This is a genomic window from Nocardioides sp. NPDC059952 (assembly GCF_042730435.1).
Classification (GTDB): domain Bacteria; phylum Actinomycetota; class Actinomycetes; order Propionibacteriales; family Nocardioidaceae; genus Nocardioides.
The window spans coordinates 1-41880 of the sequence record NZ_JBHWLY010000050.1; the positions used below are offsets into that span (position 1 = coordinate 1).

The window sequence follows — 41880 nt, forward strand, 5'->3', positions numbered from 1 at the left end:
GTCGAGACCAACACGGTAAGCGACCGTGTTGGTCTCGACACGGGCTCCGCTGGCGCTCCGCCCGGCTCGACCAGCGGGAGTGGTCACACGTTGCGCCGGTACTGTCCACCGACCTCGAAGAACGCCTCGGTGACCTGCCCGAGCGAGCAGACCCGGGCCGCGTCCATGAGCGCGGCGAAGACGTTGCCGTCGGAGGTGGCGGCCTCCTTGAGGCGTACGATCGCCTCTTCCGCCTCGGTCGCGTGGGCCGCCTGGTAGGCGTGGACGCGGTCGAGCTGGGACTTCTTCTCGGTCTCGGTCGCGCGGGCGAGCTCGACGGGGCCGGCCGGCTCGCCGTCGGTGGAGCGTACGAACGTGTTGACGCCGACGATCGGCAGGGTGCCGTCGTGCTTGCGGTGCTCGTAGAGCATCGACTCGTCCTGGATCTTGCCGCGCTGGTAGCCGGTCTCCATCGCCCCGAGCACACCGCCGCGCTCCGAGATCCGGTCGAACTCCTTGAGCACGGCCTCCTCGACGAGGTCGGTGAGCTCGTCGATGATGAAGGAGCCCTGGAGCGGGTTCTCGTTGAACGCCAGGCCCCACTCGCGGTTGATGATCAGCTGGATCGCCAGCGCGCGCCGCACCGACTCCTCGGACGGGGTCGTGACGGCCTCGTCGAAGGCGTTGGTGTGCAGCGACTGGGCGTTGTCATAGATCGCGATCAGCGCCTGCAGCGTCGTGCGGATGTCGTTGAAGTCCATCTCCTGCGCGTGCAGGGAGCGCCCGCTCGTCTGGATGTGGTACTTCAGCTTCTGCGAGCGCTCCGAGGCGCCGTAGCGGTCCCGCATGGCGACCGCCCAGATCCGGCGGGCAACCCGGCCGATGACCGAGTATTCCGGGTCCATGCCGTTGGAGAAGAAGAACGACAGGTTGGGCGCGAAGTCGTCGATCGACATCCCGCGGGCGAGGTAGGACTCGACGTAGGTGAACCCGTTGGCCAGCGTGAAGGCGAGCTGGGAGATGGGGTTCGCCCCGGCCTCGGCGATGTGATAGCCGGAGATCGAGACCGAGTAGAAGTTGCGCACTCCCTGCTCGATGAACCACTCCTGGATGTCGGCCATGCAGCGCAGCGAGAACTCCGTGGAGAACAGGCAGGTGTTCTGGCCCTGGTCCTCCTTGAGGATGTCGGCCTGCACCGTGCCGCGGACCGTCTGCAGCGCCTTCGCCGGGTCGATCCCGCGCTCGCGCGCTTGGTCGATCACGGTGTTGAGGAAGAAGGCCAGGATCGTCGGAGCCGGTCCGTTGATCGTCATCGACACCGAGGTCGTCGGGGCCAGCAGGTCGAAGCCGTCGTAGAGCGCCTTCATGTCGTCCAGCGTCGCCACCGAGACGCCGGAGGTGCCGACCTTGCCGTAGATGTCGGGGCGTACGTCGGGGTCACGGCCGTAGAGCGTCACCGAGTCGAACGCGGTCGAGAGCCGGGTCGCGGGCTGGCCCTCGGAGAGCAGCTTGAAGCGGCGGTTGGTGCGGAACGGGTCGCCCTCGCCGGCGAACATCCGCGCCGGGTCCTCGTTGGCCCGCTTGTAGGGGAAGACCCCCGCGGTGAACGGGAAGAACCCGGGCAGGTTCTCGTTGCGCAGGAACCGGGTCAGCTCACCGCGGTCGGTGTAGCGAGGGGTCGCCACCCGCGGGATGTAGTTGCCCGCCAGCGACGTGCGGCCGCTCTCGTCGGCGGCGTACGTCTCCCTGGTCTCCTCCCACGAGGAGAGCTGTTTCCGCAGGTCATCGGGGATCTCGGAGGCGGGGGACTCGAGCTCGGGGTGGTCCTCGGCCACGATCTCGTAGGCCTGCTCCTTGCGCGCCGCGGCGACGAGCTCGACGGTGTGCGCGTGGTAGTCGCGTACGTCGCCGGCGATCTCGGCCAGGTAGCGGACCCGCTTCTCGGGGATGATCGGGTGCAGGCCCGTCGAGTGGCGGGTCGAGACGCGGGGGAGGACACCCTCCCCGACCGCCAGCCCGGCCTCGGCGAGGAGCCCGCGCAGGTGCTGGTAGAGCGCGGTGACGCCGTCGTCGTCGAAGGCGGCGGCCGAGGTGCCGAAGACCGGCATGTCGTCGGGCGAGGAGGTGAACGCCTCGCGGTTGCGGACGAGCTGGCGCGACACGTCGCGCAGCGCGTCCTCGGCCCCACGCCGCTCGAACTTGTTGATCGCCACCACGTCGGCGAAGTCGAGCATGTCGATCTTCTCCAGCTGGCTCGCGGCGCCGAACTCGGGCGTCATGACATAGAGCGAGACGTCGACGAAGTCGCTGATCCCGGTGTCGCCCTGGCCGATGCCGGGGGTCTCGACGATCACCAGGTCGACGGCGGACTTCATCACGGCGAGCACGTCGGCGAAGTGCTCGGGCACCTCGTGGCCGCCGCGGGTGGCGAGCGAGCGGTAGAACGTCGAGGAGGGGCCGCCGTCGGTGATGGGCGCGAGCGAGTTCATCCGGATCCGGTCGCCCAGCAGCGCGCCGCCGCCGCGGCGCCGAGACGGGTCGATGGCGAGGATGCCGATCCGGATCTTGTCCTCCTGGTCGGTGCGCAACCGCCGGACCAGCTCGTCGGTGAGCGAGGACTTGCCTGAGCCGCCGGTGCCGGTGATGCCCAGGACGACCGCCCGATCGGCCTCACGCAGCGGGTCCGCGATCTCGGCCGGCAGCCGCCCCTGCTCGGCCGCGGTGATGGACCGCGTGAAGGAGAGGGGGCAACCGCCGAGCACGTCCTCGGCGGCGAAGTCGAAGGTGGGCCACAGGTCGCGGTCGACGTCGCGTACGACCGAGTTGATCATCCCCGGCAGCCCCAGCCGCTGGCCGTCCTCCGGGGAGAAGATCTTGACGCCGGAGTTGGCCAGCCGCTCGATCTCGTAAGGAACGATGACCCCGCCGCCGCCGCCGACGACCTTGACGTGCCCGGCGCCACGCTCCTTGAGCGCGCGGACCAGATACTCGAAGAACTCCACGTGCCCGCCCTGGTAGGACGAGACCGCGACGCAGTGGGCGTCCTCCTGCAGGGCCGCGTCGGCGATCTCGGTCACCGAGCGGTTGTGGCCGAGGTGGATCACCTCGCACCCCTGGGCCTGGAAGATCCGGCGCATGATGTTGATCGCCGCGTCGTGACCGTCGAACAGGCTGCTCGCGGTCACGATCCGCACGTGGTGCTGGGGGATGTGGAGGTCGGACATGGGCGGGTCTCCCAGGGAATAGTTGGACGTCCAAGTAATTCCAGCATAGGTCGTCCCTCACGTACGCGCCAGTACGCGCTTCATGCGGTCCGGGTCCTCGCCTCCCGCGACGGGGCCCACGGCTACTCCAGGAGGCTCCGGCGGGGGATCGTGGTGGGGCTACCGGTGTGCTGTGTAACGACACCGATTTCCACGGCTAAGTAACAGAGGCGTGGTTTCTGGTCGCGGCGATGCCGCTCGGGGCTAGCGTCCGAGGCGCTAGCGCGACTCGGGACCGGCGAGCAATGTGCGTTGTCGGTTCGATGTTGGAGGTCTTGGGGATGTCCGGGTTCGTGATCCAGTCCTGTCGCCTTGTTCCCGCGGTGCTATTGGGGCGTGGGTGAACCGCAAGTGGTAGTTGAGAACTTCGTGCAGGATGCGACTTCGCCGACTGGGAGTGGCGAACCAGCGCCGCTGATTTTGATCGTGATGTTCGCCCTCTTGTCGGTTTGGCTGCTGATTGTGCACGCCCTGTTCCGTGCCGGTCAGCCGACGTCTCGGTGGAGGCATGCAGGCCATATGCGAGGTGTTCAAGTGCTCTTGGGTTACAGCGCGCTGCCTGGCAGCATGTCGATGACATTCCCAGTTGCTTTTATGATGGCTGATCGTATTTGGTCCTTCTCGCCGTCGGTTTTTCCGTGGGTTGGTTTGCCGTTTCTCCTGGCTTTCGCGGCCTGCGGCATCTGGTCATACAAAGAGTTCGAACGCCCAACCTTGAAGCGAACTCCGACATGGGTTCGCACGGCCATGGAGCATGATCCCGAGTTGCGTGAAGTTATTTATGGCAAGCGGCGGGATGACTGAGCAAGAGTCGCGTCGGGAGAGGAGGGCGGCGCTCATGAATCTCGATGGGGATCTTGACCTCTCCAACTTCTGTACGACTCGGATAGCGTTTATCTGGACTGGTGACAAAGAAGAAGCCGATGATGTGAGAGAGCGTCTTGCGGGTGCCTTTGCTGATCGAAATCCGCAGGCGTTTCGCGAGGCCGTTGACAGGTTGGCGTGGCTTCAATTCAACAAGATGTTCTCGCTAGGGGTTGTCGGTGTCCTACTTATTGGGATTCTTGTCGGAGTATTCGAGTTTCCGATGTATGGAGTTGGCACGAGTATTTCGCTAAGTGGATGTATATTTATGACGCTGCTCAGCGGTATGAGGCTCTTCGCCCTCAAGAGATTGGGTCGCTTTCAACTCATGGCCTATCGATCTCTGATATACGTTTCGGTCGTTCCCTTGATTGTGAGTTCAGTGGCGCTCGTCGCCCGCAGGCTCTAGTCGCTACGACATGATCGCAAACTCGGGTGGTGGGCTCATGAAACTGATGGCAGGTAGTACGTTGCTCAGAAATGACGTCGGTAAAGTGCTAATGAATTCCGCGGGTTGGGTATCGGGACGGCCGCGACTGAGGGCTCGATTGCGGCGTAACGGTGCGCCTGTTTGGGGGACCAGTCGACTTACCATGATCGGCGGAAACTTGTGGATCGGCCTGGTGATTGCATTCATGCTCGCGGTTACCCGTGACGCTTGGACGATTGGGTGGGTTGCTGGTTTCGTCGCCGTAGGTGCCGCGGGGTCGTGGGTGTTCATCCTTCGCCCATGGGTCGGAATTGACGGTGATGACCTCGTTGTGGTCAATCTCGTCGGAGAACGGCGAATCAGTCTGATCGATGTGGCTTGGACTGAGTCGGGGTCCGCGGGATTAGAAATCGTAAAGATCGATGCGTCTTCTGTGACGGCGTGGGCGATCCAACAGGGCAACCTGACGGCTGCGTTGGGACGCCCGTCTAGAAGCAAAGAGATTGCATCGGAGATCCAAAGGAAGGTGACCGAGGCCAAGGTTCGTTCGCAGGCTTCGAGCGAACCGTTCAGGGAGTGAGCCTCGATGGGGGCCGGAGAGCATGCTCGTCTGGTCCAGGTTCGTTGGAGTCCGACTACGAATGGCAGAAGATTGAGTCCGCCCATATTGAAGAGGCTTGCAAACAAGAGTCTTCTATTCCGCTATCTGATCATAGTCGTTGGCGGCTCCCTCATCTCGATGCCTGGAACGCTCTATGTATGGGCTGGTGAGTTCTACTGGTGGTCACTTGCCGTGCCCGTTCTGGGTGGCTACCTCTTGTCTGAACCTCCAAGCGAGGATGAGGAGCCGAGCGAGTGACCTGGGCGGAATGGCAGCCCTTCGGTTTGCGGTGCTCCGCCGATGCCCTAGGGCTCTAATTGGATCCGTCGTCGACGCGTTGGGGCAACATCCCGCGGCCGTGGTCAACGACCGCTTTCTCATGGAGGTCTGATGTTTGGCGGTGGGGATCCGTTCGGCGATGGAATTTTCACTGCGGGTTCGGCCGTGCTTGCTCTGCTGGTGCTTGTATGGCACTGGGCGTTCCGCAATGGAAGTTCATTGGTTCGCCGGACAATGAAACGTGACACTGGCCAATTCGTGAAGGGGTGCTTCGCGGCTCTTCCTGGCGGGCTCATGTTCTTAGGCGGAGCCCTTATGGGAGTCGCTGATCTGGTGGGAGGAACGTCGGATTACGTCGATGCTGCGGTCTCTGTGTTCTGGGTGCTGGTGACCGCCTGGGCCATCAAAGAGCTGCATCGGCCGACCTTGCGGAGGACGCCTGGCTGGCTCCGATTGAAGCTGCGAGAGGACACTCAGTTGCGGAACAACATCGTCGGACGACGAACACCGCCGTGGTGACGTGCGGGGCACGCCTGCAACGGTCCCCTCGCTACACCGGGAGTTAGCCGACGGCGTCCCCCGAGGCCGCGCGGACCTGGGTGAGCAGCCCGGTCAGACCGGGTACGTCCTCGATGCCGGGCTTCTCGAAGACCTCGCTGTTGAGCGAGATCGTGGCCGCCTCGACCGCCTCCCGGCCGGCGTCGGAGATGGCGGCGAGGACCACCCGCCCGTCGGCTGCCGAGCGGCTGCGGCGTACGAATCCCTGCTTCTCCAGCCGAGCTACGGCGCTGGTCACCGAGGCCGGGTGGACCTGGAGGCGGGAGCCGAGCTTGGCCATCGGGAGCTGGCCGTCCTGGGTGAAGGAGAGCAGGCGGAGCACCTCGTAGCGGGCGAAGGAGAGGTCGTGGGGGCGCAGTGCGGAGTCGACGCGCTCCATCACGAGCTGGTGCACGCGCACGAGCGAGGTCACCAGCGCCATCCCGTCGGCAGCGTCGGCCCAGCCGTGCGCGATCCACTGCCGTTTCGCCTCGCGGATCGGATCCATGCGGGCCAGCATCACACAGATGGCTTTACTACATGATCACGACGGCGCGCCGAACGTCCCGAGCAGGTTGAGAATCACGGCGAGGCCGATGACGGTCGCGATCACCGAGAGCGTCACGACCAGGCCGACCGCGACGGAGAAGCCGGCACCCTCGTGCCGCGCGCCGCGCTGCTGCAGCGCATAGAGCCGGGCGACGCTGGTGATCAGCGTGCGGCCCTCCTCGGCATCGAAACGGTACTGGTCCAGGTCGGGGACGGACTCGGGGTCGTGCACGTGCCATACGCCCTGGTCGGTCTGCTCGTCATCGGCCTCGATGCGGCGTACGCCGGTCCTCTGCGTGTGGGGCACGTCGCCGAACCAGACGAGGCTGCGGGTGTCCTCGATGATCGCGTAGGAGGAGCGGGTCGGCATCGAGACGTGGTAGGTGAAGACCCAGTGGAGCTTGGTGGCCGTCAGCGTGGCATGCCAGCGCTCGTCGGCCAGGTCGAGCTCCACGTCGAAGCCGCGTGCGGTCTCGGTCGCCTTGTAGGGAGTTCCGTCGCACACGCGCGCGACATGGTCGAAGAAGGGCCTCGCATGAGGGGACACGACTCAACAGGCTATCTGGTCCGGGGACTCTGCGGGACTACTCCGCGGCGTTGGGCGGCACGTCGATCTTGAAGTGGACCCTGCTGCCCTCGACGTCGTCGACGGTGATGATCGCGTCGTACTTCTCGCCCTCGGAGGTGAGGACGCAGGTCATCTCGGTGCCGATCTTGCCCTCGAGGTCGCCGGGGCAGTCGAGACCCTCGGGGGTGACGCCGATGGCGTTGGTGAGCTGCTCGGTCGCGATCCGCTCGACGGTCTTCTCCTGCACGTAGTCCTCGCCCGAGCCGCCGCACGCCGTCAGGGCGGGCGACAGCACGAGCAGAGCCGCGCCGGTCAGGGCGCCCGAGAAGGCGCGGGTACGTGTCATGCGCTCAGCCTAGGGGTAGGCAAAGATCAGGCAGACGTACGCCGCACCCGCTCGGGCGCGAAGAGGCGACCGGCCGCGGGGTCAGCCCACCGGAGCGAAGTCGCGCGCCCCGATGAACGTGGGCCGCGGCCTCGGCGCCGAGAACGGCTCGACCGCGGTGTTCTCCACGCTGTTGAACACCAGGAAGACGTTCGAGCGCGGGTACGGCGTGATGTTGCCGTTGGACCCGTGCATGCAGTTGCAGTCGAACATGACCGCGCTGCCGGCGGCCCCGGCCAGCACGTCGATCCCGTAGGTGTCCGCCATCTTCGTGACCGTCTCCTGATCGGGGGTGCCGGCGCCCTGCATCACCAGCGAGGACCTGTAGTTGTCCTCAGGAGTGGCGCCACCGCACGAGACGTACGTCCGGTGCGTGCCGGGCATGATCATCAGCGGCCCGTTGAAGGAGTGGTTGTCGGTCAGCGAGATCGAGATGCTGACGGTCCTCATCCGAGGCAGGCCGTCCTCGGCGTGCCAGGTCTCGAAGTCGGAGTGCCAGGAGAAGTCACCGCCGCCGAAGCCGGGTTTGAGGTTGATCCGGCTCTGGTGGATGTAGACGTCCGACCCGAGGATCTGCCGGGCCCGGCCGACCACGCGCGGGTCGGCCGCCAGCCGGGCGACGATGTCGCTGGTCCGGTGCACCTCGAAGATCGAGCGCACCTCCTGGGAGGCGGGTTCGATGATGGTGCGCTGGTCGGCACGGGTCTCGGGGTCGTTGCTGAGCCGGTGCAGCTCGGCGCGCAGCTCCGCGACCTCCTCGGGCGTGATGAGGTCGGGGACGGTCAGGTAGCCGCGCTCGTCGTAGGAGTCGAGCGTCTGCTGGTCCATCGGCCCGTCGGCCGCGGTGCCCCAGACGACCTTGTCCTGGCGGGGGAGCGTGCTGAAGCCCTCCTCGAGGCGGGTGGGGTACACGTCCTCGACGTGCTCGATTGCAGCGGTCATGCAGTGACCTCCGTGGTCTCGGTGAGAAGCGGGTAGACGCCGTCGTCGTCGTGCACCTCGCGGCCGGTGACCGGTGGGTTGAAGGTGCAGATCAGACGCAGATCGGTCGTGGCGGTGACGGTGTGCTTGTCGTGCTTGTCGAGCAGGTAGCACATCCCGTCGCGGATCTCGTACGTCTCACCCGTCTCGCGGTCGAGGAGCTCGCCCTCACCGCCGACGCAGTAGACGCACTCGATGTGGTTGGCGTACCAGAACTCGTTCGTCGTCCCGGCGGGGATGTTGGTCTCGTGGAAGGAGAAGCCGACGCCCTCGCGGGCCAGCACGATCCGGCGGCTTCGCCAGGTCCCGTGCTCGGACTCGACGCGTACGTCTCGGTCGGTGTCGTCGAGGTCTTCCAGATAGGTGACGCGCATGTTGTCTCCGTTTCGAGTCGGGGGGTCAGGCAGCGCTGCCGAGGACGGACGCGGTGGCCTCCTCGAGGACGGCGAGACCGCGGGCGAGCTCCTCGGAGCTGATGGTCAGCGGCGGCATCGTCTTGAGCACCTCGTCCTCGGGCCCGGAGGTCTCGACCAGCAGGCCGCACTCGTACGCCGCGGTCGCGATCTTCCCGGCCGCGCTGACGTCCGGGAAGGCGATGCCGGTGAGGAGACCGCGACCGCGGACGGTCGCACCCTCGTACCGCTCGGCGATCTCCGTCAGCCCCGCGCGCAGCTCGGCGGCCTTCGCCTGGACCTCGTTCTGGAAGGACTCATCGGCCCAGTAGGTCTCCAACGCCGCCCGGGCGGTGACGAAGGCGAGGTTGTGGCCACGGAAGGTGCCGTTGTGCTCGCCGGGCTCGAACTGGTCCAGCTCCGGCCGGATCAGGGTCAGCGCCATCGGCAGGCCGAAGCCGGAGATCGACTTCGACAGGCAGACGATGTCGGGGGTGAACCCGGCCTCCTCGAAGCTGAAGAAGGTGCCGGTACGCCCGCAGCCGGCCTGCACGTCGTCGACGATCAAGATGATGTCGTACTCGCGGCACAGGTCCGAGAGCGCCTTGAGCCACTCCAGCCGGGCGGCGTTGAGACCGCCCTCGCCCTGGACGGACTCCACGATGATCGCGGCCGGCTTGTCGACGCCGGAGCCGCTGTCCTGGAGCACCCGCTCCAGCCACATGAAGTCGTCGACGGCACCGTTGAAGTAGTCGTCGTACGGGATCTTCGAGCTGTTGGTCAGCGGGATGCCCGCGCCTCTGCGCTTCATCGAGTTGCCGGTCACCGACAGCGAGCCGAGCGTCATCCCGTGGAACGCGTTGGTGAAGGACAGCACGTGCTGGCGCCCGGTCGCCTTGCGGGCCAGCTTGAGCGCGGCCTCGACCGAGTTGGTCCCGGTCGGACCGGGGAACATCACCTTGTAGTCGAGATTGCGCGGCTCGAGGATCAGGTCGGAGAAGGCCTGCAGGAAGTCCCGTTTGGCGCTGGTGTGCATGTCCAGCGAGTGCACGATGCGCCCCTCGCGCAGGTAGTCGAGCAGCGGATCCAGCAGCGCGGGGTTGTTGTGCCCGTAGTTGAGCGCGCCGGCCCCGGCGAAGAAGTCCAGGAACTCACGCCCGTCCTCGCTGGTGAGGGTGGAGCCTTGGGAGTGGGTCATCACGGCCGGCCAGCTGCGGCAGTAGCTGCGGACCTGCGACTCGAGGGAGTCGAAGATCGCGGTGGCAGGTTCGGTGGTCGTCGTCATGGACATGACACCTCCGTGTGTCGTCGATCCCGAGGGGGCGTTCCCGTCGGGTCGTGCGGTCGTGAACGGGCCGATGCGGAACAACAGCTCCGGGTCGTGCCCGTCGGGAAACATCGCGGCCTCGAAGAGCGGCGTGCGCTCGATCGGGGCGCTGCGTGCGTTCGCGAACGAGGTGAACAGCGCGATGGAGGCGCTGTTGTCCGCGGTGATGGTCGTCTCCAGGCGGCGTACGCCCTCCCTGGAGAGGCTGTCGACGAGCTCGTCGAGCATGCGGCGGGCCAGGCCCTGGCCGCGGTGCCGCTCGTCGACGGCGACCTGCCAGATCATCAGGGTCTCTGGCTCGTCCGGACGGCGGTAGCCGATGACGAATCCTCCTGGATCGTCATCGACGGTCGCGACGATCGATGTCGCCGCGAAGTCGCGCGCCCACAGCAGGTAGGCGTACGAGGTGTTGACGTCGAGTACCCGAGATTCCCGTGCCATCCGCCACAGATGCTGACCGTCCTCGAGGTTCGGTGAGCGGAAGTCGACTCGGGTGGCCGACTCCGGGCGGGGCACGCTGCCATTCGAATTGCGATGTGGCATCGCCTCACGACGCTAACAGGATGCGGGACGTAAGGCCCGGGAGGAGTCCGCACTCCGATATGCGGGGCGGATGAGTCGGATATCGGTGCCGGCCTCGCACTCGAGGTGGGTAGGATGTTCATATAACGCACATTTGAGAAGGGTCGTCTTCAGATGCTTGATTCCGCGCCGCCGGCCGGTGCGCAAACGATCGATCGTGGTCTGCGGGTGCTGTGGTACCTGGCCGAGCATCCCCTGGGGGTCACCCTCGCGTCGTTGAGCCGGGACCTGGGGATGAACCGCACGGCCCTGCATCGGCTGATGGAGACCTACCGAGCCCACGACATCGTCCGCCGCGACGAGAACAAGTGCTTCCACCTGTCCTATGGGCTCGTGCAGCTCGCCTCGCACGTCGACAGCGACCTGCACCGCATCGCCTACCCGGTGCTGGCCGAGCTGGCGGACGCGACCGGTGGGACCGCGCACATCATGGTCCCGGTCAGCGACAACGAGGTCCAGGCGATCGCCGTCGTGGAGCCGCGCAACGCCGCGGTCCATCTCTCGTTCCGGACCGGGCATCGTCACCAGATAGATCGCGGCTCGGGCGGGATCGCGATCCTCGCCGGCCGGCCGCCGAGCGAGGACGACTCCGAGGAGGTGCGCGAGGCCCGACGCCTGGGGTACGCGCTGTCGTTCGAGCAGATAATCCCTGGCGTCGCGGGTGTGTCCGTGCCGGTGCCCACCCCGGCCAAGATGCCGGAGGCGTGTCTCGGGATCTCGCTCGTGGACCGGAATGCGGCGGATCGTGCGGCCCCGCTCGTGGTCAAGGCGGCCGAGGAGCTCAGGTCGCTGCTGCTCGTGCACGGACGCTGAGAACGGCCAGGATCCCGGGCCTCGGGCGATGTGCCTCGAGACCCGGGATCCGTTCCGGGGTCGTGCCTCGGTCAGGAGTAGACGGGATCGCTCATGTCACGCTGGGAGGCGACCCAGGCGGGATCGAGCTGGTCCACCATCGACACGGTGCGCGACTCGTCGAAGACCACGACACGGTCGGCGACGGCCCACCGGCCGTCGCGACGTTCGAACCGGTCCACGTAGCGGCAGCGGATGACCGCGAGATCCTGTTCGGTCGCTCCCGGCGCCGGCTTCTGGCGCAGGAAGCACAGACAGTACGACTCGACCTTGGCCGTGTCGTCGTCGACGAAGTCGATCAGCACGTTGCTGATGAAGTGCTGGGACGAGTCGATCGTCTGATGGCGCTGCCGGATGTCCTCGACCAGCCCGGCCGCGTTCCCGGTGTAGCCACCGTGGACGTCGATCGCGTCGTCGAAGTAGCACGCCGCGATGGCGTCGTAGTCCAGCCGGTCGACGGCGCGCGCGTACCGGAACAGCACGTCCTGGATCTCGAACCGGTCCTCGATGCGACTCATGCCTCTGCGCCCTCCATCTGCCTCTGCGTGATCTCCGCTGCGCGTCGGGCGCCGTTGCGCCCGGCCACCCGGCCGAGCACCAGCGCATGGGCGACCGAGTTGCCGCCGCCGACGTAGCGCTCGCCGAGGATGCCGCCCGCGGCCTCGCCGGCCGCGAACAGTCCTGGTACGGCGCGGCCGTCCGTCCTGACCACCCGGGTGTGGGCGTCGATCTGGAGTCCGGTGTGGGTGCAGACCAGCTCTGCCGGCAGCATCCGGACGGCGTAGAACGGGCCGGACCCGATCGGGTCCAGATGTGCGTCGGCACCCTTCCCGGCCAGGGTCTCGTGCCGGAGGAAGTCCTCGTCGCGACCGTCCTGGAACAGCTCGTTGAACCGCTCGACGCTCGCGGTCAGGTTCTCGGCCGGAACCCCGATCAGGCCGGCGAGCTCGTCCAGGGTCTCGGCCCGCCGGACCACGCCCTTGTCGACCTCCTCGGTGATGCGGTCGGGTGCCCAGTCGGCGTACCCCTCCGGCAGGGCGGTCCGGGCTCGTTCGTCGAAGACCGACCAGACCCAGCCGCCGTGGTCCTTCAGGATCCCCGGGCTGACTGCGTACGGAGCGTCCTCGTCCATGCACCGGCGACCGTCGGTGTCGACGTGGATGCGGGACGGCGGCGGGAACCCGCTCTGCCAGTGGTGGTAGCGCTGGAACTCGGCGGTGACCAGGAGCAGGCCCCAGCCGTCGCCGAACAGGGACAGACCGTGGCGCTCGGCGATGCCGATGTGGTCTCCACGGGAGCCAGGAGCGGCGACCACGAAGAGCGCGTCGCCGGCGACCGAGGTCTCGGGGAAGTACCTCTCCACGAGACCGGGGTTGGCGGCGAGCCCGCCGGAGGCGACCACGACGCTCGGTGCGGTGATCTCGGTGTCCTCGATGACCACGCCGGCCACCTCGCCGTCCCGGACGAGGATGTCGTCGACCCGGCTGCCGAGCGCCAGGTCGACACCCAGCCGGGCGCGCGCCTTCTCGAGCGCCTGCACCAGCCCGTAGCCCTGGTCCTTCGGTACGTGGCCGCGCCAGACGTCCTCGACGCCCGCGCGGGACAGACCCGGCATGTGCGCGCTGTGGGAGATCTGAGCGGGGATCTCGACGCCGAGATCAGTGACCCAGTCGACGATCGTGCTCGACTCCTCGCAGAACATCCGGACCGGGCCCGGAAGGACGCGCCACTGGTTGAGATCCATGTAGTGCTGGAACATCCGAGCGGGGGAGTCCTCGATGCCGAGGGCTTCTTGGACGCCCGTGCCGGCCGCGGTGAGCAGGCCCGCCGAGAGCTGGGTCGACCCGCCGACCTCGGCCTCCGACTCGAGCAGCAGGACCCTGGCCCCGTCCTGGGCGGCCGAGATGGCCGCGGCCAGCCCGGCACCACCGGCGCCGACGACGATCAGGTCGTAGTCGTACGGCTCAGACATGCTGCGAGCCACCGTCCACCGGGATGTTGGTCCCGGTGATGTAGCGGGCGCTGTCGGAGAGCAGGAAGTAGAGGGCGCTGAAGACCTCGATCGGGGCGCCCAGGCGGCGCAGCGGGACGGTGCTGAGCGCGCGGTCGAGCGCTACCGGGTCCTCCTGGACCCAGCGGGTCATCTCGGTGTCGATGAAGCCGGGAGCGATCGAGTTGACCCGGATGTTGTCCGGGCCGAGCTCGACGGACATGCAGGTCGTCAGGTGCTTCACCGCGGCCTTGGAGGAGTTGTACGTCGCACGGGTGACCCGAGCACGCACAGCCGCGACCGAGCCCATGTTGACGATCACGCCGCCGCCGACGGTGCGGAAGTGACGTGCGGCGGTCTGGCCGCCGTAGACGACCCCGTTGAGGTTGACGCCGTAGGTGAGGGCGAGCTGGTCGGGGGAGATGTCGGTGAACTCGGCCTGCGGGAAGACCCCGGCGTTGTTGACCCACATGTCCAGCCGGCCGAACTCCTCGAGAGCCTTGGCCGCCATCGCGTCGTGAGCGGCGGGGTCGGTCACGTCGGCGCCGATCCCGACGACACGGCCCGCGTCGGGGACGCCTGACAGGTTGGCGTTGATCTTGTCCGCGACCGCAGCCATCGCGTCGCCGTCGAGATCGCCTCCGACGGCGTTCACGCCGCGGCGGGCGAGCTCCTCGACGAAGAGAGCGCCCATCCCTCGGCCCGCCCCGGTGACGACGACGGTACGTCCGCCGAGCTCGGGGTTGAGGGCCGGCAGCGGGGAGAAGTCGACGCGGCCGGGATTCGAGGTGGCACGTTCGTCAGTCATGGGTGGGTAGCTCCTTCTTGAGTGGGTCCGGCTGGCCGTCGCGGACGACCAGACGGTGGTGAAGCCGCAGCTCCGGCAGACGCCGGAACTGATCGGTGATGGTGGTGATGCGCTCGATGCGCGCCTCACCTGTGGTGATGTCGTGGGTGGTGACGATGAGCAGGTTCGCTCGCACGAGGACCGCATCGTCGGTGACGTCGTCGAGCGCCACGTTCGTCACGATGTGATGCAGATGCTGGTTGCCCCGATGCACCGTCCGGGCGAACTCCTCCAGTGCCGACGTACCGACGACCGGATCGGGGTAGGTGGGGGAGTCGAAGACGCCGTCCGCGGTGAACATCGCGGCCCAGTCGGCGGCCTCGCCCCGGTCGATCGCCAGGGACTGCCGTCCGTAGAAGTGCTGGACCTCCACGAAGACCTCGAGCTCGGGGCTCATCACTCGGTCCCCAGGTCGGACAGGATGCGGTGGTAGAGGCCGCCGGACGTCAGTCCGCCGTCGGCGACCAGCTCGGCCCCGTTGACGTAGGACGACGCGTCGGAGAGCAGGAAGCACACCACGGCGGCGATCTCGTCGGGCGATGCGAGCCGCCCCTCCGGCACGGACCGGAGGCTCGCGTCCACGAAGCTGCTGTCGGGCGCCTGATGCAGCAGCGGAGTGCCGGTCAGCCCGGGGTGGACCGAGTTGACCCGCACCTTGCGCTCGGCGAACTCCAGGGCGCCGACCTTCGACAGTCCCCGCACACCCCACTTGCTGGTGCCGTACGTCGCGGAGAAGTAGCCGACCATCCCGGCGATGGAGGAGACGTTGACGACCGAGGCGCCGTTCGCGCTGGTCAGGGCCGGGGCGAGGAACTTCATCCCGTAGAAGACGCTGGACAGGTTGATCGCCATCACCTGGTTCCACTGCTCGACGCTGGTCTCCTCGATGCCCAGACGCAGGCTCACGCCGGCGTTGTTCACGAGGCCGTGCAGGGGGCCTTCCTGCTCGACCTCCCGCGCGACCCGGGCCCACGACTCCGGGTCGGCGACGTCGAGGGCGGCCGCCCGCGCCGAGCCCCCGGCGGCCGAGACCTCCTGGGCCAGACCTCGAGCGCCGTCCTCGTCCAGGTCGGCGACCCACACGTGCGCGCCGCGTGCCGCCAGCGCGAGGCTGTAGGCGCGGCCCAGGCCGCCGGCGGCACCGGTGACGAAGACCGATCGGCCCGCGAAGTCACGATCGGTCACAGCTCGAGCTCCTTGCCGCGGGTCTCGGGGAGGAAGAACGTGGCGATGAACGACAGCACGGCGGTGAACAGCAGGAAGCCGGCCGGCGCGAGGTTGTTGCCGGTCAGACTGATCAGGAGCGTCGCGATGAAGGGGGCCGTCCCGCCCAGGGTCATGTTGGTGAAGTTGTTGGCCAGCGCGATGCCGCTGTAGCGGTAGCGAGCGCGGAAGATCTCGGCGTACGTCGAGAACGAGACGCCGTTGTTGCAGCCGATCACGAAGGCGAGGGTCGCCTGGGCCGCGATCGCGGCCCCGACCGAACCGTCCCGCATCAGCAGGAAGGCCGGGATGGTCAGAATGACCACGAGACCGGAGCTGGTGAAGAAGACCGGTCGTCGTCCGAACCTGTCGCCGAGGTAGCCGGCGATCGGCAGGCTGATGACGGCGGCGACCATCGCGATGCACGTGGAGGTGAAGGCGACGTCCGCGGAGTGACCGCCTTCGGTCTGCAGGTAGCTGGCCGCGTAGACGGAGCAGATGTAGTAGCCGCCGACGATGAGCGCGCCGAGCCCGACCACGAGAAGGACCTGGCGCCAGGCGTGCCGGAGCACGTCGGTGATGGGGTACGCCGACTGCTCGATGTCCTCGGACTCCTGGACGGCCTCGAACTGATCGGTCTCGTGGAGCTGGCTGCGGATGTAGAGGCCGATCAGGCCGATCACCAGGCTGATCAGGAACGGCACGCGCCAGGCCCAATCGCTGATGGTCTCCTCGCTGAAGGCCGTGTTGACGCCGAGGGCGACGAGCGCGGCCAGCAGGGACCCCAGATAGGTGCCGGTGTTCACGAACGAGGTCTGGAAGGCGCGGTGCCTGGCCGGGGCGTTCTCCGCGACGAACGCGTTGGCGCCACTGAGCTCGCCGCCCGCCGCGAAGCCCTGCAGGCAGCGGCAGAGGACCAGGACCGCTGTCGCCCAGACGCCCAGCGTGGCGTACGTCGGCAGGATCCCGATCCCGGCCGTGGCGATCGCCATCAGCAGGATCGTGTAGGTCAGGGAGCGCTTGCGGCCGTACTTGTCGCCGATGTGCCCGAAGAAGATCCCGCCGGGGACGCGCAGGAAGAACGCGACCGCGAAGGCGGCGAACGTGTTCAGCAGCGCGGTGGTGGGGTCGCTCTCGATGAAGAAGTGGCTGGCGATCATCGTCGCCATGTAGCCGTAGATCGCGAAGTCGTAGTACTCGACCACGGTGCCGAGCACGGCCGCCCGGATCACCTTGGCGGTGGACTGGGTGGGACGGCTGGTCTCGGTCGGACTGCCTGCGGTGACGGAATGACTCATTACTGCCTCTCGGACGTTCAAATAACGAACGAAGCGTTCAATTATGCGTCACCATAACCACCAATGTGTGATGGGCGCAACACCTGCCGGCGGATCGGTGGCCGTGCTCGGCGACGTGGCCGGTGGCGATGGATGCGCGTGGAGACGTGCTCTAGTCTGCGGCTGGGGGCTGCTGCGTCCCCGTCCGCGACCCGCATCGGGAGGATGAAGATGGCCACGCTTCAAGGCTTGGACCGTGGGCTGGCGGCGCTTGCCTTCGTCTCCCAGAACCCGGCCGGCGTCACGGTGGCCGACGTCGCCGCCCATCTCGGCGTCGACCGCGCGATCGCCTATCGCGTCGTCGCCACGCTGGAGGCGCGTGCCCTCGTCACGCAGGGACGCAACAAGCGCCTGCGCCTCGGCGCCGGCGTGATCGCGCTGGCGGGCCGCTTCTCGTCCCAGCTGATCCAGGCGGCAGAGCCTGCGTTGCAGGATCTCGCTGACGCGGTCGGCGCCCCGGCGTTCCTGACCCTCGCGCACGGCGAGGACGAGTGCGTCCCGGTGCTCGAGGCCGACCCGAAGGTCGGCCAGGGGCCCGTGCGGGTCGGCTATCGGATCGGGCAGCGCTACCCGCTGGACAAGGGTGCGAGCGGGATCGCGATCCTCGCGCTCGCCGGGCCGCAGCCGGGCGACTCCGCGGCGGTTCGGGAGGCGCGCGAGCTCGGCTACAGCCACACCGCGGGCGAGCTGCAGCGCGGCGCGGTCGGGATCGCCGTCGGCTTCGAGGCTCCCGGGTCGCTGCGGGCGTCCGTCGGCATCGTCACGATGGACGACATCGACCCGACCGAGGTCGGCCCGCTGGTGGGCGCTGCCGCTCGGAGCCTGGCCGAGCTCGGCCTGGGCTGAGTCGGCCCGCTCTTGACGGGGCGCGGGCCCTCGTCCTACTTTTGCGCTTAGAGCGCACATAAATGTGCGTTCAACGCACAAGGAGCACTCATGCCGTACTACCACTCCGCCGGCGCCGTCCCCCCGAAGCGGCACACCCAGCACCGCGACGAGGCCGGGAACCTCTACTTCGAGGAGCTCATGGGGGAGGAGGGCTTCTCCTCGGACTCGTCGCTGCTGTACCACCGGAACATCCCGTCGGCCGTGAGCGAGTACCGCACGTGGGAGCTGAACGACCAGTCGCTCGTGCCCAACCACCCGCTCCTCCCGCGGCACCTCTCGACGCACAAGATCTTCGCGGAGGGTGAGACCGGCATCGACGCCGTGACGGGTCGTCGGCTGCTGCTCGGCAACGATGACGTACGGCTGTCCTATGTCGTGGCCGACGCGGTGAGCCCCTACTACCGCAACGCGCTCGGCGACGAGTGCCTCTACGTCGAGGACGGCGCCGGACGGGTGGAGACCGTGTTCGGCGACCTCGAGGTGGGGGACGGCGACTACGTGATCATCCCGCGCGCGACGACCTACCGGGTCGTTCCCGACGGCGTGCTGCGCATCTACGCGATCGAGGCCAACTCCCACATCGGGCCGGCCCGCAACTACCTGTCGAAGCACGGTCAGCTGCTCGAGCACGCCCCCTACTGCGAGCGCGACCTCCGGCTGCCCGAGGGACCGAAGGTGGTCGAGGGCGAGAACGTCGAGGTCCACATCAAGCACCGCGGGCCCGACGGGATCGCCGGCAGCGTCCACGTGCTGCCCCACCACCCGTTCGACGTCGTCGGCTGGGACGGGTGCCTCTACCCCTACGTCTTCAACATCAGGGACTTCGAGCCGATCACCGGCCGGATCCACCAGCCGCCGCCCGTGCACCAGGTCTTCGAGGGCAACAACTTCGTGATCTGCAACTTCGTGCCGCGCAAGGTCGACTATCACCCGCTCGCGATCCCCGTGCCCTACTACCACTCCAACGTCGACTCCGACGAGGTGATGTTCTACTGCGGGGGCGACTACGAGGCGCGCAAGGGATCGGGCATCGGCCAGGGGTCGATCTCGCTGCACCCGGGTGGTTACCCGCACGGCCCGCAGCCGGGCGCGTACGAACGCAGCATCGGCGCGGAGTTCTTCGACGAGCTCGCCGTGATGGTCGACACCTTCCGACCGCTGCTGCTCGGCGAGGCCGGCCGCGCGACCGACGACGGGCAGTACGCCTACTCCTGGGTGCGCAACCGATGAGGATGCTGGCCGGGCTGCTCGACGACGCTGCGGTGTTCCCGCCGGGGAACGCGTCGCTCGAGGAAGCCGTCGACGCTCACGTACGTCACCTGCGGTCGGTCCATGCCGACCTGGTCGGGCCGCTCGTGCTGGCCGCCAAGGACCTGGGTGCGCTCGAGGTCGTCCTGGGAGATCGGCCGGGGCACTCCGCCGACCTCACTCTGACGGTCCCGCTGCCGGGGCTCGTCCCGGCGATCGCCGCCGCCCGAGCCGTCCGGTCCGTCCGCCTCGTCGGACTCGAGGTGGCGCTTCCCGACGGGACCACCGCCGCGGAGGCCCTTGCGGCGCTCGACGCCGCCGACCTCGACGCCGACCTCGACCTGACCACCTATGTCGAGGTGCCCCGGGACAGTCGCCGCGCCGACGTCCTCGCAGCGCTGGCAGGCACGCCTTATCGCGCGAAGTTCCGCACCGGCGGCGTCCGGGCGGACCTCTATCCCGACGAGACGGAGCTGGCCGCAGCGGTCGGGTACGCGGTCTCTCTCGGGGTGCCGTTCAAGGCCACCGCCGGCCTGCACCACGCCGTGCGCAACACGGATCCCGCGACAGGGTTCGAGCAGCACGGCTTCCTCAACGTCCTGGTGGCGACCGGGTGCGCGCAGGCTGGTGCTGATGACACCGAGGTCGTGAAGCTGCTCGCCGAGCGCGACGGAGGCCGTCTCGCCGAGCAGGTGCGGACGCTCGAGCCCTCGGTGCGGGATGCGTTCTGCTCCTTCGGCACCTGCTCCATCGACGAACCCATCACCGAGCTGGTCGACCTCGGCTTGCTCGACCCCCGATACAAGAAGGATCTCGCGTGACCACCATCAGCATCCCCGACGGCTCGCTCTTCGGCCTGGCCAACCTTCCCTACGGGGTCTACTCCGTCCCCGGCCAGGACCCGCGGGTGGGCGTACGTCTGGGCGAGCACGTGGTCGACCTGGCCCTTCTCCTCGGTGACGACGTGTTCGCCGCCGACAGCCTCAACCCGTTCATGGCACAGGGCTATGAGCGCTGGGTCGAGGTCCGCGCGTCGATCATCGAGCGGATCCAGGGTGACGTGCCCGACGAGGCCGTGCACGACCTGCGGGACGTCACGCTCCACCTCCCGTTCGAGGTCGCCGACTACGTCGACTTCTACGCCTCCGAGCACCATGCCGCCAACCTCGGCCGGCTCTTCCGCCCCCAGGTCGCCGAGCCCCTGATGCCGAACTGGAAGCACCTGCCCGTCGGCTACCACGGTCGGTCGTCGTCCATCGTGGTCTCGGGCACGGACATCGTCCGCCCGTCCGGTCAGCGGAAGGGCCCCGAGGATGAGGTTCCGGTCTTCGGCCCCTCCGTCCGGCTCGACATCGAAGCCGAGATGGGCTTCGTCGTCGGCACCGGGAGCGCGATGGGGACCAGCATCCCCGCCGGCGATGCCGAGCGACACATCTTCGGCGTGGTGCTGTTCAACGACTGGTCCGCGCGTGACATCCAGGCCTGGGAGTACGTCCCGCTCGGCCCGAACCTCGGCAAGTCGTTCGGCTCGACCGTCTCGGCCTGGGTCGTCCCGCTTCTCGCGCTGGAGTCCGCACAGGTCCCGACACCCGCACAGGAGCCCGCGGTCCTGCCCTACCTGCAGATGCAGCGTCCCTGGGGACTGGACATCGAGCTCGAGGTGGTCTGGAACGGGCAGGTCGTGTCCCGGCCGCCGTACGCGGCCATGTACTGGTCACCCGCGCAGATGCTCGCGCACCAGACCGTCAACGGTGCCCCGAGTCGTACCGGTGATCTGTTCGCCTCCGGGACGATCTCCGGCCCGGACCCCGACCAGCGCGGCGCGTTCATCGAGCTGACCTGGGGCGGCGCCGAGCCGGTCGAGATCAACGGCACCCCGCGTACGTTCCTGGAGGACGGCGACGAGATCGTGCTCCTCGCCACCGCGCCCGGTGCCGACGGCACCCGGATCGGGTTCGGGGAGGCACGCGGCCGCATCGTGGGCCAGGGCTGACCGAACCCGATCAGGCAGACGTACGCCGCACCAGCTCGGGGGCGAAGACGACCCGACGCGGGATGGTGGTGGTGCCGTCGAGCTGCGCGAGGAGGAGCCGGGCGGCCTCCTCGGCCATGTCGCCTATCGGGTTCTTGACCGTGGTGAGCGGGGGAGTGGTGCGCTCGGCGATGCCGAGGTCGTCGTAGCCGACGACCGCGATGTCGTCGGGGACGCGGCGGCCGGCTCGCTCGAGGGTGCGGAGCGCACCCGCGGCCATCAGGTCGGAGGCGACCATGAGGCCGTCGATGTCTGGATGGCTGCCCAGCAGGATCTCGCAGGCGGCCTCGCCGCCGTCCTCGGTGAAGTCGCCCTCGACGACCGCGTCGGCGGCGAGACCGGCAGCGTCCAGGGCGGCCCGCCAGCCGGCCACCCGGTCGGCGCCGGCACTCATGTCGGCGGGGCCGGTGATGGTGCCGATCCGGCGGCAGCCGCGGTCGATGAGCACTTGGGTGACCTCGCGCGCGCCGGCGAAGTTGTCGGTGTCGGCGTAGGAGACCCGGTGTGCGCCGGTCCACGGGCGGCCGACGAAGGCTGCCGGCAGGCCGAGGTCGGCGACGTGATCGGCGAGCAGGTCGCTGCGGTGCGAGGAGACGACGATGGCGCCGTCGATGTGACCGCCGCGCAGGTAGCGCAGCATCCGGTCCTCCTCCTCACCGGGACGCGCGATCAGGAGGACCACCTGCAGGTCGCGGGACGAGAGGGCCCGGGTGACGATGCGCAGCGTACGGGCGAAGAACGGGTCGGCGAAGACCCGCTCGTCAGCCTCGGGGATGACCATGGCGACCGAGTCGGTACGCCGGGTCACCAGCGACCGCGCCGCAGGGTTGGGGGTGTAACCGAGCGTGCGAACGGCCTCGGCGACGGCCTCGGCGGCCTTCGCGGACACCCGAGAGCCACCGTTGATCGCGCGCGACGCGGTCGCCCGGCTGACACCAGCCATCCGGGCGACCTCGTCGAGCGTGGGCATGTTCACGACAGTGCCTATTCCTTCCGGGCCGGCACCCGGTTGTTGGCGGCGACATCGGCGAACCAGAGGCCGCTGTCCTTCGGCGTACGCACCTGGGTCTCGAAGTCCACGTGCACGATCCCGAACCGGTGGGCGTAGCCGTAGCTCCACTCGAAGTTGTCGAGCAGCGACCAGGCGAAGTAGCCCTGGATGTCCGCGCCCTGCTCGATCGCGTCGAGCGTCCCACGCAGGTGCTGGTCGATGTAGTCGAGTCGGGCGGTGTCGTGCACTGCCCCATCCTCGACCACGTCGTCATAGTAGGCGCCGTTCTCGGTGATGTAGATGGGCGGGGCTCCGTACTCACCGCTGAGCCGGGTCAGCAGCCGGGTCAGCCAGACCGGGTCGATCTCCCAGTCGCGGGCGGTCGTGGCGCGGCCCGTGCGCGGGGTGACGAACTCAGCACCGGGGTAGGGGTTCCCCCGGGGCAGGTCGGAGTGCACGAGCCGGCTGCCCAGCACCTGGTCGGGGTCGATCTCGAACGGCTCCGCCGCGATGGCGTTGCCGAAGTAGAAGTTGACCCCGAGCACGTCGAGCGGCGCGGAGATGACCTCCAGGTCGCCCTCGAGCACCCAGTCCTGCCACGGACGGCCCTGGAAGGTCAGGCCCTCGGTGTCCGCGGCCAGGTCGTCGGCATACTTGCCCCGGAACAGCGGGTCGAGGAACACCCGGTTGTGCAGACCGTCGATCCGCCGGGTCATGTCGACGTCCTCGGGACGGTCGGCGTCGTAGGGGTCGACGACCGTCGGGTTGAGGGTGATGCCGAGGTGCTTCCCGTTCTCCGGCGTCGCGCCGCGGCTGCGCAGCTCGTTGACGACGAGGCCGTGCCCGAGCATGAGGTGGTGGGCCGCGACGATGCCGGCCACGCCCTCCTGGCGACCCGGCGCGTGCTGGCCACCGGAGTAGCCGAGGAACGCCGAGCACCAGGGCTCGTTCAGCGTCGTCCAGTTGTCGACGCGGTCGGAGAGCGCGTCGTAGACGGTCGTGGAGTACTCCACGAACCGGTAGGCGGTGTCACGGCTGGTCCAGCCGCCCTGCTCCTCGAGCGCCTGCGGCAGGTCCCAGTGGTAGAGCGTGATCCACGGCGCGATCTCGGCCTCGAGCAGCTCGTCGACGAGACGGCTGTAGAAGTCGAGCCCCGCCTGGTTGACCTTGCCGCCGTCGGGACGGATCCGCGGCCACGCCGTCGAGAACCGGTACGACGCCAGGTTGAGGCGCTTCATCAGTGCGACGTCCTCGGGCACCCGGTGGTAGTGGTCGCACGCGACCTCGCCGGTGTCGCCGTTGAGGATCGCCCCCGGCACCTTGGCGAAGGTGTCCCAGTTGCTGGGCGTACGTCCGTCCTCGTCGATGGCTCCCTCGATCTGGTACGACGCGGTCGCCGCGCCCCAGAGGAAGTCCTTCGGGAACGTACGTGCGGCGTGGGTGGGGTTTGTCGAGAGGGTCATCCCTTGACGGCTCCTTGCATGATGCCGGACACCAGGTGGCGTCCGGTGGCGATGAACAACAGCAGCAACGGGATCGTCGCCATGATGGTCCCGGCCTGGAGCAGAGCGAGGTCGCTCAGCCCCTGCCCGGGTGCGATCTTGAGCTTGTCGAGCGCGGTCTGGAGGGTCTGGACGTCGGAGTTCTGCAGCACCAGCAGGGGCCACATGAAGTCCGTCCAGACGCTCATGAACGTGAACAGTGCCAAGATCGCCATCGCCGGACGTGCTGCCGGGACGGCAACGGTCCAGACGATGCGGATCTGAGAGCAGCCGTCGACGCGAGCCGCGTCGATCAGCTCGTCGGGGATCGCGTCGACGAGGTACTGACGCATGAAGAACACCCCGAACGCGGTCACCAGCCACGGCAGGGTGACCGCCGTCAGGGTGCCGTCGAGGCCGAGGTTGCTGAACTGCTTCAGCATCGGCACCAGCGCCAGCTGGGTCGGGACCGCCAGCGTCATGACGATGAACGCCATCAGCACGTTGGACCCCTTGAAGCGGAGCTTCGCGAACGCGTAGCCCGCCAGCGTCGAGAACGCCACCACCGAGAATGCGCCGATGCTCGAGACGACGACCGAGTTGAGGAGCGCCGACCAGAAGTCGATCTGGTCGAAGACCCGCTTGGCGTTGTCGACGAAGTGGCCGCCGGGCACCAGCGGGGGCGGCGACTGGAGGGTCCTCTCCTTGGTGACCGTGCCCATGACGTAGGACCAGTAGAGGGGGAAGACCGAGCCGATGACGAACGCGGCGAGCAGCGCGTAGACCAGGAAGCCCGGCTTGTTGATGCTGTGCATCTTGCCGCTCATCGGGCAGCACCTCTGTTCTGGATCGCGCGAGTGATCACGAAGTTGAGCAGGGCGACCCCGACGATGAGCAGGAACAGCAGCCAGGCCGCGGCGGCCGCCCGGGGATAGGGGTCGGTCGCGCTGTTGGCGGTGTTGAAGACGTACATCGTCAGGGTCTGGAACTGGTAGTTCGCTCCGCCCTGGTGCTGCAGGTTGGTGTCGAAGAGCCGCGGCTCGGTGAAGATCTGCAGACCGCCCATCGTCGAGGTGACGATCACGAAGATCATCGTCGGGCGGATCGAAGGCAGGGTGATGTTCCAGAACTGGCGTCCGCTGCCGGCCCCGTCGAGGGAGGCGGACTCGTAGAGGTCACGGGGGACCGCCTGCATCGCCGCCAGGATGATCAGCGTGTTGTAGCCCGTCCAGCGCCAGTTGACCATCGTCGCGATCGCCGTCCAGCTGGCGAAGCGGTCGGTGTGCCAGCCGATCGGGTCGATCCCGATCGTGCCGAGCAGCTGGTTGGCGAGCCCGGACTTGTCGGCGAAGATCGCGCTCCAGATGAGCGCGGCCGCGGCAGGGGCGACGACGTACGGCAGCAGGACCGACATCCGCCACCAGGAGCGTCCGCGCAGGTTGGTGTCGAGGAGCGCCGCGATGACCGTCGCGATGATCACCTGCGGCACCGAGGAGAGCACGAAGATCCCGAACGTGTTGACCAGGGCCTTGTGGAACACCGGGTCGGTGATGACGTGGACGTAGTTCGCCCAGCCGACCGGGTCACCGACGGAGCCGCCGAAGCGCGGCCAGGAGAAGAAGGACAGGTAGCCCGTGTAGAGCAGCGGGTAGAGGCCGATCGCCGCGAAGACGATGAAGAACGGCGCCACGAAGAGGTACGGCGCGTACTTCACGTCCCAGCGGCTGAGCCGCTGCCGCAGGGCCGAGGGGCCCTGCGGCGAGCGGCTCGCCTGAGGGGATGTCTTGAGCATCTTCAGATCAGAGGTTGCCCACGGCGCCGACGAAGGTCGTCCAGGACGTCTCGGGGTCCTCGCCCTCGTCGACACGCTGGATCGCGGTCTGGAAGAGGCCGAGCACGTCGGAGTACTTGTCACCCTTGAACGGGACGCCCGGCGTGACCGCAGCGGCGCGGTTGGTCAGGATCTCGGTGGTCTTGGCGTTGCCGAAGTAGGGGTCCTCGGCGTTCTCGGCCTGGAGGGTCTTCTGCGCCTCGAGGTTGCCCGGGAAGTTGCCGGCAGCCTTGGACGCGGAGACCTGCGACTCGGCGTTGGTCAGGTAGTCGGCGACCTCCTGGGCCTCCTCGGTGTGCGCGCCGCTCGCCGGGACCGCGAGGAACGAGCCGCCCCAGTTGCCGCCGCCACCCGGGAAGGCGTCAGCGATCCTCCAGCCCGTCACGTCCGGCGCGGAGGACTTGATGTTGGCGAACATCCAGCCCGGGCACGGCATCGTCGCGAAGCCGTCGTTGGTGAAGTTCGCCTGCCAGTCCTCGCCCCACTGGACGACCTTGGTGGACAGGGTCGGGGAGTACTTCGTGACCGTGTCGTAGACCGCCTTCAGCTCGTCGTTCTCGACGTTGACCTTCTGGTCCTCGGTCTGGAACGGGAACTCGACCTGGTTGAGCATGGCCTGCGCGACCGAGCCGGAGGCGTCGTACCACTTCGTCTGGGGGACCTTCTTGGTGAACTGCTCGCCGGTCTTGTAGTAGGTGTCCCAGTCCGCGAAGAGGGCTGCGGCGTCGGCGGGGTCGCTCGGGAGGCCGGCCTTCTCGAAGAGGTCGGCGCGGTAGCACATCGCCTCGGGGCCGATGTCGGTCGGATAGCCGATCTGCTTGCCGTCGGTGGTCTGGCCGGCCTTGTAGGCGTATTCGACCCAACGGCCGTCGAGCTCGGGGTCGGAGATGTCGGCGAACTGCTCGTTCGCGCCCTCGGCGACCAGCGCCGCCATGGCGTCACCCTCGACCGCGATCACGTCGGGGAGCTCGGTGCCGGCCTGGAGAGCCTTGGTCATCGACTCCTTCCAGGTGTCCCACTCGGCGATCTTGGTCTGCTTGATCTTGAAGGGGCGCTCGGGGTCGGCGTTCCACTTCTCGATCTGCTCGTCGTAGCCGAACTCGCTGAACGTGGTGATGGTGAGCGTGTCGTCCTTACCGAGAGAGGACTGCTCGTCGCCGTCACCGCCACCGCAGGCCGTCAGGCCGAGGACGAGAGAGGCGACGGCACATGCGGCCAGGGCGGTTCTGGGCCGGCGGTGCCAGGGCTTGGAGTTGTTGGACACGGGAGTGCTCCTGCACGTCTGTGTGGGGAGTGAGAGCGCTTCCACTCTCGGGATTAAGGAGAGTGTGATTGCGCTCACAGGCCCCTGTCAAGTAGGCGGGTGGTAACGATTCTGTGATTGTGGGAGCGCTTCCACCAAAGTGGGGAAACCAATGGGTCGGTCAGCCCGAGATGACGGTGAGCAGCCGAGCGGCCTCGGTGGCCATCGCGTCGCGGCCGGCGCCGAGATAGCGGCGCTGGTCGACCAGGTTCGGGTCGGCCTCGAGGGTTTCGCGGACCGCGCCGGTGAAGGCCTTGTTGAGCTGGGTGGCGACGTTGATCTTCGTCATCCCGGCGGCGATGGCGGCCCGGAGCCCGTCGTCGCTCACCCCGGAGGAGCCGTGCAGGACCAGTGGGACATCGACGGCACGGCGGATCCTCGCGATCAGGGCCTCGTCCAAGGCCGCGTCGCGGGTGGTCATCTTGTGGCTCGAGCCGACCGCGACGGCGAGGGCGTCGACGCCGGTGCTGACGACGAACGCGGCCGCCTCGGCCGGGTCGGTGCGTACGCCTGGAGCGTGGACGCCCGCCTTGCCGCCGACCTCGCCGAGCTCGGCCTCGACGTGGGCGCCCCGGTCGTGGCAGCGGCGAGCGACGGCGGCGGTGCGGGTGAGGTTGTCCTCGTAGGGGAGCTGGGAAGCGTCGTACATCACCGACGAGAAGCCGAGATCGACCGCGATCCCGACCAGGCGCTCGTCGGTCGCGTGGTCCAGGTGGAGCGAGATCGGCATGGTGGACGCCGATGCGATCGCGATCGCGGCGTGTGCGAGCGGTGCCAGACCTCCGTGGTAGCGCACCGCGTTCTCGCTGATCTGGACGATGACCGGCCGGTTCGCGGTCTCGGCTCCGGCGGCGATCGCCGCGACGGTCTCCAGGTTGATCGCGTTGAAGGCGGCGACGCCGCGGCCGTCCTCATAGGCAGCGCCGACGAGCGCGGCGGTGGTCGCGAGGGTCACTGCCGCTCCTCCCGCCACGTCGGCGGCTGGGTCGCGATCTCGGCCTCCACATGCGTACGCCTCATGGGGGAAGTGTCGCAGGCAGATCGCAACGAAACGGCCGCCGACCCCAGGGGTCGGCGGCCGTCAGGAGAAGCCGGTCAGGACTTGTTGGCCTTGCGCGCCCGGCTCGCGATCTTGGCGCGGTCGTTCTGGTCGAGGATGACCTTGCGGATTCGGACCTGCTCGGGGGTGACCTCGACGCACTCGTCCTCGCGGCAGAACTCCAGGCACTGCTCGAGGGAGAGCTTCTTCGGCGGGATCAGCTTCTCGAAGTTGTCGGAGGTGGCGGAGCGGACGTTGGTCTGCTGCTTCTCCTTGGTGATGTTGACGTCCATGTCGTCCTGGCGGGAGTTCTCGCCGACGATCATGCCCTCGTAGACCTCGGTGGTCGGCTCGACGAACATGACACCGCGCTCCTGGAGCGAGGTCATCGCGTAAGCCGTGGCCGCGCCCGCCCGGTCGGCGACCAGCGAGCCGTTGTTGCGCGAGCGGATCTCCCCGGCCCAGCGGTCATAGCCCTCGGAGATGTGGTGGGCGATGCCGGTGCCGCGGGTCTCGGTGAGGAACTCGGTGCGGAAGCCGATCAGGCCGCGCGCCGGCACGATGAACTCCATGCGCACCCAGCCGGTGCCGTGGTTGGTCATGCCTTCCATGCGGCCCTTGCGGTTGGCGAGCAGCTCGGTGATCGTGCCGAGGAACTCCTCCGGGGCGTCGATGGTGAGGCGCTCGAACGGCTCGTGGAGCTTGCCGTCGATCTCGCGGGTGACCACCTGCGGCTTGCCGACGGTCAGCTCGTAGCCCTCGCGACGCATCTGCTCGACCAGGATCGCCAGCGCCAGCTCGCCACGGCCCTGGACCTCCCAGGCGTCGGGACGCTCGGTGTTGAGGATCCTCAGCGAGACGTTGCCGACGAGCTCGGAGTCGAGGCGGTCCTTGACCAGGCGCGCGGTCACCTTGCCGCCCTTGACCTTGCCGACCAGCGGCGAGGTGTTGGTGCCGATCGTCATCGAGATGGCGGGCTCGTCCACGTGGATCAGCGGCAGCGCGACCGGGTTCTCCGGGTCGGCGAGGGTCTCGCCGATGGTGATCTCGGGGATGCCCGCGACGGCGACGATGTCGCCCGGGCCGGCCTGCTCGCCGGGCTTGCGCTCGAGTCCCTCGGTGATGAGGAGCTCGGTGATGCGTACGTTCTTCGTCTCGCCGTTGCGCTGCATCCAGGCGACGTTCTGGCCCTTCTTCAGGGTGCCCTGGTGGATGCGGACCAGCGCGAGGCGGCCCAGGAACGGGGAGGCGTCGAGGTTGGTGACGTGAGCCTGCAGCGGCGCGCCGGCCTCGTAGGTCGGGGCCGGGATGGTCTCCATGATCGTGGAGAAGAGCGGCTCGAGGTCCTTGGAGTCGGGCAGGGTGCCGTTCTCCGGCTGCTCCAGGCTCGCCACGCCGGCCTTGCCGGAGGCGTAGATCACCGGGAAGTCGAGGGCGTCCTGGCTGTGGGAGTCGTCGAGCAGGTCCATGAACAGCTCGTACGTCTCGTCGACGACCTCCTCGATGCGGGCGTCGGGGCGGTCGACCTTGTTGACCACCAGCACGACGGGCATGTCCGCGTTGAGCGCCTTGCGCAGCACGAAGCGGGTCTGGGGAAGGGGCCCTTCGCTCGCGTCCACCAGGAGCACGATCCCGTCGACCATCGACAGGCCGCGCTCGACCTCACCACCGAAGTCGGCGTGGCCGGGGGTGTCGATGATGTTGATCGTCATCCCCTCGGGCGCGCTCGGCCCGTTGTAGTGGATGGCGGTGTTCTTCGCGAGGATGGTGATGCCCTTCTCGCGCTCCAGGTCACCGGAGTCCATGACGCGGTCCTCGACCGATTCCATGGCGTGCTCGGAGAAAGCACCGGCCTGCTTGAGCATGGCGTCGACCAGCGTGGTCTTGCCGTGGTCGACGTGCGCAACGATGGCGACGTTGCGGAGATTGGCCTTGAGGATCTCGGACATGTGCGAAGCGGCTCGATTTCTGGCGCGGGACGGGACATCTGATCTTATCCGCCGTGACCTCCTTGACCCGCATCCGGAGATGACGGTTGGCTGAGGGCCATGACTTCTCGGAAACACGTCTGCCAGATCGTGCCTCCATATCTCATGCAGCGGCTCAACGCCGGCCGCCTCGACCAGGACAACGCATTTCGAGCCGCTCGGACCGAGCACCTGACCAGGGTTCTCGCCCAGGGCTCCGCTCCGGAAGCCGGCGCGACCGCCGCCGAGGCCGGGGACTGGACGGTCTACACCGCGAACAACGGCACCGACCTGCCCGGGGAGAAGGTCCGCGCCGCGGGCGACCCGGAATCGGGCGACGAGAGCGTCGACGAGGCCGCGGCCGGCATCACCGGCTCGCTGGCGCTCTTCGAGGAGGTCTACGGCCGCGACTCCTACGACGGCCGGGGCATCGAGGTCGTGATGACCGTCCACTACGACCGCGACTACGCCAACGCCTTCTGGGACGGCACCCAGCTGGTCTTCGGTGACGGTGACGGCGAGATCTTCCAGCGGTTCACCAAGGCCGTCGACGTGATCGGCCACGAGCTCTCCCACGCGGTCACCGAGCACACAGCCGGACTCGTCTACCAGGGCCAGCCCGGCGCGCTCAACGAGTCGATGTCGGACGTGTTCGGCTCCTGCCTCAAGCAGCGCCTGCTCGGCCAGAGCGCCGAGGAGGCCGACTGGGTCATCGGCGCAGGCCTGTTCACCGAGTCGGTCCAGGGGGTCGGGCTGCGGCACATGCTCGAGCCCGGGACCGCCTACGACGACCCCACCCTGGGCAAGGACCCGCAGCCGGCCCACATGGACGACATCTACGACGGCGCCGACGACAACGGCGGCGTCCACATCAACTCCGGCATCCCCAACCGAGCCTTCGCCCTCGCCGCCCAGGCGATCGGCGGCAGCTCGTGGGAGGGCGCCGGCAAGATCTGGTACGCGGCGCTGACCAACGGCGCCGTCACCACCGAGACCGACTTCGCCGGGTTCGCCGCGGCCACCGTCGCCGAGGCCGGCGACCAGGCCGAGGCGGTCACCACTGCCTGGTCCGAGGTCGGGGTCACCCCGGCGTCAGGCACCCCCGCGCCCGACGGTGAGGCGCCGACGCTGGTGAAGGTCCGCCGCAGCGGCGGTTTCCTGGGACGTACCAAGGAGGGGTCGGCCGAGCTCGCGCCCTCGGCCGCGCAGGTGGCCACCGTGCGCAACCTGGTCGCCGGCGGCGCCGCTCCTTCGAAGCCGAAGGGGGCCGACCGCTACATCTACGAGTTCGAGGTCGACGGCCGGACCGTCGTCGTGCACGAGGGCGACATGAGCGCTGAGCTGCGCGCCGTCGCCAACGAGCTGCTGGAGAGCTGAGCCTCAGGAGAGGGCGCGGTCGAGCGCGGCCTCGACGTGCACGGTGATCGCGTCGAGGATGGGTACGTCGACATCGCTGGGCCGCACCAGGAGGCTGAGCTCGGAGGCGCCGAGGATCACACCGTCGGAGCCCGCGTCCCACAGCTCGTGGACGACCTCGAGGACCCGCTTGCGGGAGCCCGCCACCACGTTCCGGTGGACGAGCTCCTCGTAGAGGATCGAGTCGAGCATCTCCACGTGGAGGGTGTCGGGCAGGTTCACGTCGACGCCGTGGTCGGAGATGCGCTGGGCGAAGAAGTCGTTCTCCACGGTGTAGCGGGAGGCGAGGAACCCGGCCTTGGTGATGCCGAGCTCCTTGGCCTTCGCGGCGAGCTCGTCGGCCAGGTGCAGCACGGGTACGTCGACAGCGGCCGCCACCTCGTCGTAGACCTTGTGGAAGGTGGTGGTGCACAGCAGGATGAAGTCGGCACCGCCGGCCACCACGCTGCGGGCCGCGGCGGTCAGGATCTCGGCGACCTGGTCCCAGGACTCCTTCTCCTGAAGGGCCGTCAGCTCGGCCAGGTCGACGGAGGCCAGCACGATCTTGGCGGAGTGGAGACCGCCGAGCCGCTCCTGGACACCCTTGTTGAGTCCCTCGTAGTAAGCGGCGGTGCTTTCCCAGCTCATGCCGCCGATGAGTCCGATCGTCTGCACGTCATCGAGTGTGACACCGTCGGAGGCTGCGTACGGAATCCTCGGCGCCCCTGACCAGCGCAGATATCGGTCAGCTCTCGCGGTGCACCTTGTGAGGAGCGGCCTGGGCGCGCGGCTTGATCACCAGCTCGTCGATGTTGACGTGAGCCGGGCGGGTGGCCATCCAGACGATCGCGTCGGCGACGTCCTCGGCGATCAGCGGGTCCGCGACGCCGTGGTAGACCTTGTCGGCCGCTGCCTGGTCGCCGCCGAGGCGCACGAGCGAGAACTCCTCGGTCTGGACCATGCCCGGTGCGATCTCCATGATCCGCACCGGCTTGTCGACGATCTCCAGGCGCAGCGCCTCGGTGACCGCACGGGTGCCGAACTTGGCCGCGTTGTAGCCCGCGCCGCCCTCGTAGGCACGCCGGCCGGCGATCGAGCCGACGTTGATGACCGCGCCTGCTCCCGAGGCGATCAGGGCCGGGAGCAGCGCCTTGGTCACCCGGGTCAGGCCGATCACGTTGACCTCGAACATCGCCTGCCACTTGGTCAGGTCGGCCTCGGCCACCTGGTCCACGCCGAAGGCGCCGCCGGCGTTGTTGACCAGCAGGTCGAGACGGTCCCCGACCGCCTCGACGAGAGCGGCGACGGAGTCGTCGGAGGTGACGTCGGTCGCGATCGCGGTGCCGCCGATCTCCTCGGCCAGCGCCTCGATCCGGTCGGCGCGGCGAGCGGCGAGGAAGACGTGGTAGCCCTCCTTGGCGAGCTGGCGGGCGGTGGCGGCGCCGATCCCGCTCGAGGCGCCGGTGACGACAGCATTCTTGGACGACATGGAGCCATTCTCTCGTCGCTCGCTCGACTTTGCCCACCGGGTCCCACGATCAAAGACGTTTCACGCGGGTTCGCGCGACCGGGAATGATCGACGAGGTCCGCGTGTTGTGAGACGGGACTACAGGCGTACACACAAAGGGGCAGGAATGATCCACCGCGTAGCGATGGTCAGTCTGCACACCTCTCCGCTCGACCAGCCCGGCACCGGTGACGCCGGCGGCATGAACGTCTACGTGCTCGAGCTCTCCCGGCGGTTGGCCACCCAGGGCATCGCGGTGGATATCTTCACGCGCGCGACCTCGTCGCGCCTGCCGCAGGTCGTGGAGGCGTACGACGGGGTGGCGGTCCACCACGTCCATGCCGGTCCGTTCGAGGGGCTGGCCAAGGGTGACCTGCCCGGGCAGCTGTGCACGTTCGCGCGTGAGGTGCTCCGCGCGGAGGCGTCCAACCCGCCGGGCTACTTCGACGCCGTGCACTCCCACTACTGGCTCTCCGGCCAGGTCGGGGCGCTCTCCCGCGACCGCTGGGGTGTGCCGCTGGTGCACTCGATGCACACCATGGCCAAGGTCAAGAACGAGGCGCTCGCCGAGGGCGACTGTCCCGAGCCGGGGGCCCGCGTGATCGGCGAGGAGCAGGTCGTCGAGGCCTCCGACATGCTGATCGCCAACACCGACCTCGAGGCCAAGCAGCTGATCAACATGTACGACGCGGATCCGGGCCGTGTCGCCGTCGTGCATCCCGGGGTCGACCTGCGGGTCTTCCGTCCGCGCGGGCGGGCCGCGGCGCGTGCCGCGCTCGGGCTCCCCGCCCGGGCTCATGTGCTCCTCTTCGCCGGTCGCATCCAGCCGCTCAAGGCTCCGGATGTGCTGTTGCGGGCGGCCGCGGTCATGCTCGCCCGCGACCCGTCGCTGCGCCGCAACCTCGTCGTCCCGATCGTCGGCGGTCCCTCCGGCTCCGGTCTCGAGCACCCGACCGGGCTGGCCGATCTGGCTGCTGAGCTGGGGATATCCGACGTGGTCCGGTTCGTCCCGCCGGTGCGCCAGGACGAGCTCGCGCTCTGGTACTCGGCCGCCTCCGTCGTCGCCGTCCCCTCCTACAACGAGTCGTTCGGACTGGTCGCCGTCGAGGCCCAGGCCTGCGGCACGCCCGTGGTCGCGGCCGCGGTCGGCGGTCTGACCACGGCGGTGCGCCACGGCCGTAGCGGTCTCCTGGTCGATGGGCACGACCCGGCGCAGTGGGCCGACGCGCTCACCAACGCCGTCTCGTCCCACTCGCGCTGGTCGGCGCTGGCCGACGGCGCCCGCGAACACGCCCAGGACTTCTCCTGGGATCTCACCGCACGCAATACGCTCGAGGTCTATGAAGAGGCCAAGATGCTGATGCGTGAGGAGCTGACGGCATGACGGGTGATTCCCGAGCGGATCTGGAAGAGGTCGTACGCGGCTGGCTGAAGTCCAACGACCTGACCTGGGACGAGACGTCGCAGCCGTCGGGCGACCTGATCTTCTCGTTCGCGCTCCCGGGCGAGCGGAAGCTGCAGACGCCCGTCCGGCTCGACCTGGGACAGCATGCGTTGGGCGTGCACGCCTTCGTCTGCCGCCGGCCCGACGAGAACTTCGAGACCGTCTACCGCTGGCTGCTCGAGCGCAACCTGCGGCTCTACGGGGTCGCGTTCGGACTGGACCGGCTCGGCGACATCTACCTCGACGGCCGGCTTCCGCTGGCCATGGTCGACCCCGACGAGCTCGACCGGCTGCTCGGCTCCGTCCTGACGTACGCGGACGAGTCCTTCAACACCATCCTCGAGCTCGGCTTCGCCTCCTCGATCCGCAAGGAGTGGGAGTGGCGCAAGCTGCGCGGTGAGTCCACCGCCAACCTCGAGGCGTTCCGGGGATGGCTCGAGAAGGAATGATCAGCGCGGCTGGCGGCGGGTGATCAGCACACCCGCGATGCACATCGCGCCACCGATGAAGGCGAGCGCCGGCGGCACCTCGTCGAGCACCAGCCACGCCATCAGCGCGGTGATGAACGGCACCAGGAACGTCGACTGCGCGAACTTGCCGGCATCGGAGTGGGAGAGGGCGTAAGCCCAGGTCACGAAGGCCAAGGCGCTCGGGAAGAGGCCGAGGTAGACGATCCAGCCGATGTTGCCGACGCTGATGTCGGGGATCGTGGTAGCCAGCTCGAACGACCACGGCAGGCAGATGACGAGGCCGGCGACGGCGTACCAGAACGTCAGCAGGAGCGCGCCCATCGTCGGCAGCAGCTTCTTCTGGGTCAGGACCCCGACCGCGAAGGTGAGCGCCGCGACGACCGAGAGGGCGACGCCGATCCAGTCGCCGGTGTCACCGTTGGCCGAGGCGCGCCCGATGACGACGACCCCGGCGAAGCCGACACCGGTGCCGATCAGGATCCACCGGTGGATCGTCTCCTTGAGCACGAGGCCGGCCAGCAGCGCCACCACGATCGGTCCGACCTGCACGATCAGTGCCGCGGTGGCGGCGTCGATGCGTCGCTCCGACTCGTTGAGCGCGAGGTTGTAGATCCCCAGCCACGAGGCGCCGCCGAGCGCGATCAGCGGCCACTCGCGCCTGGACGGCAGCCGGAACCCACCCTTCAGCGCGAGGTAGGCGCCGAGCGCCGCCACCATCACGATCAGCCGGCCCAGCGACAGGCTTCCCGGAGGGACGGTGTCGCCCAGGTGACGGATCCCCACGAACGCCGATGCCCACAGGACCAGCGTGATCCCGCAAGCCACGAGTGGCTTCCAGAGCGGTGTGGTCGTGGAGGTGGCCGGGTCGATCGTCGTCGTCACGGTAAAAGGCTAAAGACAGGTACGTCTAGGAGCGAGCGGATATCGGCCAACGATGTTCGACATCCCGCCATCTCGATCCTGCCGAGACGTCGCCCCCGTCGGCCGAGAGGTCGCTGGCGTCGGCCGAAGCGTCACGCGGCTGCCCACTCGGCCGTCCGGAGTGACGCCTCGGCCGGGGTGGTCAGCCGCGGAAGGTGCGACGGTAAGCGGTGGGGGTGATGCCGAGGGCGGCGTGGAAGTGGAGGCGGAGGGACTGGGCGGTGTTGAGGCCGCAGCGGGTGGCGATCTGCTCCATGCTCAGGTCGGTGGTCTCGAGGAGGGTGCGGGCGAGCTCGATCCGCTGGCGCTGCAGCCAGCGGCCGGGGGAGTCGCCGGTCTCGTCGCGGAACCGCCGGGTGAAGGTGCGTACGGACATCGAGACCTGGGCCGCCATCGCCTCCAGGCTGAGGGGCTGGTCGAGATGGGCGAGGGCCCAGGCGGTCGCCGCCGAGATGCCGGTGTCGCCGGGGGCAGGCGCGTGATGCCGAATGAACTGCGCCTGCCCGCCGTCGCGGTGGGGAGGTACGACCGTCACGCGGGCGACGCGGTTGGCGACCGCGGCGCCGTAGTCGCTGCGTACGACATGCAGACAGAGGTCCAGTCCGGAGGCCACGCCGGCGGAGGTGAGGATGTCGCCGTCGTCGACGAAGAGTACGTCAGGGTCCAGCTTGACCTGCGGAAACAGGGCCCGGAAGTCGTCGGTGTGCGCCCAGTGGGTGGTCGCCGGTCGGCCGTCGAGAAGTCCTGCGGCGGCGAGCGCGAAGGCGCCGGTGCAGATCGACATGATCCGGGTGCCGGGGCGGATCATGTCGAGCGCCTCCTTCAATGGCGCCGTCAGCACGCCGTCCGACACGGTTTCGTCGTACGCTCCGAACTTCGGGATCACCACCGTGTCCGCCTCCGCGAGTGCCTCTGGTCCGTGCGGCGCGAGCACGACGACGTCCGAGTCCGACTGCACCGGTCCCGGACCGCCGGTGGTGCAGGTGACGACCTCGTAGAGCAGCCGGTCCTCTCTGTCGCGAGCCTTGCCGAAGATCCGGTGCGGGATGCCGATCTCGAACGGGATGAACCCGTCCTGGATCAGCACCGCGACCCGATGCGGAGAAGACACCCGAACATCGCCCATGGCTGGATCTTACCGATAGATGTCAATCAGGCCACTGTCGGTGGGGGCGCGCACGCGAAAGGATCACCCCCATGACCCAGACGACGACCCCGCCGCCTGCCGGCCGCACGTTCGCGCGCCGCCCCCGCATCCACCCCGCCTGGTGGGTGGCCGTCATCGCGTTCGTGACCATCGTCGGAGCTGCCGCCTTCACCGCGGCACCGGGCCTCCTGGTCGGTCCGCTGCACGAGGAGTTCGGCTGGTCGCGCGGCACGATCGGCGTCGGGATCACGCTGCAGCTCGCGCTCTACGGTCTGACCGCCCCGTTCGCCGCCGCTCTGATGGACCGCTTCGGAATCCGCCCGGTGGTCGCCGTCGCGCTCACCATGATCACCCTCGGCTCGCTCGGCACCGTCTGGATGAGCCAGTCGTGGCAGTTCGTCCTCGGCTGGGGCGTCCTGGTCGGCGGTGGCAGCGGCTGCATGGCGCTCGCCTTCGGGGCGACGATCACCACCCGCTGGTTCGACAAGCGGCAGGGCCTGGTCAGCGGTCTGCTGACCGCCGGCGGCGCCTCGGGACAGCTGATCTTCCTGCCGGTGCTTGCGGTGCTCATCGGGGAGCTCGGCTGGCGGGCAGCCTCGGTCACCATCGCCCTGGTCGCCGCCGCGGTGATCCCGTTCGTGCTCCTGCTGCTCCGCGACTACCCGGCGGACATCGGCCTGGCGCCCTACGGCGCCTCGCAGATCGTGCCGCGGCCCGCGCCCGCGACCGGCGCCGCGCTCCGGACCGTGCGAGTGCTCGGGATGGCGATGCGTACCAAGGCCTTCTGGCTCCTTGCCGGTGCCTTCGCGATCTGCGGGATCACCACGAACGGCCTGATCAGGACCCATTTCGTGCCCGCGGCGCACGACCACGGGATGGCCACGGTCGCGGCCGCCTCGCTGCTCGCCGTGATCGGGATCTTCGATGTCGCCGGCACGATCTTCTCCGGCTGGCTCACCGACCGCTTCAACCCGGTCGTGCTGCTCGGCGTCTACTACTCGCTGCGCGGGATCTCGCTGATCTTCCTGCCGATGCTGCTCTCGTCCGAGGTGCACCTGCCGATGGTGTTCTTCATCGTCTTCTACGGCCTCGACTGGGTCGCCACCGTGCCCCCGACGCTCGCCCTGTGCCGTGAGGTCTGGCCCGAGGACGCCCCGATCGTCTTCGGCTGGGTCCTCGCCTCCCACCAGGTCGGGGCCGGCCTGGTCGCCTGGGTCGGCGGCGTCGTACGTGACACCACCGGGTCCTACGACCTGGTCTGGTACGCAGCCGGCGCCCTGTGCGCCGCCGCCGCGCTGATGTCGCTAGTCGTGCCACGAGGTGCGTTGGATGCTCACCGAGGTAGCTCGGTCGAGGCTCACTGACCTCGCGGAGCTCGGTGAAAGGAGCGACCGCGAGACGTCTCCCGCCAAGAGACGGCCCGATTCGTACGCGCGGGCTACAGGGCTACGGCAAGGTCATCGCAGCACGAGCACTTCTTGCGTCAGCTCCTGCGTGGAGCCCTGCGGGGAGGCGGAAACCGTCACCGGCTCGTCCAGTTCGGGCGCAGGGACCGCGACGGAGACGACCTGTGCCCCGGTCGTCCCTTCCGGGATCGTCACCGTCGTGGGAAGTGAGTAGCGCGGACTGCTGCTCGAGAGGCGTACGACGAAGTTCCGCGGTGCCGGGTATCTCGTGTACACACCGACTTGCAGCTGACGCATGCCGACATCCGGAGCCACGCCCTCCACAGAGAGAAGGGAGAGCCCGGGGTAGAACTGGATGTCACCGAGGATCTTTCCCGACCCCTTGAGACGAACCGACGCGAACTGCGGGTGAGCTGAGGTGCCGAACGAGATGGGAAACTGGGCCGAGGACCGCTTCGCCGGCACGGTCACGCTGGTCGGCACGTGGAAGAACGACGGGACCTGATTGCTACCGCTGGCAGGGTCGAGCTCCAGGTAGACGGTCTTGGGCACGTCCAGGACGCAGGTCAGGCTCACAGTTCCCGAAGCCGCCGCTCCGGCGTACACGAGGTGCGGGGTGATGATCGCCTTCACGTTGCACGCCTCGGCACTGGCTCTGATCAGCGGCGTCGAGGCGACCCACCGCGATGTGCGTTCCAGCCGTGCCTGAACCTTCGCCCGCACTGTGGTCGGCCTGTAGTTCGTATGGAGCGTGAACGTCGCCGTGCGGTGCCTTGCCTTGACGGTGACGAACGCCGCGCTCGGGTAGATGCTGGGTTCATGATCGGACTTGAGGAAGACGTTCTTCCGGCTGCGCGGCGCACAGGTGAGCAGCACTGTCATTCGTGTCGAGGTGCCGCTCACGATCGTCGTCTGCGCCGCTGTGACGCTCTTGATCCTGGGGGCGCATGCGGCCTCGGCGGAAGACGTGGTCGATACGACCGAACCGATCGGCACGAGAAGCCCCACGAGCGAGAACATGAGCAGGAGGGCCGACCGTCGCATCGCCGCGTACCTTTCATCCGGCACCGCGGGAATGCGGACTGCCGACGGCATGCTAAGCAGCACGATCCGCCCGTGAACATGGCCCATTCGAGCTATGCAAAGAACGACGTGGGAGTCCCGAGGTCACCTGGTGACCTCAGAACTCCCGCGTCCCGTGGGCTCGTCAGAGGTCGAGCTTGTAGCCCAGACCGCGCACGGTGACCAGGAACTTCGGCTCGGACGGGTCCGGCTCGAGCTTGGCGCGCAGGCGCTTGACGTGTACGTCCAGGGTCTTGGTGTCGCCGACGTAGTCGGAGCCCCAGACGCGGTCGATGAGCTGGCCGCGGGTGAGGACGCGGCCGGGGTTGCGCAGGAACATCTCGAGGAGCTCGAACTCCTTGAGGGGCAGCCGCTGCTCGGAACCGTCGACGGTCACGACGTGGCGCTCCACGTCCATCCGGACCGGACCGGCCTCGAGGGTGGCCGGGGCTGCGTCGGGCTCGGTGCCGCGTCGCAGCACGGCGCGGATGCGGGCGACGAGCTCGCGCGGGGAGTAGGGCTTGGTGACGTAGTCGTCGGCACCGAGCTCGAGGCCGACGACCTTGTCGACCTCGTCGTCCTTGGCGGTGACCATGATGACCGGGACCGATGAGGTGGCCCGGATCTGCCGGCACACCTCCGTGCCGGAGAGGCCGGGAAGCATCAGGTCGAGCAGCACGATGTCTGCCCCGTTGCGGTCGAACTCCTTCAGGGCGTCGGTGCCGTCCTCGGCGACGGCGACCTCGAAGCCCTCCTTGCGGAGCACGTAGGACAGCGCCTCGCTGTAGCTGGCTTCATCTTCGACGACGAGTACCCGGGTCACGGGCGTTCCTCCTTGCTTGTGCCGGACTGCCCGGCAGTTGGTAGGTGCTGGGGCAGGGTGAGGGTGAAGGTGGAACCCTGACCCTCCTGCGACCAGACCTTGACCTCGCCACCATGCGTGGCGGCGACGTGCTTGACGATCGACAGGCCGAGCCCGGTGCCGCCGGTGGAGCGGTGGCGGGCCGGGTCGACGCGGTAGAAGCGCTCGAAGATCCGGTCGATCTCCGTGGACGGGATCCCGATGCCCTGGTCGACCACGGAGATCTCGACGGAGCCGTCGGTCGCGCGGGTCGAGACGGTCACGGTCGAGCCGGGGTCGGAGTAGGCGACCGCGTTGGAGACCAGGTTGGTGACCGCGGTCGAGACCTGCTCGTCGTTGCCGAAGACGTGCAGCCCGGCGGTGCCGGCGCTGACCACGTTGATGCCCTTCGCGCTGGCGTCGACGGTCGAGCTGTCGACGGCGGCCGCGATGACCTTGTCGACGTCGACCGCCACCGGTGCCTCCAGGGGCTCGTCGCCCTGCAGCCGGGACAGCTCGATGATCTGCTGGACGAGCTCGGTCAGGCGCTCGGACTCGGTGATCATCCGGTGGGAGAAGCGGCGTACGGCCTCCGGGTCGTCGGAGGCCTCGGTGACCGCATCGGCGAGCACCCTGATCGCGCCGACCGGCGTCTTGAGCTCATGGCTGACGTTGGCGACGAAGTCGCGGCGTACGGCCTCCACGCGGCGCTCGCGGGTGCGGTCCTCGACCAGGGCGAGGGCCAGGCGCGTGCCGAGCGGGGCGACGCGGGCGGTGACGTGCCGCGAGGCCCCGTTGGCGCGCGAGATGACCAGCTCGGTCTCCCGGATCTGGCCGTCACGGCGCACACCGTGGACGAGCTCGGAGAGCTCCGGCGAGACCAGCGAGGTGCCGCGCACCAGGCCCAGGGCGTACGCCGGAGCGCTGGCCTTGAGCACCGTGTCGTGCTCGTCGACGACGACCGCGCTGCTGCGCAGGACCGAGAGGACCGCGGCCACCTCGGAGGGAACCTTCGGCGGCTCGACCTCCGGGATCCGGCGACGCGAACGCTCGCTCATCGCCCACGCAAGCACCGCCGCTCCGGCGACGACAGCGCCGAGGAGAGCAGCAAGAAAGGCCTGCGTCGTCGAGTCCACACGATCAGGGTAAGCCCATCAAACACCCAAACTTCACCTCTGGACGCCTCCGCGCCGAACGTTCACCGTCGGTTCACTCGGGATGAAGATCAGTACATCTCGTGTGTCTAGGATCGGCCCATGCGCGCTGCTTTCCATGAGGACCTCGATGCCATCTTCACCGATCTCACCAACGTCTGTGAGCTGGTGTCGGTGGCCGTACGCGACGCCACCACCGCTCTCCTCGAGGCCCGCAACGACCTCGCCGAGCAGGTGATCGACAAGGACGTAGAGATCGACGACGCCCGCGAGCGCATCGAGGAGAACGCCCTCGAGCTGCTCGGTCTGCAGTCGCCGGTCGCCGGCGATCTCCGCGTCGTCGTCGCCGCGCTGCGGATGATCTCGGACCTCGAGCGGATGGGCGACCTCTCCGTCCATGTCGCCAAGATCGCCAGGCTGCGTACGCCGAACAAGGCCGTCCCCGAGCTGGCCCAGCCGACCATCGCCAAGATGGCCGAGATCGCCCAGCAGATGGTCGAGCGCACCTGCGAGATCCTCCGCACGCGAGACGTCTCCGCTGCCGCGGACCTGGTCGCCGACGACGACGAGATGGACCTGCTGCGGCGCAAGTCGTTCGCCGAGCTGCTGGGCCAGGACTGGACCCACGGCGTCGAGCCCGCGGTCGACGTGGCCCTCCTGGGTCGCTACTACGAGCGCATCGCCGACCACGCCGTCACGGTGGCCAACCGGGTCGTCTTCGTGGTGACCGGCGAGACCCCCGCCGACTCCTGACCGAAAAGCCCGCAGGGCCGGCTCGTCGTGACG

40 protein-coding genes are annotated in these 41880 nt (G+C 68.3%); 13 read left to right on the plus strand and 27 right to left on the minus strand.

Features of this window, described 5'->3' with window-relative positions; all coding sequences use genetic code 11:
• Positions 1 to 83: 83 nt before the first annotated feature.
• Positions 84 to 3203, minus strand: coding sequence for a fused isobutyryl-CoA mutase/GTPase IcmF (gene icmF / locus ACFV9G_RS20565; RefSeq protein WP_378729394.1), 3120 nt, complete (start codon positions 3201 to 3203; stop codon positions 84 to 86).
• A 375-nt stretch (positions 3204 to 3578) separates the two neighbouring features.
• Here icmF and ACFV9G_RS20570 point away from each other — a divergent pair, with 375 nt between their 5' ends.
• The 3 genes from ACFV9G_RS20570 to ACFV9G_RS20580 all read left to right on the plus strand — a co-directional run bounded on the left by ACFV9G_RS20570 (position 3579) and on the right by ACFV9G_RS20580 (position 5116).
• Positions 3579 to 4046, plus strand: a complete 468-nt coding sequence (locus tag ACFV9G_RS20570) for a hypothetical protein (RefSeq protein ID WP_378729395.1) — start codon at positions 3579 to 3581, stop codon at positions 4044 to 4046.
• Entirely contained in the window at positions 4039 to 4515 is a 477-nt protein-coding gene (locus tag ACFV9G_RS20575) for a hypothetical protein (RefSeq protein WP_378729396.1), read from the plus strand. The genes ACFV9G_RS20570 and ACFV9G_RS20575 overlap by 8 nt, the downstream gene beginning before the upstream one ends.
• Positions 4516 to 4699: 184 nt before the next feature.
• A complete protein-coding gene (locus ACFV9G_RS20580) occupies positions 4700 to 5116 on the plus strand; it encodes a hypothetical protein (RefSeq protein WP_378729397.1) in 417 nt (138 codons plus the stop codon).
• Between the two features lie 862 nt (positions 5117 to 5978).
• Here the strand turns inward: ACFV9G_RS20580 and ACFV9G_RS20585 are convergent.
• The 6 genes from ACFV9G_RS20585 to ectB all read right to left on the minus strand — a co-directional run bounded on the left by ACFV9G_RS20585 (position 5979) and on the right by ectB (position 10671).
• Positions 5979 to 6461, minus strand: a complete 483-nt coding sequence (locus ACFV9G_RS20585) for a MarR family winged helix-turn-helix transcriptional regulator (RefSeq protein ID WP_378729398.1) — start codon at positions 6459 to 6461, stop codon at positions 5979 to 5981.
• Positions 6462 to 6497: 36 nt separating this feature from the next.
• Entirely contained in the window at positions 6498 to 7049 is a 552-nt protein-coding gene (locus ACFV9G_RS20590; RefSeq protein WP_378729399.1) for a hypothetical protein, read from the minus strand.
• Positions 7050 to 7086: 37 nt separating this feature from the next.
• Positions 7087 to 7416, minus strand: a complete 330-nt coding sequence (locus tag ACFV9G_RS20595; protein WP_378729400.1) for a DUF4333 domain-containing protein — start codon at positions 7414 to 7416, stop codon at positions 7087 to 7089.
• 81 nt (positions 7417 to 7497) lie between these two features.
• Positions 7498 to 8397 carry an ectoine hydroxylase gene (gene thpD, locus ACFV9G_RS20600; protein WP_378729401.1) on the minus strand — a complete coding sequence of 300 codons (900 nt, stop codon included), beginning with the start codon at positions 8395 to 8397 and terminating at the stop codon, positions 7498 to 7500.
• Positions 8394 to 8810: an ectoine synthase gene (locus ACFV9G_RS20605; protein WP_378729402.1), complete on the minus strand. Its 417-nt coding sequence runs from the start codon at positions 8808 to 8810 to the stop codon at positions 8394 to 8396. Before ACFV9G_RS20605 ends, thpD begins: the two co-directional genes overlap by 4 nt.
• Positions 8811 to 8835: 25 nt before the next feature.
• On the minus strand, positions 8836 to 10671 hold the full coding sequence (gene ectB / locus ACFV9G_RS20610; protein ID WP_378729403.1) for a diaminobutyrate--2-oxoglutarate transaminase: 1836 nt from the start codon (positions 10669 to 10671) through the stop codon (positions 8836 to 8838).
• 180 nt (positions 10672 to 10851) lie between these two features.
• Between ectB and ACFV9G_RS20615 the strand changes: the two genes are divergently transcribed.
• The gene (locus ACFV9G_RS20615; protein WP_378729404.1) at positions 10852 to 11550 is read left to right on the plus strand and encodes an IclR family transcriptional regulator; all 699 of its coding nucleotides are present in this window, start codon (positions 10852 to 10854) and stop codon (positions 11548 to 11550) included.
• 71 nt (positions 11551 to 11621) lie between these two features.
• On the opposite strand, the gene ACFV9G_RS20620 is transcribed toward ACFV9G_RS20615, so the two are convergent.
• The 6 genes from ACFV9G_RS20620 to ACFV9G_RS20645 are packed head-to-tail and all read right to left on the minus strand — an operon-like array spanning position 11622 to position 16927.
• Positions 11622 to 12107, minus strand: coding sequence for a nuclear transport factor 2 family protein (locus ACFV9G_RS20620; RefSeq protein ID WP_378729405.1), 486 nt, complete (start codon positions 12105 to 12107; stop codon positions 11622 to 11624).
• A complete protein-coding gene (locus tag ACFV9G_RS20625) occupies positions 12104 to 13561 on the minus strand; it encodes an FAD-dependent oxidoreductase (RefSeq protein WP_378729406.1) in 1458 nt (485 codons plus the stop codon). The genes ACFV9G_RS20620 and ACFV9G_RS20625 overlap by 4 nt, the downstream gene beginning before the upstream one ends.
• Positions 13554 to 14387, minus strand: a complete 834-nt coding sequence (locus ACFV9G_RS20630) for an SDR family NAD(P)-dependent oxidoreductase (RefSeq protein ID WP_378729407.1) — start codon at positions 14385 to 14387, stop codon at positions 13554 to 13556. Before ACFV9G_RS20630 ends, ACFV9G_RS20625 begins: the two co-directional genes overlap by 8 nt.
• Complete coding sequence (locus ACFV9G_RS20635; RefSeq protein WP_378729408.1) at positions 14380 to 14823, minus strand: nuclear transport factor 2 family protein; 444 nt, start codon at positions 14821 to 14823, stop codon at positions 14380 to 14382. The genes ACFV9G_RS20630 and ACFV9G_RS20635 overlap by 8 nt, the downstream gene beginning before the upstream one ends.
• Positions 14823 to 15611: an SDR family NAD(P)-dependent oxidoreductase gene (locus ACFV9G_RS20640; RefSeq protein WP_378729409.1), complete on the minus strand. Its 789-nt coding sequence runs from the start codon at positions 15609 to 15611 to the stop codon at positions 14823 to 14825. The genes ACFV9G_RS20635 and ACFV9G_RS20640 overlap by 1 nt, the downstream gene beginning before the upstream one ends.
• Entirely contained in the window at positions 15608 to 16927 is a 1320-nt protein-coding gene (locus ACFV9G_RS20645) for an MFS transporter (RefSeq protein WP_378729410.1), read from the minus strand. The genes ACFV9G_RS20640 and ACFV9G_RS20645 overlap by 4 nt, the downstream gene beginning before the upstream one ends.
• 210 nt (positions 16928 to 17137) lie before the next feature.
• On the opposite strand from ACFV9G_RS20645, the gene ACFV9G_RS20650 reads away from it, so the two are divergent.
• From ACFV9G_RS20650 to fahA, 4 genes are all read left to right on the plus strand, one after another.
• A complete protein-coding gene (locus ACFV9G_RS20650) occupies positions 17138 to 17812 on the plus strand; it encodes an IclR family transcriptional regulator (RefSeq protein WP_378729411.1) in 675 nt (224 codons plus the stop codon).
• A 90-nt stretch (positions 17813 to 17902) separates the two neighbouring features.
• Positions 17903 to 19084, plus strand: a complete 1182-nt coding sequence (locus ACFV9G_RS20655) for a homogentisate 1,2-dioxygenase (RefSeq protein WP_378729412.1) — start codon at positions 17903 to 17905, stop codon at positions 19082 to 19084.
• On the plus strand, positions 19081 to 19923 hold the full coding sequence (locus tag ACFV9G_RS20660) for a hypothetical protein (protein ID WP_378729413.1): 843 nt from the start codon (positions 19081 to 19083) through the stop codon (positions 19921 to 19923). Before ACFV9G_RS20655 ends, ACFV9G_RS20660 begins: the two co-directional genes overlap by 4 nt.
• Positions 19920 to 21095, plus strand: coding sequence for a fumarylacetoacetase (gene fahA, locus ACFV9G_RS20665; RefSeq protein ID WP_378729414.1), 1176 nt, complete (start codon positions 19920 to 19922; stop codon positions 21093 to 21095). The genes ACFV9G_RS20660 and fahA overlap by 4 nt, the downstream gene beginning before the upstream one ends.
• Positions 21096 to 21105: 10 nt before the next feature.
• On the opposite strand, the gene ACFV9G_RS20670 is transcribed toward fahA, so the two are convergent.
• From ACFV9G_RS20670 to typA, 7 genes are all read right to left on the minus strand, one after another.
• Positions 21106 to 22104: a LacI family DNA-binding transcriptional regulator gene (locus ACFV9G_RS20670; RefSeq protein ID WP_378729415.1), complete on the minus strand. Its 999-nt coding sequence runs from the start codon at positions 22102 to 22104 to the stop codon at positions 21106 to 21108.
• Between the two features lie 14 nt (positions 22105 to 22118).
• Positions 22119 to 23588, minus strand: coding sequence for a glycoside hydrolase family 1 protein (locus tag ACFV9G_RS20675; protein ID WP_378729416.1), 1470 nt, complete (start codon positions 23586 to 23588; stop codon positions 22119 to 22121).
• Positions 23585 to 24433 carry a carbohydrate ABC transporter permease gene (locus tag ACFV9G_RS20680; RefSeq protein ID WP_378729417.1) on the minus strand — a complete coding sequence of 283 codons (849 nt, stop codon included), beginning with the start codon at positions 24431 to 24433 and terminating at the stop codon, positions 23585 to 23587. Before ACFV9G_RS20680 ends, ACFV9G_RS20675 begins: the two co-directional genes overlap by 4 nt.
• Entirely contained in the window at positions 24430 to 25398 is a 969-nt protein-coding gene (locus ACFV9G_RS20685) for a carbohydrate ABC transporter permease (RefSeq protein WP_378729418.1), read from the minus strand. The genes ACFV9G_RS20680 and ACFV9G_RS20685 overlap by 4 nt, the downstream gene beginning before the upstream one ends.
• A 7-nt stretch (positions 25399 to 25405) precedes the next feature.
• A complete protein-coding gene (locus tag ACFV9G_RS20690) occupies positions 25406 to 26701 on the minus strand; it encodes an extracellular solute-binding protein (RefSeq protein ID WP_378729419.1) in 1296 nt (431 codons plus the stop codon).
• Positions 26702 to 26861: 160 nt separating this feature from the next.
• Positions 26862 to 27695, minus strand: coding sequence for a ketose-bisphosphate aldolase (locus ACFV9G_RS20695; protein WP_378729420.1), 834 nt, complete (start codon positions 27693 to 27695; stop codon positions 26862 to 26864).
• Between the two features lie 140 nt (positions 27696 to 27835).
• Positions 27836 to 29728: a translational GTPase TypA gene (gene typA / locus ACFV9G_RS20700; RefSeq protein ID WP_378729421.1), complete on the minus strand. Its 1893-nt coding sequence runs from the start codon at positions 29726 to 29728 to the stop codon at positions 27836 to 27838.
• Between the two features lie 99 nt (positions 29729 to 29827).
• Here typA and ACFV9G_RS20705 point away from each other — a divergent pair, with 99 nt between their 5' ends.
• Positions 29828 to 31123 carry a M4 family metallopeptidase gene (locus ACFV9G_RS20705; RefSeq protein WP_378729422.1) on the plus strand — a complete coding sequence of 432 codons (1296 nt, stop codon included), beginning with the start codon at positions 29828 to 29830 and terminating at the stop codon, positions 31121 to 31123.
• A 3-nt stretch (positions 31124 to 31126) separates the two neighbouring features.
• On the opposite strand, the gene ACFV9G_RS20710 is transcribed toward ACFV9G_RS20705, so the two are convergent.
• Together ACFV9G_RS20710 and ACFV9G_RS20715 are read right to left on the minus strand one after the other, a co-directional pair.
• On the minus strand, positions 31127 to 31816 hold the full coding sequence (locus ACFV9G_RS20710; protein ID WP_378729423.1) for an aspartate/glutamate racemase family protein: 690 nt from the start codon (positions 31814 to 31816) through the stop codon (positions 31127 to 31129).
• A 70-nt stretch (positions 31817 to 31886) separates the two neighbouring features.
• Complete coding sequence (locus ACFV9G_RS20715) at positions 31887 to 32630, minus strand: SDR family NAD(P)-dependent oxidoreductase (RefSeq protein ID WP_378729424.1); 744 nt, start codon at positions 32628 to 32630, stop codon at positions 31887 to 31889.
• Between the two features lie 146 nt (positions 32631 to 32776).
• Between ACFV9G_RS20715 and mshA the strand changes: the two genes are divergently transcribed.
• Entirely contained in the window at positions 32777 to 34033 is a 1257-nt protein-coding gene (mshA, locus tag ACFV9G_RS20720; protein ID WP_378729425.1) for a D-inositol-3-phosphate glycosyltransferase, read from the plus strand.
• Positions 34030 to 34542: a YbjN domain-containing protein gene (locus ACFV9G_RS20725; protein WP_378729426.1), complete on the plus strand. Its 513-nt coding sequence runs from the start codon at positions 34030 to 34032 to the stop codon at positions 34540 to 34542. The genes mshA and ACFV9G_RS20725 overlap by 4 nt, the downstream gene beginning before the upstream one ends.
• On the opposite strand, the gene ACFV9G_RS20730 is transcribed toward ACFV9G_RS20725, so the two are convergent.
• Together ACFV9G_RS20730 and ACFV9G_RS20735 are read right to left on the minus strand one after the other, a co-directional pair.
• A complete protein-coding gene (locus tag ACFV9G_RS20730) occupies positions 34543 to 35445 on the minus strand; it encodes a DMT family transporter (protein WP_378729427.1) in 903 nt (300 codons plus the stop codon).
• Between the two features lie 181 nt (positions 35446 to 35626).
• Positions 35627 to 36610 (minus strand): GlxA family transcriptional regulator, encoded by a 984-nt coding sequence (locus ACFV9G_RS20735; RefSeq protein ID WP_378729428.1) that lies wholly within the window; start codon positions 36608 to 36610, stop codon positions 35627 to 35629.
• 71 nt (positions 36611 to 36681) lie between these two features.
• Here ACFV9G_RS20735 and ACFV9G_RS20740 point away from each other — a divergent pair, with 71 nt between their 5' ends.
• Complete coding sequence (locus tag ACFV9G_RS20740) at positions 36682 to 37995, plus strand: MFS transporter (RefSeq protein WP_378729429.1); 1314 nt, start codon at positions 36682 to 36684, stop codon at positions 37993 to 37995.
• Between the two features lie 93 nt (positions 37996 to 38088).
• On the opposite strand, the gene ACFV9G_RS20745 is transcribed toward ACFV9G_RS20740, so the two are convergent.
• The 3 genes from ACFV9G_RS20745 to ACFV9G_RS20755 form a co-directional block, all read right to left on the minus strand.
• Entirely contained in the window at positions 38089 to 39168 is a 1080-nt protein-coding gene (locus ACFV9G_RS20745; protein WP_378729430.1) for a hypothetical protein, read from the minus strand.
• A 76-nt stretch (positions 39169 to 39244) separates the two neighbouring features.
• Positions 39245 to 39922 carry a response regulator gene (locus tag ACFV9G_RS20750; protein WP_378729431.1) on the minus strand — a complete coding sequence of 226 codons (678 nt, stop codon included), beginning with the start codon at positions 39920 to 39922 and terminating at the stop codon, positions 39245 to 39247.
• Positions 39919 to 41076 carry a sensor histidine kinase gene (locus ACFV9G_RS20755; RefSeq protein WP_378729432.1) on the minus strand — a complete coding sequence of 386 codons (1158 nt, stop codon included), beginning with the start codon at positions 41074 to 41076 and terminating at the stop codon, positions 39919 to 39921. The genes ACFV9G_RS20750 and ACFV9G_RS20755 overlap by 4 nt, the downstream gene beginning before the upstream one ends.
• Positions 41077 to 41196: 120 nt before the next feature.
• Here ACFV9G_RS20755 and phoU point away from each other — a divergent pair, with 120 nt between their 5' ends.
• The gene (phoU, locus tag ACFV9G_RS20760) at positions 41197 to 41847 is read left to right on the plus strand and encodes a phosphate signaling complex protein PhoU (RefSeq protein WP_378729433.1); all 651 of its coding nucleotides are present in this window, start codon (positions 41197 to 41199) and stop codon (positions 41845 to 41847) included.
• Positions 41848 to 41880 lie beyond the last annotated feature (33 nt).

Coding starts and splice junctions, on each gene's coding strand:
- icmF (WP_378729394.1), bottom strand. CDS start 3,203: ATGTCCGACCTCCACATCCCCCAGCACCACGTGCGGATCGTGACCGCG.
- ACFV9G_RS20575 (WP_378729396.1), top strand. CDS start 4,039: ATGACTGAGCAAGAGTCGCGTCGGGAGAGGAGGGCGGCGCTCATGAAT.
- ACFV9G_RS20580 (WP_378729397.1), top strand. CDS start 4,700: ATGATCGGCGGAAACTTGTGGATCGGCCTGGTGATTGCATTCATGCTC.
- ACFV9G_RS20585 (WP_378729398.1), bottom strand. CDS start 6,461: ATGGATCCGATCCGCGAGGCGAAACGGCAGTGGATCGCGCACGGCTGG.
- ACFV9G_RS20595 (WP_378729400.1), bottom strand. CDS start 7,416: ATGACACGTACCCGCGCCTTCTCGGGCGCCCTGACCGGCGCGGCTCTG.
- thpD (WP_378729401.1), bottom strand. CDS start 8,397: ATGACCGCTGCAATCGAGCACGTCGAGGACGTGTACCCCACCCGCCTC.
- ACFV9G_RS20605 (WP_378729402.1), bottom strand. CDS start 8,810: ATGCGCGTCACCTATCTGGAAGACCTCGACGACACCGACCGAGACGTA.
- ACFV9G_RS20615 (WP_378729404.1), top strand. CDS start 10,852: ATGCTTGATTCCGCGCCGCCGGCCGGTGCGCAAACGATCGATCGTGGT.
- ACFV9G_RS20620 (WP_378729405.1), bottom strand. CDS start 12,107: ATGAGTCGCATCGAGGACCGGTTCGAGATCCAGGACGTGCTGTTCCGG.
- ACFV9G_RS20625 (WP_378729406.1), bottom strand. CDS start 13,561: ATGTCTGAGCCGTACGACTACGACCTGATCGTCGTCGGCGCCGGTGGT.
- ACFV9G_RS20630 (WP_378729407.1), bottom strand. CDS start 14,387: ATGACTGACGAACGTGCCACCTCGAATCCCGGCCGCGTCGACTTCTCC.
- ACFV9G_RS20635 (WP_378729408.1), bottom strand. CDS start 14,823: ATGAGCCCCGAGCTCGAGGTCTTCGTGGAGGTCCAGCACTTCTACGGA.
- ACFV9G_RS20645 (WP_378729410.1), bottom strand. CDS start 16,927: ATGAGTCATTCCGTCACCGCAGGCAGTCCGACCGAGACCAGCCGTCCC.
- ACFV9G_RS20650 (WP_378729411.1), top strand. CDS start 17,138: ATGGCCACGCTTCAAGGCTTGGACCGTGGGCTGGCGGCGCTTGCCTTC.
- ACFV9G_RS20655 (WP_378729412.1), top strand. CDS start 17,903: ATGCCGTACTACCACTCCGCCGGCGCCGTCCCCCCGAAGCGGCACACC.
- ACFV9G_RS20660 (WP_378729413.1), top strand. CDS start 19,081: ATGAGGATGCTGGCCGGGCTGCTCGACGACGCTGCGGTGTTCCCGCCG.
- ACFV9G_RS20670 (WP_378729415.1), bottom strand. CDS start 22,104: ATGCCCACGCTCGACGAGGTCGCCCGGATGGCTGGTGTCAGCCGGGCG.
- ACFV9G_RS20675 (WP_378729416.1), bottom strand. CDS start 23,588: ATGACCCTCTCGACAAACCCCACCCACGCCGCACGTACGTTCCCGAAG.
- ACFV9G_RS20680 (WP_378729417.1), bottom strand. CDS start 24,433: ATGAGCGGCAAGATGCACAGCATCAACAAGCCGGGCTTCCTGGTCTAC.
- ACFV9G_RS20685 (WP_378729418.1), bottom strand. CDS start 25,398: ATGCTCAAGACATCCCCTCAGGCGAGCCGCTCGCCGCAGGGCCCCTCG.
- typA (WP_378729421.1), bottom strand. CDS start 29,728: ATGTCCGAGATCCTCAAGGCCAATCTCCGCAACGTCGCCATCGTTGCG.
- ACFV9G_RS20705 (WP_378729422.1), top strand. CDS start 29,828: ATGACTTCTCGGAAACACGTCTGCCAGATCGTGCCTCCATATCTCATG.
- ACFV9G_RS20715 (WP_378729424.1), bottom strand. CDS start 32,630: ATGTCGTCCAAGAATGCTGTCGTCACCGGCGCCTCGAGCGGGATCGGC.
- mshA (WP_378729425.1), top strand. CDS start 32,777: ATGATCCACCGCGTAGCGATGGTCAGTCTGCACACCTCTCCGCTCGAC.
- ACFV9G_RS20725 (WP_378729426.1), top strand. CDS start 34,030: ATGACGGGTGATTCCCGAGCGGATCTGGAAGAGGTCGTACGCGGCTGG.
- ACFV9G_RS20735 (WP_378729428.1), bottom strand. CDS start 36,610: ATGGGCGATGTTCGGGTGTCTTCTCCGCATCGGGTCGCGGTGCTGATC.
- ACFV9G_RS20740 (WP_378729429.1), top strand. CDS start 36,682: ATGACCCAGACGACGACCCCGCCGCCTGCCGGCCGCACGTTCGCGCGC.
- ACFV9G_RS20745 (WP_378729430.1), bottom strand. CDS start 39,168: ATGGGCCATGTTCACGGGCGGATCGTGCTGCTTAGCATGCCGTCGGCA.
- phoU (WP_378729433.1), top strand. CDS start 41,197: ATGCGCGCTGCTTTCCATGAGGACCTCGATGCCATCTTCACCGATCTC.